General features: G+C 72.0%; 56 protein-coding genes (1 of these 56 running past the window's edge). 21 read left to right on the top strand and 35 right to left on the bottom strand.

What is annotated here, in order from left to right; genetic code table 11:
* From QQX09_RS04720 to hisC, 11 genes are all read right to left on the bottom strand, one after another.
* Positions 1-536: the 5' end (the start) of a glycosyltransferase gene (locus QQX09_RS04720; protein WP_301131612.1), read on the bottom strand. It extends 1,747 nt beyond the left edge of the window; the window shows 536 of its 2,283 coding nt (coding positions 1-536); the start codon lies at positions 534-536; its stop codon lies off the left edge, out of view.
* Positions 533-1,813: a hypothetical protein gene (locus QQX09_RS04715; RefSeq protein ID WP_301131611.1), complete on the bottom strand. Its 1,281-nt coding sequence runs from the start codon at positions 1,811-1,813 to the stop codon at positions 533-535. The genes QQX09_RS04720 and QQX09_RS04715 overlap by 4 nt, the downstream gene beginning before the upstream one ends.
* 24 nt (positions 1,814-1,837) lie before the next feature.
* Positions 1,838-2,713: an N-acetylneuraminate synthase family protein gene (locus QQX09_RS04710; RefSeq protein WP_301131610.1), complete on the bottom strand. Its 876-nt coding sequence runs from the start codon at positions 2,711-2,713 to the stop codon at positions 1,838-1,840.
* 106 nt (positions 2,714-2,819) lie between these two features.
* On the bottom strand, positions 2,820-4,961 hold the full coding sequence (locus QQX09_RS04705; RefSeq protein WP_301131609.1) for a hypothetical protein: 2,142 nt from the start codon (positions 4,959-4,961) through the stop codon (positions 2,820-2,822).
* Positions 4,962-4,964: 3 nt separating this feature from the next.
* Positions 4,965-6,188, bottom strand: coding sequence for a DUF6716 putative glycosyltransferase (locus tag QQX09_RS04700; RefSeq protein WP_301131608.1), 1,224 nt, complete (start codon positions 6,186-6,188; stop codon positions 4,965-4,967).
* Complete coding sequence (locus tag QQX09_RS04695) at positions 6,185-7,351, bottom strand: acylneuraminate cytidylyltransferase (protein ID WP_301131607.1); 1,167 nt, start codon at positions 7,349-7,351, stop codon at positions 6,185-6,187. The genes QQX09_RS04700 and QQX09_RS04695 overlap by 4 nt, the downstream gene beginning before the upstream one ends.
* 1 nt (position 7,352) lies before the next feature.
* Positions 7,353-8,321, bottom strand: a complete 969-nt coding sequence (locus QQX09_RS04690) for a hypothetical protein (RefSeq protein ID WP_301131606.1) — start codon at positions 8,319-8,321, stop codon at positions 7,353-7,355.
* Positions 8,318-9,052 carry an ABC transporter ATP-binding protein gene (locus tag QQX09_RS04685; protein WP_301131605.1) on the bottom strand — a complete coding sequence of 245 codons (735 nt, stop codon included), beginning with the start codon at positions 9,050-9,052 and terminating at the stop codon, positions 8,318-8,320. The genes QQX09_RS04690 and QQX09_RS04685 overlap by 4 nt, the downstream gene beginning before the upstream one ends.
* Positions 9,045-9,908 (bottom strand): ABC transporter permease, encoded by an 864-nt coding sequence (locus QQX09_RS04680; RefSeq protein ID WP_301131604.1) that lies wholly within the window; start codon positions 9,906-9,908, stop codon positions 9,045-9,047. The genes QQX09_RS04685 and QQX09_RS04680 overlap by 8 nt, the downstream gene beginning before the upstream one ends.
* 22 nt (positions 9,909-9,930) lie before the next feature.
* Entirely contained in the window at positions 9,931-10,923 is a 993-nt protein-coding gene (locus QQX09_RS04675; RefSeq protein WP_436969046.1) for a glycosyltransferase family 2 protein, read from the bottom strand.
* A gap of 44 nt (positions 10,924-10,967) precedes the next feature.
* Positions 10,968-12,065, bottom strand: coding sequence for a histidinol-phosphate transaminase (gene hisC / locus QQX09_RS04670; protein WP_301131603.1), 1,098 nt, complete (start codon positions 12,063-12,065; stop codon positions 10,968-10,970).
* A gap of 48 nt (positions 12,066-12,113) precedes the next feature.
* On the opposite strand from hisC, the gene QQX09_RS04665 reads away from it, so the two are divergent.
* Positions 12,114-12,503, top strand: coding sequence for a phage holin family protein (locus tag QQX09_RS04665; protein WP_301131602.1), 390 nt, complete (start codon positions 12,114-12,116; stop codon positions 12,501-12,503).
* A 3-nt stretch (positions 12,504-12,506) separates the two neighbouring features.
* Here the strand turns inward: QQX09_RS04665 and QQX09_RS04660 are convergent, their stop codons facing one another.
* Together QQX09_RS04660 and QQX09_RS04655 are read right to left on the bottom strand one after the other, a co-directional pair.
* Complete coding sequence (locus QQX09_RS04660) at positions 12,507-13,799, bottom strand: hypothetical protein (protein WP_301131601.1); 1,293 nt, start codon at positions 13,797-13,799, stop codon at positions 12,507-12,509.
* The gene (locus QQX09_RS04655) at positions 13,796-14,005 is read right to left on the bottom strand and encodes a hypothetical protein (protein ID WP_301131600.1); all 210 of its coding nucleotides are present in this window, start codon (positions 14,003-14,005) and stop codon (positions 13,796-13,798) included. The genes QQX09_RS04660 and QQX09_RS04655 overlap by 4 nt, the downstream gene beginning before the upstream one ends.
* A 116-nt stretch (positions 14,006-14,121) precedes the next feature.
* On the opposite strand from QQX09_RS04655, the gene purB reads away from it, so the two are divergent.
* Both purB and QQX09_RS04645 read left to right on the top strand, forming a co-directional pair.
* Positions 14,122-15,540, top strand: a complete 1,419-nt coding sequence (gene purB, locus QQX09_RS04650) for an adenylosuccinate lyase (RefSeq protein ID WP_301131599.1) — start codon at positions 14,122-14,124, stop codon at positions 15,538-15,540.
* A gap of 111 nt (positions 15,541-15,651) precedes the next feature.
* Entirely contained in the window at positions 15,652-16,485 is an 834-nt protein-coding gene (locus QQX09_RS04645; protein ID WP_301131598.1) for an NPCBM/NEW2 domain-containing protein, read from the top strand.
* Positions 16,486-16,510: 25 nt separating this feature from the next.
* On the opposite strand, the gene QQX09_RS04640 is transcribed toward QQX09_RS04645, so the two are convergent.
* Complete coding sequence (locus tag QQX09_RS04640) at positions 16,511-17,209, bottom strand: MOSC domain-containing protein (RefSeq protein WP_301131597.1); 699 nt, start codon at positions 17,207-17,209, stop codon at positions 16,511-16,513.
* A 47-nt stretch (positions 17,210-17,256) separates the two neighbouring features.
* On the opposite strand from QQX09_RS04640, the gene QQX09_RS04635 reads away from it, so the two are divergent.
* The 7 genes from QQX09_RS04635 to QQX09_RS04605 all read left to right on the top strand — a co-directional run bounded on the left by QQX09_RS04635 (position 17,257) and on the right by QQX09_RS04605 (position 25,136).
* Complete coding sequence (locus QQX09_RS04635; protein ID WP_301131596.1) at positions 17,257-18,069, top strand: CPBP family intramembrane glutamic endopeptidase; 813 nt, start codon at positions 17,257-17,259, stop codon at positions 18,067-18,069.
* Positions 18,070-18,118: 49 nt separating this feature from the next.
* Complete coding sequence (locus QQX09_RS04630) at positions 18,119-20,584, top strand: lysylphosphatidylglycerol synthase transmembrane domain-containing protein (protein ID WP_301131595.1); 2,466 nt, start codon at positions 18,119-18,121, stop codon at positions 20,582-20,584.
* A gap of 419 nt (positions 20,585-21,003) precedes the next feature.
* Entirely contained in the window at positions 21,004-21,930 is a 927-nt protein-coding gene (locus tag QQX09_RS04625; RefSeq protein WP_301131594.1) for an ABC transporter ATP-binding protein, read from the top strand.
* A complete protein-coding gene (locus tag QQX09_RS04620; RefSeq protein ID WP_301131593.1) occupies positions 21,927-22,697 on the top strand; it encodes a hypothetical protein in 771 nt (256 codons plus the stop codon). Before QQX09_RS04625 ends, QQX09_RS04620 begins: the two co-directional genes overlap by 4 nt.
* Before the next feature lie 45 nt (positions 22,698-22,742).
* Entirely contained in the window at positions 22,743-23,093 is a 351-nt protein-coding gene (locus QQX09_RS04615; protein ID WP_301131592.1) for a hypothetical protein, read from the top strand.
* Between the two features lie 193 nt (positions 23,094-23,286).
* Positions 23,287-24,072 (top strand): CPBP family intramembrane glutamic endopeptidase, encoded by a 786-nt coding sequence (locus tag QQX09_RS04610; protein ID WP_301131591.1) that lies wholly within the window; start codon positions 23,287-23,289, stop codon positions 24,070-24,072.
* Between the two features lie 146 nt (positions 24,073-24,218).
* Entirely contained in the window at positions 24,219-25,136 is a 918-nt protein-coding gene (locus tag QQX09_RS04605) for a MarR family transcriptional regulator (protein ID WP_301131590.1), read from the top strand.
* A 202-nt stretch (positions 25,137-25,338) separates the two neighbouring features.
* Here QQX09_RS04605 and QQX09_RS04600 read toward each other — a convergent pair whose 3' ends face one another.
* From QQX09_RS04600 to QQX09_RS04580, 5 genes are all read right to left on the bottom strand, one after another.
* Positions 25,339-26,124 carry a hypothetical protein gene (locus QQX09_RS04600; RefSeq protein ID WP_301131589.1) on the bottom strand — a complete coding sequence of 262 codons (786 nt, stop codon included), beginning with the start codon at positions 26,122-26,124 and terminating at the stop codon, positions 25,339-25,341.
* A complete protein-coding gene (locus QQX09_RS04595) occupies positions 26,121-27,035 on the bottom strand; it encodes an ABC transporter ATP-binding protein (protein ID WP_301131588.1) in 915 nt (304 codons plus the stop codon). The genes QQX09_RS04600 and QQX09_RS04595 overlap by 4 nt, the downstream gene beginning before the upstream one ends.
* 45 nt (positions 27,036-27,080) lie before the next feature.
* Positions 27,081-27,827, bottom strand: coding sequence for a CPBP family intramembrane glutamic endopeptidase (locus QQX09_RS04590; protein ID WP_301131587.1), 747 nt, complete (start codon positions 27,825-27,827; stop codon positions 27,081-27,083).
* A 128-nt stretch (positions 27,828-27,955) separates the two neighbouring features.
* Positions 27,956-28,615, bottom strand: coding sequence for a response regulator transcription factor (locus QQX09_RS04585; protein WP_301131586.1), 660 nt, complete (start codon positions 28,613-28,615; stop codon positions 27,956-27,958).
* Positions 28,612-29,787 carry a sensor histidine kinase gene (locus QQX09_RS04580; protein WP_301131585.1) on the bottom strand — a complete coding sequence of 392 codons (1,176 nt, stop codon included), beginning with the start codon at positions 29,785-29,787 and terminating at the stop codon, positions 28,612-28,614. The genes QQX09_RS04585 and QQX09_RS04580 overlap by 4 nt, the downstream gene beginning before the upstream one ends.
* Positions 29,788-29,852: 65 nt before the next feature.
* Between QQX09_RS04580 and QQX09_RS04575 the strand changes: the two genes are divergently transcribed.
* Entirely contained in the window at positions 29,853-30,077 is a 225-nt protein-coding gene (locus tag QQX09_RS04575) for a hypothetical protein (RefSeq protein WP_301131584.1), read from the top strand.
* A 68-nt stretch (positions 30,078-30,145) separates the two neighbouring features.
* Here QQX09_RS04575 and QQX09_RS04570 read toward each other — a convergent pair whose 3' ends face one another.
* The gene (locus QQX09_RS04570; RefSeq protein ID WP_301131583.1) at positions 30,146-31,897 is read right to left on the bottom strand and encodes an alpha/beta hydrolase; all 1,752 of its coding nucleotides are present in this window, start codon (positions 31,895-31,897) and stop codon (positions 30,146-30,148) included.
* Positions 31,898-32,364: 467 nt separating this feature from the next.
* Here QQX09_RS04570 and QQX09_RS04565 point away from each other — a divergent pair, with 467 nt between their 5' ends.
* The 3 genes from QQX09_RS04565 (at position 32,365) to QQX09_RS04555 (ending at position 35,400) form a co-directional block, all read left to right on the top strand.
* Positions 32,365-33,906 carry a hypothetical protein gene (locus QQX09_RS04565; protein WP_301131582.1) on the top strand — a complete coding sequence of 514 codons (1,542 nt, stop codon included), beginning with the start codon at positions 32,365-32,367 and terminating at the stop codon, positions 33,904-33,906.
* Positions 33,903-34,604 (top strand): phage baseplate assembly protein V, encoded by a 702-nt coding sequence (locus QQX09_RS04560; RefSeq protein ID WP_301131581.1) that lies wholly within the window; start codon positions 33,903-33,905, stop codon positions 34,602-34,604. The genes QQX09_RS04565 and QQX09_RS04560 overlap by 4 nt, the downstream gene beginning before the upstream one ends.
* Positions 34,605-34,707: 103 nt before the next feature.
* Positions 34,708-35,400 carry a DUF4386 domain-containing protein gene (locus QQX09_RS04555; RefSeq protein ID WP_301131580.1) on the top strand — a complete coding sequence of 231 codons (693 nt, stop codon included), beginning with the start codon at positions 34,708-34,710 and terminating at the stop codon, positions 35,398-35,400.
* Positions 35,401-35,536: 136 nt separating this feature from the next.
* On the opposite strand, the gene QQX09_RS04550 is transcribed toward QQX09_RS04555, so the two are convergent.
* Positions 35,537-36,847: a hypothetical protein gene (locus QQX09_RS04550; RefSeq protein ID WP_301131579.1), complete on the bottom strand. Its 1,311-nt coding sequence runs from the start codon at positions 36,845-36,847 to the stop codon at positions 35,537-35,539.
* Between the two features lie 176 nt (positions 36,848-37,023).
* On the opposite strand from QQX09_RS04550, the gene QQX09_RS04545 reads away from it, so the two are divergent.
* Positions 37,024-37,539, top strand: coding sequence for a hypothetical protein (locus tag QQX09_RS04545; protein ID WP_301131578.1), 516 nt, complete (start codon positions 37,024-37,026; stop codon positions 37,537-37,539).
* A 100-nt stretch (positions 37,540-37,639) separates the two neighbouring features.
* On the top strand, positions 37,640-38,539 hold the full coding sequence (locus QQX09_RS04540; RefSeq protein WP_301131577.1) for a cytochrome c biogenesis CcdA family protein: 900 nt from the start codon (positions 37,640-37,642) through the stop codon (positions 38,537-38,539).
* Between the two features lie 124 nt (positions 38,540-38,663).
* On the opposite strand, the gene QQX09_RS04535 is transcribed toward QQX09_RS04540, so the two are convergent.
* The 7 genes from QQX09_RS04535 to QQX09_RS04505 all read right to left on the bottom strand — a co-directional run bounded on the left by QQX09_RS04535 (position 38,664) and on the right by QQX09_RS04505 (position 43,858).
* Positions 38,664-39,281, bottom strand: a complete 618-nt coding sequence (locus QQX09_RS04535; protein ID WP_301131576.1) for a redoxin domain-containing protein — start codon at positions 39,279-39,281, stop codon at positions 38,664-38,666.
* Between the two features lie 79 nt (positions 39,282-39,360).
* On the bottom strand, positions 39,361-40,737 hold the full coding sequence (dnaB, locus tag QQX09_RS04530) for a replicative DNA helicase (protein ID WP_301131575.1): 1,377 nt from the start codon (positions 40,735-40,737) through the stop codon (positions 39,361-39,363).
* Between the two features lie 606 nt (positions 40,738-41,343).
* Entirely contained in the window at positions 41,344-41,790 is a 447-nt protein-coding gene (gene rplI, locus QQX09_RS04525) for a 50S ribosomal protein L9 (protein ID WP_301131574.1), read from the bottom strand.
* A 15-nt stretch (positions 41,791-41,805) separates the two neighbouring features.
* Positions 41,806-42,042, bottom strand: coding sequence for a 30S ribosomal protein S18 (rpsR, locus tag QQX09_RS04520; RefSeq protein WP_062299433.1), 237 nt, complete (start codon positions 42,040-42,042; stop codon positions 41,806-41,808).
* Between the two features lie 29 nt (positions 42,043-42,071).
* Entirely contained in the window at positions 42,072-42,584 is a 513-nt protein-coding gene (locus QQX09_RS04515; RefSeq protein WP_301131573.1) for a single-stranded DNA-binding protein, read from the bottom strand.
* Positions 42,585-42,641: 57 nt separating this feature from the next.
* Positions 42,642-42,932: a 30S ribosomal protein S6 gene (gene rpsF / locus QQX09_RS04510; RefSeq protein WP_062299428.1), complete on the bottom strand. Its 291-nt coding sequence runs from the start codon at positions 42,930-42,932 to the stop codon at positions 42,642-42,644.
* Positions 42,933-43,132: 200 nt separating this feature from the next.
* Positions 43,133-43,858 (bottom strand): hypothetical protein, encoded by a 726-nt coding sequence (locus QQX09_RS04505; RefSeq protein WP_301131572.1) that lies wholly within the window; start codon positions 43,856-43,858, stop codon positions 43,133-43,135.
* A gap of 118 nt (positions 43,859-43,976) precedes the next feature.
* Here QQX09_RS04505 and QQX09_RS04500 point away from each other — a divergent pair, with 118 nt between their 5' ends.
* Complete coding sequence (locus tag QQX09_RS04500) at positions 43,977-45,254, top strand: carboxylate--amine ligase (RefSeq protein ID WP_301131571.1); 1,278 nt, start codon at positions 43,977-43,979, stop codon at positions 45,252-45,254.
* 263 nt (positions 45,255-45,517) lie between these two features.
* Positions 45,518-46,561: a lipid II:glycine glycyltransferase FemX gene (locus QQX09_RS04495; RefSeq protein ID WP_301131570.1), complete on the top strand. Its 1,044-nt coding sequence runs from the start codon at positions 45,518-45,520 to the stop codon at positions 46,559-46,561.
* 42 nt (positions 46,562-46,603) lie between these two features.
* Here QQX09_RS04495 and QQX09_RS04490 read toward each other — a convergent pair whose 3' ends face one another.
* A complete protein-coding gene (locus tag QQX09_RS04490) occupies positions 46,604-48,955 on the bottom strand; it encodes a transglycosylase domain-containing protein (protein WP_301131569.1) in 2,352 nt (783 codons plus the stop codon).
* A 236-nt stretch (positions 48,956-49,191) separates the two neighbouring features.
* On the opposite strand from QQX09_RS04490, the gene QQX09_RS04485 reads away from it, so the two are divergent.
* On the top strand, positions 49,192-49,779 hold the full coding sequence (locus QQX09_RS04485) for a PadR family transcriptional regulator (RefSeq protein ID WP_301131568.1): 588 nt from the start codon (positions 49,192-49,194) through the stop codon (positions 49,777-49,779).
* Between the two features lie 17 nt (positions 49,780-49,796).
* Entirely contained in the window at positions 49,797-50,888 is a 1,092-nt protein-coding gene (locus tag QQX09_RS04480) for an inositol-3-phosphate synthase (RefSeq protein WP_301131567.1), read from the top strand.
* Between the two features lie 138 nt (positions 50,889-51,026).
* On the opposite strand, the gene QQX09_RS04475 is transcribed toward QQX09_RS04480, so the two are convergent.
* From QQX09_RS04475 to QQX09_RS04455, 5 genes are all read right to left on the bottom strand, one after another.
* Positions 51,027-51,428, bottom strand: a complete 402-nt coding sequence (locus QQX09_RS04475) for a hypothetical protein (RefSeq protein ID WP_301131566.1) — start codon at positions 51,426-51,428, stop codon at positions 51,027-51,029.
* A gap of 62 nt (positions 51,429-51,490) precedes the next feature.
* Positions 51,491-52,174, bottom strand: coding sequence for an SDR family oxidoreductase (locus QQX09_RS04470; protein ID WP_301131565.1), 684 nt, complete (start codon positions 52,172-52,174; stop codon positions 51,491-51,493).
* Positions 52,175-52,244: 70 nt separating this feature from the next.
* Entirely contained in the window at positions 52,245-52,619 is a 375-nt protein-coding gene (locus QQX09_RS04465; protein WP_301131564.1) for a DUF805 domain-containing protein, read from the bottom strand.
* 78 nt (positions 52,620-52,697) lie between these two features.
* Positions 52,698-53,072, bottom strand: a complete 375-nt coding sequence (locus QQX09_RS04460; protein ID WP_301131563.1) for a DUF805 domain-containing protein — start codon at positions 53,070-53,072, stop codon at positions 52,698-52,700.
* Between the two features lie 93 nt (positions 53,073-53,165).
* The gene (locus QQX09_RS04455) at positions 53,166-53,618 is read right to left on the bottom strand and encodes a DUF805 domain-containing protein (RefSeq protein ID WP_301131562.1); all 453 of its coding nucleotides are present in this window, start codon (positions 53,616-53,618) and stop codon (positions 53,166-53,168) included.
* Positions 53,619-53,687: 69 nt separating this feature from the next.
* On the opposite strand from QQX09_RS04455, the gene QQX09_RS04450 reads away from it, so the two are divergent.
* Positions 53,688-54,980: an MFS transporter gene (locus QQX09_RS04450; RefSeq protein WP_301131561.1), complete on the top strand. Its 1,293-nt coding sequence runs from the start codon at positions 53,688-53,690 to the stop codon at positions 54,978-54,980.
* An 18-nt stretch (positions 54,981-54,998) separates the two neighbouring features.
* Here the strand turns inward: QQX09_RS04450 and QQX09_RS04445 are convergent.
* Positions 54,999-55,433 (bottom strand): Lrp/AsnC family transcriptional regulator (locus QQX09_RS04445; RefSeq protein WP_301131559.1); only part of this gene is annotated, 435 nt, incomplete at its 5' end.

The raw sequence follows: 55,433 nt of genomic DNA, 5'->3' as shown, positions 1-55,433 counted from the left end.
GGGGCGCCCAGCACGGCCGCGAGCACTCCGGCGTCCTCGTCGACATGCGCGTAGGCTCCGCTGGCGCGGACGTCCTGCAGGGCGCGACGCTGCTCGTCCGAGATCTCGCGCGGGGCGAGCACCAGCACCCCGCGTCGCGGATGCGCCTGGTCCCGGCCGCGCATCACGGCGGCATAGGGTCCGGCGGCGGTGAGGAGATCGGCGAGGTCGCCCAGCACCAGGACGTCGGCGTCGAGCACGACCACCCGGTCGTAGTCGTCGAGCTGCGCCGCCGCGAGCGACGCCATGACGTGCTCGGCGCGATGCGTGTGGGCGGCGTAGGTGGAGAGACGCATGGTGTCCGCCTCGGGCAGCCGCGTCGCGCGGATCCGTGGGTGGAACAGGCCCAGGCGGTCGAGGTCGGCCGGCTCGAGGTCGTCGTGGAGCACCACGACGTCCGCGTCGACGGACGGGTTGGCCCTGACGAGCGATGCCAGCGCCACCTCGAGCCCGGGGAGGTACTCACGGCTGCCGGTGAGGACGAAGGCGGCGGTCATCGGTTCCTCTCCAGGCGGACCGTCCGGTCCTTCGTCGTTCCGGCCTCGTGCAGCCACTCCGCGAGGTCGGCGGGCACGGTCGCCTCGTCGGCCGGGAGCGTCACGGTGAGCGACTCGCCCAACCGAAGCGCGTCGAGCGCGCGGATGACGGCGTACGCGACCGACCCGTCGGTGCGACCGTGCAGGGCGACGGCGAGGGGCGCCCGCAGACCGACGCCGACGAGGCGGGGCTGGGCGCCCGGGACGACGGACTCGGCGATCGCGGCGTGCCACTCGTCGTCGTTGGCGGACACCACCCACCGCGCATCGGCGGGGGTGTCCCAGCCGGAGCGTGCGGTCGCGCCCGTCACCCTGATCACGGGCGCGGCGCCGTCGACGCCGTCCGAGGGCTCGAACCGGCGGTCGTCGAAGACGACGAGGGCGCGGGCGGCACCGTCCGGGGCGGGGACGGGCGGCTCGGCGCCGTCGAGCACCGCGTGGATCGCGCGCCCGGCGAGGTGGTCGCGGAGCTCCGCGATCTCCATGACCTCGAGGGCGAGCACATCGGCGTCGCTCCAGCGGAGCTCCTGCTCCGCGACGGCGAGCTCGCGGTGCGCCCGCGCGACATCGAGGGCGTCGCACGCGCCGGGAAGCCCGAGCAGGGTCCGCGTCTCGATCGCCTGCGCGGCGCGGACCACGGTGGCCTCGGGCCGTGGCGGCGCCGGCGGCAGGTCGAGGTCGGGCGCGGCGGCGCCGACGGCACCGTCGAGCGCTGCGAGCGCCGTCGCGACGCGAGCCCCGGCGTCCGGGTCGTCGTGGCCGCGCGCGACGGCGGCCTCGGTGAGGAGCCCATCGGCGTGAAGCGCGGCGGCAAGGTAGCTCCACGCCACGCGCGAACCCGGGTCCGTGCGCGTCACCTCGCCTGCGACGAGGATGGCGAGGTCGGTCTCGCCCGCCACCCGCGCATCGCGCGCGAGGTCGAGGGCGGCCCGCTTCTCCTTGGAGGCGCCGGACCGCACCAGCGGCTCGGTGCCCGCGGCGACTCCCTCGCGGCCCGCTCGGAGCGCGAGCGCGCCCGCGAGCGCGTTCACCGAGCGCAGCAGGCGGCGGGACTGCAGCGAGCGCGAGTAGGTGTGCTCGGCCGCGGTGGCGCTGGCCTCCGCGAGGGCGTCCCACCACCGTGAGCTCTCCTCACGGTGGTGGGCGCCGGTACGCGCAGACGGGTCGGGTATCGCGGCCCGGATGCCCGGGACGCCGCGAAGCACGCGCGCGGCGAGCGCGCGAGGACCGCCCTTCATCGTGACGTGGACCTGGGGTGTGCGTCAGCCGTCGACGCGGCGGAGCTTGCTCAGCGGGGCGAGCTCGCCGGGGAACACCTTCTTGACGCCGTCACCCATGGCCTGCTCGATGATGCGGATGTCGCGGCACAGGTTGATGAAGCCCTTGGGCTCCAGCGACGCGGCGTGGTCCGAGCCCCACATGGTGCGGTCGAGCGTGATGTGACGCTCCACGGCCACGGCGCCGAGCGCGACGGCGGCGATCGAGATCTGCAGGCCCGGCTCGTGACCCGAGTAGCCCACGGGCACGCCGTAGCGGTCCTTGAGGGTCTGGATCATGCGGAGGTTGGCCTCCTCCGGGGGCAGCGGGTAGGTCGACGTGGCGTGGAGGATGATGAGGTTCTCCTTGCCCAGGGTCTCCACCGCGGTGTCGATCTGCTCGATGGTCGACATGCCGGTCGACAGGATGACGGGCTTGCCCGTCGCGGCGATCTTGCGCAGCATGCCCAGGTCCGTGACCGAGGCCGAGGCGATCTTGTACGCGACGGTGTCCATCGACTCGAGGAAGTCGACGCTCGGCTCGTCCCACGGGGAGGCGTACCAGACGACGCCCTTCTCCTTGCAGTACGCGTCGATCTCCGCGTACTCGGCCTGCTCGAACTCGACCTTGTAGCGGTACTCGAGGTACGTCATGGTGCCCCAGGGCGTCTCGCGCGGGGTCGACTTCATGTGCTCGGGCGTCGCGATGTCCGGCGTGCGCTTCTGGAACTTGACCGCCTGGGCGCCCGCCTCGACGGCGACGTCGATGAGCTTCTTCGCGATCTCGACCGAACCGTTGTGGTTCAGGCCGATCTCCGCGATCACGTAGGTCGGGTGACCGTCACCGACGACAATGTCGCCGATCTGCACCGCATCCGTCACTTCAACACCTCTGATTCTCGTGTGCCGCGTCGGCACCTGATGGGTTTCCGCCAACTGTCCCGGCAAGTCTAACCGCGAAAATCGGGACACCGGCTCGTGGCGTCTCCTACCGCCAGCCCCACCGTCTCATGGGAAGCGGAGCCATGCCCGGCGTGAGCTCGGGGTCGAAGCCCGACGCGACGGCGTAGGCGCCCGCGATGGCGGTCGTGGCGGTCTCGAACGGCACCGGCGCCGCGTCATCCACGCCCGGTGCCGGCGCCTCGGCTGGCGCCTCGGTCGCCGCATCGGGAGCGATCGGCGCCGCGTCGTCGGGAGCGATCGGCGCCGCGTCGTCGTCGTGCGCCCAGGCCGCGACTTCCGACACGTCGACACCTCGTGCCTCGAGCGCGTCGAGGGCGCGGGCGCGGGCCGCGAGATAGGGCGCGACGGCATCGGGTGGCGCCACCGGTACGGCCGCGGAGGGTCGCCGGCCGCGCAACGCGGCCATGGACCCGTCGAGCAGCACGTGGGCGATGCCGAAGAGGTTCGCGTCCGTGCCGTGGTGGTGCCGGCTCGCGGCGCGCAGCAGCCCGGCCTCGACGGTGTCGATCCTGCGCGTGGTCGGCGCAGGCGCGGCGACCACGCGCACGGTGCGGACGGCCGCGTGGCCGCGGAGCGCGTCGACGAGCTCGACCATGCGTGCGGGATCCGGCAGGCAGGCCCGGGGGTCGAGCGCACCGTCGGCGGCGTCGGAGAGCCACCGGTCGAGGTCGAGGTCCACCCCGAGCAGCAGCGCCCTCTCCCACGCGCGCCCGATGAGGGCGGTCAGGCCGGGCAGCTCGATGTCGACATCGATCGGGCCCTCGAGCCCCTCGAGCGCCGCGAGCGCGGACGCGGGGCTCCACGTCACGCCCCAGGCGGCACCGATCGCGACCGTCGCATCGCCGCGGACCTGGCACAGCGGCGCGGCGGCTCCGTCGGCGCCGGACATCTCCTGCCAGCGCGTGAGGCGCGCGCACCGCCACGCCTCGTCCGCCGCCACGCCCTCGTCGCGCAGGCGTCCGTACAGGTCGTGGTCCGCGAACACGGCGATCCGGCTCGCCGTCACGGGGGCCGGGGACGCGTCCGGCGCGATCTCCGAGGGGAGCGGGCCGACGTCCGGGTCGTCCGCCGGGCCGGCCTCGGCGTACAGCACCCCGTTGCCCGTCGCCCTCGACGCGACGCCGGCGAGAGCGAGCGCGACGGTGTCGCCGTGCACCGAGCCCCGGTGAGGGCCGGCCGGGGCGGCGGAGGCCGCCGGGGGCGGGCTGCCCGCGTCGACGGGCCGACCTCCGTCGGCGTAGCGGTCGAGGTCGCCGATCTCGATGACGCCGAGCGCTCGCGCCCGGGCGACGCCCTCGCGCGCGACCGCGAGGATCGCGTCGCGGTACGCGTCGGGGACGCGCAGCGATCCCTCCTCGCGCTCGGGGCGACGGCCCGCCTGGATGCTCGCGACCATGCCGTTGCGGATGTACGGGTAGTAGTCGTCGGGAGCCTGGTCGGTGAGCGCGTTCACCGCGCGCAGCAGCTCGGCCTCCTCGATCGAGAGGCCGCGGTTCGACGCGTAGCCGTCTCCCGACGGCGAGACGAAGGTGCCGCGCTTCAGCCCGAGGAGCCGCTCGAAGCTCTCGAAGAGGAGGCCGGGCCGGTCCTTGTCGAGGGTGACGACGACGATCGGGTGCTTCGGGAACGCCTCGCGCCACGTCGCGACCAGCTCGCCGAGGTCGTGGCGGCGCCAGAACTGGGGCGTGGTCTCCGAGGTGCGGTCGCCGCGGAACACGTCCTCGAGCCAGTCGACGAACGCGACGCTGCGACGCTCCTTGACGAACTGCTGCCAGATCGACGGCACCATCTCGAGCAGGGGTCGGATCGTGATGACGATCTGGGTGTCGGCGCCCAGCGACGCCGCCATGCGCTCGAGGTCCCGGGGCCGCGACGAGGCGAGGTGCTCGGCGCTGATGAAGGCGCGCCGAGGCGCGCGCGCGACCTCGTCCACGAGGGCGTCCCAGCGGCGCTCCGCGGGGCTGTCACCCTTGAGCGGCCGCTTCGGCGCCCAGATGGTCTCGGTGAGCTGCTTGTGGTTGCCGCCCTTGCCGGGGTAGGTCACGCCCTGCTCGGCGAGGCGCGGCCGTTCGGCGCGTGCGGCTCGCTGGATGACCGTGGTGGCCGACTTGTGCATGCCGATGTGGACGAGCACGCGCGCCCGGAACTTCTGCCGACGGAGGAACACGGTTCAACCCTCCCTTCCGGCACCGGCGGGTGGCAAGCCGCGCCGCGCGCGCCGCCATGCGTCGATCGCCGTCGAGGCGTGACGCAACGGGGTCGGGTCGGCCGGGCCGAGCGCGACGCGGCGGCGGCGCAGTCGGACCGCCAGCGACGCGCGGGACCGCGTGCCGGACTCGCGGCGGTGCCGGCTCGTGCCGAGCTCCTCGACGCGCTCGATCCAGTCGTCGTCCGCGCCCGGGTGCAGGTAGCCGCGCGCCATCCACTCCGGATCGGGTCGCTTGAAGCCGCCCGCGCGCAGGTCGTCGAGCGAGCCGAGCAGGCCCGAGCCGAGGAACGCGGTGGTGAGCGTCTCCTCCCCGACGCCGAAGTCGGCGAGGCACAGGGTCGGCACGCCGGCGGCCACGGCCTCGAGCGCCGCGGTCGAGCTCACGGTGACGAAGCCGATCGCACCGGGAAGATGGTCGGCCATCGGGCCCGTCGCGACCGTCAGGTTGACCGGGACGTCCGCCACCTCGGCGAGGAGGGCCTCGTAGGGCAGGTCGTCGCGATGCGTCTGGGCCTCGCCGGGCGTGCCACGCACCTTGATGACCACGGTGAGGTCGGGGCGGGCGCGGGCGAGGTCGACGAGCGCGGCGAGCAGCCGTGCCCGGTCCGCGCGGGACGCCGGCACCAGCGCCTGCGGCGCGAACACCACGCTGCGCGCGCCGTCGCTCGGGGCGTCGGCACCCTCGATGGCGAGGGAGGCGAGGCCGGTCGCGCGCAGGTCGCCGCGCGGCAGCTCGCGCTCGACCGCGTCGCGCTCGACGTGGGAGTGCACCACCATGAGGTCGACGCCGCGCCGCAGCGTGAGGCCGAGCTCGGTGGGCGGCAGCCAGACGCCGGGGATGCCGGCGACGATCACGCCCGCGCGGCACGTGCCGCGCAGCTCGTCCTCGAGCAGCAGCGCGATGAGGTCGCCGCGGCATGCGAGGACCAGCACGTCGGGCGCGTCCGCGGCGTCGGGCCCCACCCGACGCGCCAGCTCCGTCAGGCCGATGCGGGCGGGCGGGTCCACGCGGCCCGCGACGGCCGCGTCGACCTGCGCCGCGCTCGGCGTCACCGCGGACTCGACCACGAGGATCTCGCAGTCCCAGCGGTCGCGCGCCTCGAGCAGGCGCGTGACGGCCCACTTCAGCGACGAGTCCGCGTCGGCCACGAACAGCGCCGTCGGACGGTGCCGTGGTGTGGTCACGCCGGCGCGCTCCAGCGGGGACCGCGCAGGATGGCCTCGGCGAGCTCGCGAAGCGCGCCGCTGCCGCCGGGCGCGGTGAGCGTGAGCCGCGCGTGCTCGCGGACCTCGGGACGCGCCTCGGGCACCACGACCGGCCACCCGACCAGGTCGAGGCATTCGATGTCGTTGACGTCGTTGCCGACGTAGGCCACGCGCGCCGGGTCGAGACCATGCGCGTCGCACCAGGCGGTGAGCGCCGGAGCCTTGGCATCCACGCCGTGCTGCACCTCGACGCCGAGCTTGCGCGCACGCGCCGCGACCACGGGGTTCCGCTCCTTCGACAGGATCAGCATCGGCACGCCCGCGTGGCGGAGGCGTCCGATGCCCATGCCGTCGGCACGGCTGACGCGCACCGATTCGACGCCGTCCTGGTCGACGGTGACGTGGTCGTCGGTGTGGACGCCGTCGAAGTCCATGACGAGCGCGTCCACGTCGATGGCCGCCGCATCCTCGTGGGTGGCGGGCGCGAGCGCGCGGGCGAACGCGAGCTCGGCGGGCGTGTCGATCTCGACGGCGCTCGACTCCGGCACCTCCTCGATCCCGACGCGGCCGAAGAACCGGAAGCGACGCTCGAGGAAGCCCTGTGTGCGCATGACGTAGAAGGCGCCGGTCTCCTGGAAATGCGGCTCGCGGTCCTGCCGCCGGGGCCGGAACGAGTGGTCGTGGTTGACGCCCTCCGCACCAGCGTCGGCGCGGCGCCACAGGAACGCGTAGGTCTCGAACGCCGAGAAGACGACGTCGTCGTCGCCGCGCAGGACGCGCGCGGCGGCGCGCTCGAGCGCGGGGCTGTCGATGAACGGGCTGGTCGCCTGGAGGAACGCGACGGCGTCGGGAAGTCCCGCGGCGGCCTCGATCTCGCCGATGGCGTGCAGCAGCGCATCCTCGGAGGTCGCCGTGTCGGACGCGAGCTCCGCGGGCCTGTCGATGACGATCGCGCCGTGCTCGCGGGCCACGCGGGCGATCTCGGCGTCGTCGGTCGACACGTACGCCGCGGTGATGCTGGGCGCGGCGAGCGCTGCCCGGATCGCGCGGCCGATGAGCGGGACGCCGCCGACGCGCGCGACGTTCTTGCCGGGGACCCCCTTCGATCCGCCTCGTGCAGGGATGATGGCGACGGCGCTCAAGTCAGGCCTCCTCGGTGGGTGCGGGGTCGGTGATGGTGAGGGCGGCGAGCGTGGAGCGCAGCGGCCCGTCGGCGCGCCCGGTCCACCATGCATCGGGGATCGGCGTCACGGTGAGCGTCGCGTGGTCGCGCAGCACCCGTGCAAGCGTGGCACCCGTGCTCGACGGCAGCGAGGTGACGGTCCGCACGCCGGCATCGGCGCCCAGGACGATCTCCGCGGGCAGGCCGGAGTCGACGACGTCGAGGCCGGCGGCGCGGACGACGTCGAGCCACGCGGGCGTCTCGCGGCGGTGAGGGAGGTACGCGGCTCCGGCGCCGTGCGCCAGCACCCAGCGGCCGTAGGCGTCGTCGTCGATGTAGCCGTCGACCGCGAGCGCCGAGCCCAGCACCACGGTGGGCGGCAGCGTCGCGGGCGCCGCCACGGCGAGCGTCCTCAGCCAGGAGTACCGGTTGGGGACCATGCGGGCGCCGGGGACGGCGGGCATGGCCGGGTGGTCGGCGTACGCGGTCATCAGCGTGACGCGTCCCGCGCGGGCGGCGTCGCGGAGGCGACGGCCGCTGACGCGTCCGAGCGCGCGCTGGTGCAGGGGCTCGCGCTGGCCCATGCGGGAGAAGCCCTGGGTTCCCGCGAGCACCGCCGCGAGGTGGAGCGCGGCGGAGCCGTCGTCGACCACCACGAGATCGCCGACCGCGCGCGAGGCGAGCACCGCGCGCACCTGGCCCGAGAACGCGTCGCCGACGAGCCGGTGGGTCGCCCCCGCGAACCGCGGGTCCGTGGCGGCCGCGGCATCGTCGAACCGCACGTGCGCGGGCAGGTGCGGCTCGAGCCACGCGGCGGTGTCCGCCAGCTGCGCCACGCCGCGGCGCAGCAGGATGAGCGTGTCCTCGTCCGTGCTCGCCGCCGCCTCGAGGGCGTTGATGAGCTGGAGCGGGGACTCCACCCAGCCCACGCGCCGAACGGACGGGGTCAAGTCGACTTCTTGTACTCGCGGATGACGTCTTCCGGGTCGCCATCCATCTTCAGCGTGCCGTGATCGATCCAGATGACCCGCGTGCAGGTCTCCTTGATCGAGCGCATCGAGTGGCTCACGAGGAACACCGTGCCGGCCTGCTCGCGCAGGTCGCGGATCCGCTGCTCGCTCTTCTCGCGGAACTCCTTGTCGCCGACCGCGAGGGCCTCGTCGACCAGCAGGATCTGGTGGTTGCGCGAGATGGCGATGGAGAAGCGCAGGCGCGCGGCCATGCCGGACGAGTAGGCCTGCATCGGCAGGTCCATGAACTCGCGGATGCCGGAGAACTCGACGATGCTGTCGTAGCGCTCCTCGACCTCCTCGGGCGTCATGCCGAGCGCGAGGCCGCCGAGGATGACGTTCTTCTCGCCGGTGAGGTCGCTGAGGAGGGCGGCGTTCACGCCGAGCAGCGAGGGCCGCGACGAGGCGTACACGGCACCCTTGACGGGCTGCTGGAGACCGGCGACGGCACGCATGAGGGTCGACTTGCCGGACCCGTTGTGGCCGATGACCCCGATCGACTCGCCCTCGTAGGCGGTGAAGGACACGCCCTTGAGCGCGTGCACCACGCGCACGCCGCGCTGCCTGCTGAGCAGCGAGCGGCGGTCCTTGGCGGCCTTGCCCGAGGCGAAGATCTTGTAGTCGACGTGGAGGTTGTCGACCACCACGGTCGGCGTCTGCTGGTCAGTCACGCCCGTAACGCTCCTCGGCACTCCAGAAGAACACGATGCCCCCGATGAAGACCCCGATCCCGCCCACGATCCCGGTCACCAGGATGAGGGTGTTGAACTCCTGACCGTCGAGCACCATCGCGCGCACCATCTGGATGTAGTCGTGCACCGGGTTGAGCTGCGCGACCGTCAGCATCCACGGCGGGTTGTCCGCGAGCACCAGCTCGAGCGAGTAGAAGATCCCGGTCATGTAGAGGATGAGGCGCGTGATGATCGGCACGATCTGCGTGAAGTCCCGCAGATGGACGGTGAGGCGTGCGGCGATGAGCGCGATGCCGGCGTTGAACAGCATCATGAAGAACAGCACGGCCGGGACCAGCAGCCACGACCACGACGGGTACTCGCCGTAGCCCACCAGGATGAACGCGAGCACCACCATCATGGGGACGAGCTCGTACAGGTTGCGGATCACCGCCGAGACGGGCAGAAGCATGCGCGGGAAGCCGAGGCTGCGCACCAGCGAGGCGTTGCCCGTGATGGAGCGCGCGCCCTGGCTGAAGCTCTGCGCGAAGAACTGGAACACGAAGAACCCGGTCACGAGGAACGGGATGAAGTTCAGGCCGGCGCGCGAGCCGCGGTCCATGATGAGCCCGAACACGAACCCGTAGACGGCGGCCTGGAGCAGCGGGCTGAGGACCACCCAGCCGAGGCCGAGCCGGTTCTGCGACAGCTGCGCCTCGATGCGGTACTTGGCGAGCCGCGTCGCGAAGTGGCGGCGCTCCCACATCTCACGCAGGTACGCGTGCAGCGGCGGCCTGGCACCTACGCGCTGCAGTCCCGCCTCACGCGCGAGTGCGGCGTAGTCGATCTCGGTCACACGTCTCCTCGGGGTGAAAGCCTCAACGTCCTGCGAAGGCGTTGTGCCCCCTGCTCGGCATGAGGATACCCGCCGCGCAACCGACGCCCCAAGACAGGTGCATGGTCGGGAGCACGCCGAGCAGGCGCACCCGTACCGCCGTCGGGACGTCCGCGCGCAGCGCGGTGATCGCCACCCAGGCCGGGTAGACCACGTACGGGAGGGCGCCGAGCGCCGCGAGGACGATGCCGACGGCGCCTCCCGCCACGGCGCCTGCGACGACCATCGCGGCGCCCGCGACGAGCGCCGCCAACAGGGCGGGCGGCACGAAGTACCGCAGGGGCACGCGTCCGCCGAGCCGCCGGATGATCTCGCCGCGCCAGCGTCCCGACGCGTGGAACTGCTTGGCGAGCGCCTTCACCGAGGACCGGGGCCGGTACACGACGTCGAGCGCGGGCTCGAACCACACCAGGCCGCCGCGCGCCATGAGGCGACGGTTGAGGTCCCAGTCCTCGCCCCGCGACAGCGTCTCGTCGAAGCCGCCGATCGCCAGCACGGCGGCGCGGTCGAACACGCCCAGGTAGGCGGACTCCGCGGGACCCGCCTCGCCGCCGGTGTGATAGACGGCACCGCCGAGCCCGCCCGGCGAGTTGTAGCCCCACGCGACGGCCTGCTCGTAGGGGGTGCGGCCCTCGGCGTGCATCCGTCCGCCCAGGTTGACGGCCCCGGCCGCGCGCAGCGAACGTACCGCGGTGGCGGCGTAGCCGTCGGGCAGCACCGAGTGCGCGTCGACGCGGATCACCACGGGGAAGCGCGCCTCCGCGATGCCGATGTTCATCGACTGGCTGATGGCGTTCTGGGGGTTGTGGAGCACCCGAATCTCGGCGTGGAGCGCGGCGAGGCCGGCGACCACCTCGTCGGTGCGGTCGGTCGACGCGCCCAGCACGAGGAGGATCTCCCGCTCGTCGAGGCCGTCCTGTGCGAGCACGCTCGCGACGGCCGCCGCGATGTAGTGCTCCTCGTTGAGGACGGGCATGACGAAGGACGCGCGCAGCGGCGCGTCCCTCTTCGCGTTCCCGTTCAGCGCGGGCCGTCCCAGGTCGCGAGGCGCGCGAGCAGCGCGTCGTTCTCCTCGGCGGTGCCGATGGTGACGCGCACCCCCTCGCCCATGAACGGGCGCACGAGGATCGCGGGCTGCTCCGCGGCGAGGTGCGCGACCAGGTCCGCGGTCGCCTCGCCCACGCCGAGCCACACGAAGTTGCCCTGCGACTCGGGGACGGACCAGCCCTCGGCGCGCAGCGCCGCGAGCACGCGGTCGCGCTCGGCGACGATGCCGGCGGCCCGCTCGAGCAGCTCGTCGCGGGCGTCGAGCGACGCGATCGCGGCGGCCTGCGCGGGGCCGGAGACGGAGAACGGGGTGACGCATGCGCGCACCGGCGCGAGCAGCGCGGCGGGACCGACGGCGTAGCCCACGCGCAGCCCCGCGAGCCCGTAGGCCTTCGAGAAGGTGCGCAGGAGCAGCAGGTTGGGGTACCGGTCGAGCGAGGCGGGACCGTCGGCGACCTCGGGGTCCCGCACGTACTCGAGGTAGGCCTCGTCGAGCACGACGAGCACGCGCGACGGGACGGCCGCCATGAAGGAGTCGACCTCGGACTGCGTGAGGATCGGGCCGGTGGGGTTGTTGGGCGAGCACAGCATCACCACGCGCGTGCGGTCGGTGATGCCGGCGATCATCGCGGGCAGGTCGTGGCGCGCCTCGGCGGTGAGCGGCACCATGACGGGCTCGGCGCCCGCGATGCGCGCGAGGATCGGGTACGCCTCGAAGCTGCGCCACGCGAACATCACCTCGTCGCCCGGGCCCGTGTAGGCCTGCAGGATGTGCGCGAGCACCGCGACCGAGCCGCCGCCGACGACCACCTCGGAGGCGTCGCGGCCGACCTCCCGGGCGATGCGCTCGGTGAGCCCGGTGGCGCCCATGTCGGGGTACCGATGGATGCCGGTGGCGGCGTCCTCGAGCACGCCCACCACGGACGGCAGCGGGCCGTGCGGGCTCTCGTTGGACGAGAGCTTGACGGGCGGCGGGGCGTCCGCGGCGCCGCGGGCGCCGGGTACGTACGCGGGCAGCGCGGCGACGGCGGGCCGCGGCTGGGGGAGGTCGGTGGAGTGCGCGTCGGGCATGGGAACCAGGATGTCACCCCCGCTCGGGCCCGTGGAACAATGGCGGCCATGCGCTTCGTCCTCGTGTCCGCGATCACGGCTGTCGCGGTGTGGCTCGTCACCCTGCTCCCCCTGGATATCGCGGTCGAGGGAGGCGACGGCGGGACCTGGGCCCGCATCGGCGTCTTCCTGCTCGTCGGCGCGGTGATGGCGGCGGCCAACCTGCTCATCAAGCCCATCGTCGACGTGCTGTCGCTGCCCATCAAGATCCTCACGCTCGGCCTGTTCGCCCTGGTGACGGCGTGGTTCATGCTGTGGCTGACGGCGTGGCTCACCACGCTGGTGCCGTGGGCCGAGCTCACCATCGGCGCGTTCTGGGAGACCCTCCTCGCGGCGCTGCTCATCAGCCTCATCACCGCGATCCTCACCGCGGTGGTCCCCGGCGCCTCCAAGCGCTGACCCTCATCCCGTCACCGGCCGGTAGGCCGTGACGGTCGAGGGCGCCTCCGTCAGCAGCGGCCGCGCGTCCGCGAGCCAGGCCCGCGTCGAGTCGGACACGCCCTCGTCGACCAGCCGCGCCGTCGCGGCGTAGCCCGCGAAGCCGTGCGCCTCCGCGACGGTGCGCGAGCCGTCGGGCGCGTCGGCACGATGCGAGCGCCGGCGGTCGTGCGACACGGTCACCCGTCGCGCCGTCTCCGGGTTCGCCCTTCCGTCGAGTCCCGGCACCAGGTCCCGCGTGTTCTCGAGGTGCAGCGCCGCGACCGTGGGCGGGAGCCGGATCCGGCCGGTCGGCGCACCTGCCGTCACCACCCGCTCCACCCGGAAGCGGTCCGCGAGCGCGGCCGCCGCGATCATGGCGACCATCCCGCCCTGGCTGTGGCCGGCGAGCAGGATCGGCTCGTCGGGGCCGATCCCGTGCGCGGCCACGGCGTCGACCACGGCGCGGGCCGCGTCGGACGTCGCGCCGAGCACGGAGACGAGGTCCGCCTCGAGGTCCGCGGGGTTGCCCGACGTCACCCCCCAGTCCTCGGTGCCGGGCACGTAGACGAGGTGGCGCACCCCGGCGTGGTCCCGGACCGTCTCGATCGCGAGCGTCCCGCCTCCCTGCACATGCACCCACGCGAGCCGGCCGACGAGGTCCTCGAGCCCGCCCGGCGCCTCGTCGGCCAGCACGGGCGCGGCCTCGACGGCGCGGTACGCGGGCTCCCCCGCCTCCGCCCGACGGACCGCGAGCGCGAGCCCGGCGACGATGCGCGCGTAATCCTCGCCCGCGAGCGCGAGCAGGCCCGAGGCCTCGTCGCGCCCCACCATCCCGGTGGTCGGGGGCAGCCCCGGGACCCCGAGCATGCGCGCGGCGCCGGCGCCGCCCGTCGCCACCGCGGCGGTCCGGTGGAGCCACGCCACCGAGCCGAACCAGTCCGCCGCCGCCTCCCCCAACCGCCCCGCCAGGCTCACCGCCCGCCGCGCCCCGTCCTCCGCCTCCAGGTACGCGAGCGCCGTCGCGCGGAGCGTGTGGGCGAGGTCCCGCAGCCGGGCGGCCTCGGCGGACGATGCGGCGGCCGCCTCCCCCAGCCCCGCCGCGGCGGGTGCCCGCGCCGGCGTCCACGTCGCCACCTGCGCCGCCACCGCGAGCGCCCGCGCGGCGTCGTCGAGCTCCCCCGCCGCCTCCCCGAGCGCGCCCGCCGCCGTCTCGAGGTCGTCGAGCACCGCGCGCACCCCGCCGACCCCGCCGGCGGACCAGATCGGCTCCGTCACGGGTCCGGCCAGGGCGGCGCGGGCGGCGCCGCGGTCGCGAGCATCCCGCCGAGCGCGCCCACCCGCGCGGCCGCCTCGTCGAGACGCTCCGCATAGGCGCGGCCGTGGACCCCCTCCCAGCGCACGCGCCGCGCCGCGACGAGCCGCGCGTGGGCGACGTCGACCGCGAACCGCGCGCGCTCCACGAGCCCCGTGACGTCGTCCATGCGGCGACCGTAGGCGCGCGGGCGCCACCCGCCGGGGCCCGCGTCCCCGTCCTGGGGAGGGCGCGCATCGTCCCGCCGCCCGGGGACCGCGGCCCGCACGCGCCGTGCGTGGGAGAATGTCCCGCGTGACCGACTGGACCTCCCTCGCCTCCCTCGAGCCCACGATCGCCCTCGGCCCGCTCGACGGCCGCTACCGCGGCGCCGTCGCCCCGCTCGTGGACCACCTGTCCGAGCCCGCGCTCAACCGCATGCGCCTCCACGTCGAGGTCGAGTGGTTCATCCACCTGTGCGAGACGCGCGCGGTGCCGGGCGCCCGCGCGCTCACCGCGGACGAGGTCGCGCTGCTGCGCGGCATCCCCGCGGGCTTCGACGCGGACGGCATCGCCGAGCACGCCGACTTCGAGCGGGTCACCGTCCACGACGTCAAGGCGATCGAGTACGTGATCAAGGCCCGCATCAAGGGCACGAGCCTCGAGCCGCTGAGCGAGCTGGTCCACTTCGCGTGCACGTCGGAGGACATCAACAACCTCTCGTACGCGCTCATGGTCAAGGGCGCAGTCCAGGACGTGTGGCTGCCCGCCGCGAGCGCGCTGGTCGACGACGTCGCGGATCTCGCGCGCAAGGCCAAGGCCACGCCGATGCTGTCGCGCACGCACGGCCAGACCGCCACCCCGACGACGCTCGGCAAGGAGTTCGCCGTGCTCGCGCACCGCCTGGGTCGCCAGCTGCGCCGCGTCGAGGGTCAGGAGTACCTGGGCAAGATCAACGGCGCGACCGGCACGTTCGGCGCGCACACGGCCGCGGTGCCGGCGACCGACTGGATCGAGGTGTCGCGGACGTTCGTCGAGGGCCTCGGGCTCACGTGGAACCCGCTCACCACGCAGATCGAGAGCCACGACTGGCAGGCCGAGCTGTACGCCGACGTCGCCCGGTTCGGGCGGATCCTGCACAACCTTGCGACCGACGTGTGGACGTACGTGTCGCTCGGCTACTTCGCGCAGGCCGCCGTCAAGGGCGCGATCGGGTCCTCCGCGATGCCGCACAAGATCAACCCCATCCGCTTCGAGAACGCCGAGGCCAACCTCGAGATCTCGGCGGCGCTGTTCGACACGCTCGGCGCGACGCTCGTGACATCGCGGCTGCAGCGCGACCTCACCGACTCGAGCTCGCAGCGCAACATCGGCACCGCGTTCGGCCACTCGCTGCTCGCGATCGACAACGTGCGCCGCGGACTCAAGGCGCTCACCGTGAACGAGGCCGCGCTGGCCGCGGACCTCGACGCCTCGTGGGAGGTGCTCGCCGAGCCGATCCAGTCGGCGATGCGCGCCGCCGCCGTCGCGGGCGTCGAGGGCATGGAGAACCCGTACGAGCGCCTCAAGGAGCTCACGCGGGGCCAGCAGATCGACTCCGCCGCCATCCAGGCCTTCGTGGGCGGCCTCGAGCTGCCAGCCGAGACCTCGGCGCGGCTGGCCGCGCTCACCCCGGGCACCTACGTGGGCCTCGCGGAGAAGCTGGTCGACGACTTCCTGCTCTGAGCCTCCGCCGCGTCGCGCTCTCTCGCCCTGGCACCCCCTCCCGCGACGCCGGGCGTTGTCCGGTTCGTCCGGGGTTGCTAGGTTCGACGGGAGCACCTGAGGGGGTCTCGCATGACCGAAGCCGCATCCGCGCGGCCCGTGATCGTCCGCCTCGTCGCGGCGGCGGCGATCCTGGCCCTCGCCTGCGCGGTCGCGGTCGCGGCGGCGCCCGGCGCCGATGCTGCGAACCGGGCGACGACCACGGTGCGGATCACGTCGATCCAGCCCACGTCGGGGGATCTGCTCGTGGCCCAGGAGGCCGCGGTCGTGCGGGGCACCGTCTCGCGGAACCTCGTGGGCGAGCGGCTCGTGCTCCAACGCGAGGTGGACGGCCGGTGGGTGAGCACCCGTGCGAGCACGACGGTGCGCGCGGACGCGACCTACCGGCTGCGCTTCACGGTCCGCGGGATGGGCGACGCGCGCTACCGCGTGCGCTTCGAGGGCACGCGCGCCAAGGCGCCGTCGCGCGGGATCCGCGCGGCGACCACCTGGCGATGGATCTCGCTCGTGCCGCACGTGACCGGCGGGAACCTGACGAAGGGTGAGGCGAACGTCGCCGGCATCCACCACACCCGAGTCCTGCGGGCGCGGGGAGTCGACGGCGGGAGCCCCGACCGGGGCACCCTCGCGCTGTCGGGACGATGCGACAGCATCGTCGCGGTGATCGGCGTCTCCGACGCGTCCGACCCGGGTTTCGTGACGGAGTTCTCGCTGTCGCTCGACGGAGAGCAGGTGCTGACCGGCGCCACGGTGGCGGCAGGCTCGTCCGCGGTGGTGGCGCTGCGCACGGCGGGCAGCGAGGAGCTGGGGCTCGAGGCCGCGTACCCGGCGGCGACGGGGACGCACCGCGGCGCGGCGGTCTGGGCGGAGCCGCGGGCCCTGTGCCGCGCCCGCCCGCTCTCGTAGCCCGACACCAGGCACGGATCCCGCCTCAGACCCGCGGCGGGACCACCGGGTCGCCGACGCGGACCTCGCCGGGCTCGACCACCTCGCAGTAGACCGCGACGCACGCGTCGCGACGGTCCCCGAGCGGCTTGAGGAAGCGCGCCGTCGCGCCGAGACCGTCCTGCGCGAGGTCGATCACCCGGCAGCGGCCGTTGCGCTTGGTCGCCCGCAGCCGCACACCGCCGACCTCCACCTCCGCACCGATCCAGGTCTCCTCGACGAAGGGCTCGTCGGTGTCGATCACGACGTTGACGCGCAGGCGCCGCGGATCGGCGTCGACCCCCAGCTCGGTCCGGCACCAGTCGAGCGTCGCGGTGCCCACCACGGAGATCGGGGACGAGTCGAAGAAGGGCCGTGCCGCGTCGGGCGCCTCGGCCACCACGCGCAGCGGCTCGCCCGCGGCGGCGGACAGGTCCGCGTCCAGCCCTGCGTCGCCCGCGCGCCAGGCGAGATCGCCGCGCGACACCACCACCGCATCGTCCACCGTGCGGGCCCGGTACGCGAGCACCTCCTCGTGCGGCACCCAGCGGCTGCCGCGCTTGCCCGCGGCGAACATGCCGTCGCTGTCGACCACCGCGAGGCCGCGATCGCCCACGAGCCCGCGTGCGTCGACCGCGACGGACGTGAGGGACTCGCCCTCCATCGCCTTGACGGGGTACCGCCGGATCGCCACCACGCTCGCCATGACGCCAGCGTAGGCCGGGAACCCCTGCTCGTTAGAGTGGCGTGACGATGGACATCGCAGCCCCCGCGCCCACCGCGCCCACCGCTCAGGTCACCCTGCCGTCGCGCCCGCGGATGCGCGCCGAGGTGCTCATCGTGCTCGGCCTGTCGCTCGGGCAGACCGCCGTCTATGCGGCGATCCGCCTCATCGAGCGGTACGTCGACACCACGCCGATCTCGGGCCAGACCACCACGCTCAACCCGAGCCGGTCCAGCATCGACTGGATCGACCTCATCCGGCAGGTGCTCGGGATCGGCTTCGCCCTGGTGCCCGTCGCCCTGGCGCTGTACCTGCTCAGCCAGCACGGCGCATCGTCCCGAGTGAGGCTCGGCCTGGTGGGACCCGCGCGCCGGTGGTGGGGCGACGTCGGGTGGGGCGTCATCCTGGCGGCGTGCATCGGGCTGCCGGGGCTCGCGCTGTACGCGATCTCGCGGGCGCTCGGGCAGACCGTCACCATCGACACGTCGGGCCTGCCGGACATGTGGTGGTCGGCCACCATCCTGCTGCTGTCCGCCGCGGCGGCGGGCGTGCTCGAGGAGTTCGTCGTGGTGGGCTTCGTGCTCACGCGGCTGCGCGACATGGGCCGCTCGCCGTGGACCGCGATCGTGCTCGCGGCGCTGCTGCGGGGCGCGTACCACCTGTACCAGGGCTGGCCCATGGCGCTCGGGAACGTGGTGATGGGCCTGGTGTTCGGCTGGGTCTATGTCAGGCGGGGGCGGCTCGCGCCGCTGGTGCTGGCGCACTGGACGCTCGACGCGGTCGCGTTCATCGGCCCCGAGGTGGTCCCGCACGGGTGGCTCGAGTCGCTGGGCGTGGCCTGAGCGGCCGATCCTCCCCTGTCGCGGCCGGGCTTCCCTCTAGACTCGCGCCATGGCCGACGCTCCCGTGACGCGCGAGGACGCGCCGGCCGTGCGCATCCTCGACGAGCCCGAGATCCGGGTGCGGCGCTTCACGGACGTCCTCGGGCTCCTCGGCACCGTCGTCGGCATCGTCGCCGTGCTGTTCATCGGCGAGTTCGCGCTCGGCACCACGGAGGCGCTGACCCAGGACATCTCGTCGATCTCGCCGTTCCTGCAACGGCTGCTCGTCGCGCCGATCAACCTCTTCACCGCGATCCTCGCGATCGTCATCCCGGCGCTGATGATCGTCGACATGCTCGTGCGCCGCGAGCCGCGCCGCATCGTCGAGGCGCTCGGCGCGGCCGTGCTCGGCGTGATCGTCCTGCTGCTCGCCGCGGCGATGCTGCTCGCGTGGGGCACCGAGGAGATCCAGGCGAGCCTCACGCCGCGCGGCGCGGAGACGATGCAGCTGCCCGTCTACGTCGCGGCGCTGTCGGCGCTGCTCACCGCCGCAGGACGGCGCTCGACACGCCGGAGCCTGTCGCTGTCATGGAACATGCTCTGGTTCGGGCTCGCCATCGCCGTGATCTTCGGCGTGGTGACCATCCCCTCGACCCTGCTGACCGTGCTGCTGGGCCGCGCGGCGGGCCTCGGGCTGCGCTACTGGGTCGGGTCCACCGCGGACCGCGCGTACGGCGGCACCCTCGTCGAGGGGCTCAACCGCGCCGGCTTCCATCCCCGCTCGCTCATCCGTGCCGACATCGCGCACGAGGCGGATCACCCCGAGCTCGACGCCGTGACCGATGCGCTCGCCCGGACGCGGCATGGCCGCGTGTACGCGATGACCACCGTCGAGGGGCATCAGCTCCTGGTGGTCGCGCTCGACGGCGACCAGCAGGCGGCAGGCTTCGTATCGAAGCTGTGGACCTCGCTGCGGCTGCGCGGCATCGACACCCGTCCCGACGTGTCGCTGCGCCAGAGCGCCGAGGCGACCGCGCTCGTCTCGCACGCCGCGCGCGTCGCCGGCGTGCGCACCGGGCGCGTGCTCGGCATGGGGCAGATCCGCGACACGATGCTGCTCGTCTACCAGCGCCCGCCGGTGTCTCGCCCGCTCACCGACGTGCCGGCCTCCGACATGACCGATGCGCTGCTCGACGCGCTGTGGGCCGAGGTGGCCACCGCGCACCGGGCCGGCATCTCGCATCGTCGCCTCGAGGCCGACACCATCCTCGTCGGCGACGACGTCGAGACCGACCCCGCCGTCTGGCTCACCTCGTGGGAGATGGGCGAGGCGGCCACCAGCGCGTTCGCGCAGCGCATCGACGTCGCGCAGGTGCTCGCGCTGACCGCCGCGCGCGTGGGCGCGAAGCGGGCCGTCGACTCGGCCTTCCGCTCGCTCGGCGCGCAGCCGGTCGAGCAGGCCGCGCCGCTCCTGCAGACCATCGCGCTGCCCCCGCACACGCGGACGTCGCTCAAGGAGCTCAAGGAGGGCGACCACCCGAAGGTGCTCGAGGAGGTCCGCGAGGAGATCCTCGCGCGCTCACCCGAGGCCGAGGTCGCGAGCGAGAACATCGTCCGCTTCGGCGGCCGCACCATCATCACCATCGCGCTCGGCCTCGTCGCCGCGGTGGTGATCCTCGCCAGCTTCAACACGCAGCAGTTCCTCGACGCGGTGCAGCAGGCGAACCCCTGGTGGCTGGTCATCGGATTCGGGTGGGCGCTGCTCACGTTCGTCGGCGCGGCCCTCGCGCTGGCCGCCTTCAGCCCGGTCAAGCTGCCGTTCAACCGGGTGCTCCTCACCCAGGTCGCGGCGGCGTACATCTCGGTCGCGGTGCCCGCGGGCGTGGGGCCGGCGGCCCTCAACCTGCGGCTGCTCACCAAGCGCAAGGTGCCGACGCCGCTCGCGGTGGCGACCGTCGCGCTCGTGCAGGTGAGCTCGGTCGTGGTGACCGTGCTCGGCCTCGTCGCGCTCACGCTCGCCTCGGGCTCGAAGGGCGCGCTGGCGGCGCTGCCGTCGACGGCCGTGGTGATCGCGTTCGCGGTGGTGGTGCTCGTCATCGCCGCCGCGATGCTGGTGCCTCGCGTGCGCACCTGGGCCATCAAGCGCGTGCTGCCCACGCTGCGTCAGACCTGGCCGCGGCTCGCGCAGGTGCTCGGACAGCCGTGGCGCCTCGCGCTCGGTCTCGCGGGCAACCTGCTGCTCACCGTGGGATTCGTCGGGGCGTTCCAGTCGTCGCTGCTGGCCTTCGGCGAGAACTTCGCGATCATCGACGTCGCGGTGCTGTTCTTCGTCGGCAACGCCGTGGGTGCCGCGGTGCCGACCCCGGGTGGTCTGGGTGCGGTCGAGATCGCGCTCACCACCGGCCTCACCGGTGCGGGCCTGCCCTATGCGGTGGCCCTGTCGGCGGTGCTCGTGTACAGGCTGCTCACCTACTGGCTGCGCATCCCGCTCGGGTACGTCGCCATGAAGTACCTGGAGCGCAAGGGCGAGCTGTAGACGTGTCAGTTGTCGCGCCACCTTGGTAATCGGACCCTAGTTCAGCAAAGTTGCCTTTCCAGTTTGGCAATTGCCAGGGTGTGGGGTGGAGCGCGCAACATGCCACTAGGGGTCGGCCAACCCGAGCGCCGCTTCGTTTCCGCCGAGGCGCCTTGCCATCCGAGCAGATGCCAGGAGCCCGCCTTCTGGCTCGCCCGATGGCCACGCCCGGAGCTGACGGCACCCGTATCCCGTCTCCTGATCCACGCCGCGACCGGCTGAGAGCAACGCGGCGCGTCGAGATGCTTAATCCTTGACAGGTACTCACTCACTGATAGCGTCAGGCAGAACGGCGCATTTCCCCAGGCAGGCCGCGGCACGAGGGAGCAACCGCACATGCACGCGATTTCATTCGATAGGCCTGAATCCGGACGATTCCGATGATCGAGGTCACGAGCCTGTCGAAGACCTACGGTGCGAAGCGAGCGGTCAACGACATCTCCTTCACCGTGGACAGCGGGTCCGTGACCGGGTTCCTCGGACCGAACGGTGCAGGCAAGTCGACGACGATGCGACTGATCCTCGGTCTCGAGAATCCCGACACGGGCACCGCGACCGTCGATGGGCTGCCGCTTGCGGCGCACGCGTCGCCGCTTCGTGCGGTCGGCGCGCTGCTCGATGCGAAAGCCGTCGCACCGTACCGGTCGGCACGCAATCACCTCCGGATGCTTGCTCGCACTCACCGGATCCCTGACTCGCGTGTCGACGAGGTCATCGCTCTGACAGGGCTGGAGTCCGTGGCGCGGAAGTCGGCGCGCGAGTTCTCGTTGGGCATGGGCCAGCGTCTCGGCATCGCTACCGCGCTCCTCGGCGACCCGGAGACCCTCATCCTCGACGAACCGGTGAACGGCCTCGACCCTGACGGAGTGATCTGGGTACGTGAACTGGTGAAGGGCTTCGCCTCCGAGGGTCGGACCGTGTTCCTGTCGAGCCACCTCATGAGCGAGATGGCGTTGACGGCCGATCGGGTCATCGTGATCGGCCGCGGCCAGATCCTGGCCGACACCACCATCGACGCCCTGGTTGCGGGCGCGTCCGGGGCGTCGGTGCGAGTGCGATCTCCACAGGCGGCGCACCTTGCGACCATCCTCGACGCGCACGACGGCTCGGTCGCCATATCGGGGTCGGATCTGCTCCATATCCGGGGCCTCGACGCCGCTCAGGTCGGCGAGCACGCCGCCGCGCACGGCATCGTGCTCCATGAGCTCGCAACCACAGGCTCGAACCTGGAGTCCGCGTATATGGAGCTGACGGCAGAGGCCGTCGAGTACCGTTCGGATGCCCGACCCGCTGGTGGTGCAGCATGACCCTGGGCACCAACACGGGAAGCGCGACGGAGCCGCGCTCATCGTTCGGCAGCGTGGTCGCAGGCGAGTGGTTCAAGCTCCGCACCATGCGGTCCACTCTGTGGCTGATCGCGGTCTTCGTAGTCCTCACGGCGGCCATGGGGGCGACATCTTCAGCCGGAGGGGACGCCCCCACCCAGGATGACCTTGCGGCTCGCCTCACGGCTGGGCTGTCCCTGACCTTGGTCTTCCCTGCAGTCCTCGGCGTCGTGGCCGCGACCTCTGAATGGTCGACCGGCCTCGTGCGCGTGTCACTGGTTGCCACTCCTCGACGCGCCTGGTGGGTTATGGCCAAGGCCATCGTCGTGGGCGTTGTCGCGATCGTCGCGACGGTGTGCGCGCTCGCCTTGACGATCATCCTCTCGATGTTCCGCTACTCCGGCACCGATCTCGCCATCGATCTCACCAGCCCGGGAACGCTTGCCGTTCTCTTCGGCGCACCCGCCTTCGTGGCGATCATGACCGTGCTTTCACTCGCGGTCGGCGTGCTGATGCGCCACTCAGGCGGCGCGGTCGCCGCATCGGTCGGGCTGCTCATCGTGCTTCCGATGGTCATGGGGATCTTTGGACTGCCGGTGCTCGTAGAGATCCTGCCCACGAATGCAGGCCTCGCCCTCATGGCTCAACCCGCACCTTTCACACCCGCTGTCGCGATCATGCTCACGCTCCTCTGGGCGGCCGCTCCGCTTGGCGCGGGCATCTGGGCATTGCAGCGACGAGGCGCCTAGTCGCCGCCGATCGACCGAGTCAGCACCACCAGGGAGGAGAGCAACATGAGGAAGCATCTGTCGACCCTCGCCATCGTCACGGTTGCCGCCGCCGCGCTCGCAGCGTGCGACAACGTGACCGTGATCAGCCAAGAGGATCTCGACGCATGCCAAGACCTCGGCGCCGCAGCGATCGAGTCGAACACGCTCACAGTGAAGGTCGACTCCGCCGACCAGGCCGCCGACATGGCCGCTTGCCTCGACGAGCACACGACCGCCCCCGACGGCTCCTACGAGCTGCTCACCGACTCCGCGAACACGGCAGCGCTCACCGGTGAGGGGCTGCAGATCGACATCGGCAGCTGGAGCGTCGTCTCCGGTACCCCGTCCCCGGACTGGGAGATCAACATCGGATAGCGCCTGCGCCGCTATCTCGCGGCGCGCCAGCACGGCGAGGCCCACCCGGCCGCGGCGGGCGTCGCGACCGAACAGCAATTACCTGTTGCGCTTGAAGTATCGCCTTGGTTAGATGCAATAACAGGCACACGTCAGCGTGGGCCCTGGTAAGAGGAGGAATGCAGTGGCGACAACGGCAGATCCGCAACTCAAAGTGAAGCCCACCATCTGGACCGGCCTGGCCGTGTTCATCGGCTACATGGCAGTGATCGGTGGCATGTGGTGGCTCATGGACGCCGACTACAACACCGTCCAGGACACCTTCGACAACGTCATGGGCGGGCTCGTCCTGCCGCTCGCGGTCGGGACCGTGTACCTCATCATCGTGACGAGCCTGCTCGGGTGGTGGGGTCCTGCGCTACGCGAGCCGGCTCGCAACGTGCCGCGCTGGCTGGTCCTCGTTCCGATCCTCTTCGCCCTCGGCGGCCTGCTCAACCTCATCAACGGTGCGGGGTGGTCCGAGCTGGACATCACGCACTTCCTCGCCATCGGTGCAGGCGTCCTGATGGTGGGATTCTGCGAGGAGCTCGTATCCCGAGGCCTCCTGCTCACCGCGGCCCGAGGGTCGATGAACGAGATCGCCGCCTGGTTCGTCACGTGCCTCATGTTCGGCCTGCTGCATGCGATCAACGTGTTCTTCGGCCAGAGCACGCAGGACACGATCCAGCAGATCTTCGTCGCATTCGCTTTCGGCTCGGTCCTCTACATCACCCGCCGCGCCACCGGTTCGCTCATCCCGGCCATGCTCATCCACGCCATGTGGGACTTCGGCACGCTCACCAGCTTCGCCACCGACCCCGAGCAGAGCCTGCTCGGGCTGGGAGGCAACCTGCTCGGTCAGCTCGCGATGGCCCTCGGCATCATCGGCGTCATCATCTCGTTCTTCTACAACCTCGACGGCACCCGCAAGTCGAAGAAGAAGGAAACGGCAAGCGCGTAGCTGCCGCGCGCGACGAAGGCCCGCCTCGTTTCGGGGCGGGCCTTCTGCACGTCCGCCACGGGGCTCCCCGATGCCTGCGAGGCCGCCGGTCCAACGCGGGAGCCTCGTGACATCACCCCGCCTACGGGGCCACATATCCTAAGGAGATGACCCCGCCGCGTCCCCCCGAACTGGAAGCTTCGTGGCGACTGGTGGACTGCATCCGCAGGTACGCCGCCGGCCTCACCGCGGTCCACGACACGCACTTCGGTACCGACTACATCGAAGACGGCCAGGTCCTCGCCCTCGAAACCCTGCGGCTAGCCGGTCCGTCGCTCGTTGCCGAGATCGCGGAAGCGACAGACCTGACGAGCGAGGCTGTCCTGCGCTTCATGCGCGAACTTCGCACACGACGTCTCGTCACATCCAGCCGCGCCGCGGATGATCGCCGGCAGCGGACCTATCAGCTGAGCGACGCAGGCTGGGAGGCCGCTCGCCGTACCGATACGGACCTCGAGGCGTTCTTCGCGAGCGCGGCCGCGAATGCTCGAGAGATCGCACAGCTGACCGAATCCGACGGGCCCGTTGCGCGGCCCATTGAGCTCGGAACACCCGACGCTTGGGCTCTCGCCGCCAACTTCGCACGCACCGGCCAAGAGCTGTCACGCGCGATCGTCGCTCGGCTAGGCGAGGCGCGCGAACAGAAGGTTCAGGGCCGAAGCATCCTCGCAGTCATCGCAATCGCCTCCCACGCGGAGATGCGTCCATCGGCTCTCGCCAACGAACTGGGAATCTCCGCTGCCAGCGCGACCTACCTCATCGATGCGCTCGAACGCCACGGCCTCGCGACGCGAGAGCGAAACTCCGCCGGCGACCGGCGCACGAAGCGGGTCGTCGCTTCTGCCGAGGGTCTCGCAGCGGCAGTCGCGGTCCACGACGCCCTGCAGGAGATCAAGCCGAGTCTGCACGCGGTTTTCACACAGGCCGGCACCATCGGCGCCGCCCAGGCGCGAGACCAAAGCGCCGATCCGCACGCCTCGGGGAGCAAGATCGGCCTTTCCCTTCACGGACACGTCCGCCCGTAGCCGACCCCATCTTCTGGTCCGCGCCCGGAGGATTTGCCAAGGTGTGGCGCATTCCCGCGAGAGCGCCGGCGACCCGGATTGAACCGACGCACATCGCGGCAGCGTGCCAACCTAGGCACCCACCCGACAAGACACGCCGGCGCCGGCGGGCTGAGACAGCCCACCGGCACCGAGGCAGCGGATCAGGTCAGCGCGAGGCGGCTCACGCCCCGTCGCGGCGGCGGGACACGATCGCCGCGACCACGGCGGTCCCGACCGCCCACGCGACCAGCAGCACGATGGCGAGTCCCGCCCCCGGCGCGCCGGCCAGGTCCGCTCCCGCCTGGCTCGCGTGCAGCACGGTCCCGGCGAGATCGAAGGGCAGGTACGGCATCACCTGGAGGAACCAGGTGAGCAGCGTCGCGGAGACGATGCCGAGCACGAACTGCAGGGTGAACAGCGCGCCCACCGCAAGCCAGGCGTTCCTCACGAGCACCGCGAGCGCCGCGGAGAAGCCCGACATGAGGCCCAGCGCGAGCGGCGCCTGCCAGAGGAGCCCGTAGGTCTCCGGGCCGAGCGCCTCGGCGCCGGCGGAGTGGACGAGCGTGCCGAGGCCGAGGACCGCAGCGACGACCGCGAGCGCGGCGACCGCGCCGCCGAGGGCGCAGGCGATGACGCGGCCGGCGACCCAGCGCCCGCGCGCCGGCACGGCCGCGAAGGTGGTGCGGGCCATGCCGGTCGACCACTCGCTCGCAGTCTGCACCGCGAAGAAGGCGGTCGTGAGGAGCAGCCCGACCTGGAAGACGGTGAGGATCCAGCCCGCGAACACGTCCGGGGTGGCGACGCCGGCGACCTTGGTGGAGCTGAGGGTGGTGACGAGCGTCGCGACACCGAGCAGGGCGACGAGCCCCACCCACGTCGACCGCATCGACCGGATCTTGATGAGCTCCGAGCGCACGATGGCACCCAGGGTGGCGCCGCGGGTGCGGCGGCTGATGACGGCGGTCACTTCACACTCTCCTTCGGGGTGGACTGGTACTGGACCTCGTCGCGCGTGAGGGCGAGGTAGGCGTCCTCGAGGCTGCGCGACGGCTCGTGGACGCGGGTGAGCGCGACGCCGGCGTCGGCCGCCAGCTGGCCGATGCGGGAGGCGGGTAGGCCGGACACGGCGATCCCGCCGAGAGGGGCGACCGAGGCGCCGGCGTTGGCGAGCACCTGGGCGAGCCGCGCATCGTCCGTCGAGGCGATCTCCACCGCCCCGTCGTCGGATGCGGACACGAACTCCGACAGGGGCTTGTCGGCGAGGATCCGTCCGCGGCCGATCACGACCACGTGGTCGGCGGTCTGCTCGACCTCGCTCATGAGGTGGCTCGACAGGAGCACGGCGCGGCCCTCGGCCGCGAGCGAGCGGGCCAGCTCGCGGATCCACCGCACGCCGTCGACGTCGAGGCCGTTGACGGGCTCGTCGAGCAGCAGCGTGGCGGGGTCGCCCAGCAGCGCGGTCGCGAGGCCGAGGCGCTGGGACATGCCCAGCGAGAAGCCCTTGGGACGCTTGCGCGCCACGCTCGCGATGCCGGTGAGCTCGAGCACCTCGTCCACGCGGCGGCGCGAGATGCCGTTCGAGGCGGCGACCGCGGAGAGGTGGGAGCGGGCGCTGCGGCCGGGGGTGAACGAGCGCGGGTCGAGGTGGGCGCCCACGACGGCGAGCGGGGCGCGGTGCTCCGCGATCGGCCGGCCGCAGATGAGCGCGGTGCCCGACGTGGGCCGGTCGAGGCCCATGATCATGCGCATCGTCGTCGACTTGCCGGCCCCGTTGGGGCCGAGGAAGCCGGTGACCACGCCGGGGCGGACGGTGAAGGAGGCATCGTCGACGGCGCGCACGGAGCCGTAGGACTTGGACAGCGAGGCGACCTCGATCATGAGATCACGCACCTTTCCTAGATTGCGGGTGAGGGGTGGGGCGGGTCAGGCGAGGAGCGTGACGCCACCGAGCACGATGGGGGCGAGGAAGATCGCCCAGTCGTTGGCGATGTGGGCGCCGGCCGAGACCCAGAGGTTCTTGGTGACCATGTAGGCCAGCGACAGGATCAGGCGGGCCGAGCCGATGATCACGAGGCACTGGACGATGTTCCAGTCGTAGGTGGGCAGGTGCATCGCGCCGAACATCACGGCCGTGGCGACCCACGCGGTGAGGAGCGCGGCGCGGCGCGACCAGCCGAGGCGGCGGACCAGCACCGACAGGAGCGCGAGCAGCGGCAGGATCGTCACGACCTCCTCGCCGATGAGCTGCGGGATGGTGGACAGCAGCATCATCACGCGGTCGCCGGCGGCCATGGTCTGGATCGCCTCGCCCGCGGGGTTGGCGACCGTGTCCGTGATCTGCCCGACCGCGTACGCGATGCCGGTCGTCACCACCATGTTGAGGATCGCGAAGCCGAGCATGAGGGGCAGGTCGCGCAGGCGGAGGCGGCGGAACACCGCGGTCCAGCCTCGAGGCGCGGCCCACGCGAGCGCGGCCAGCGGGATCAACGGGAAGAGGATCACCTGGATCCAGTGCACGAGCGGCGACGGGTCCGGCACGAGGATGAGCTGCGCGAAGGCGACCGCGCACGCTGCGACCACCACGAGCCATCGCTGCCCGCTGATCGCGGTCGGGATGTCCGCGTAGAACGGGTAGTCCGGCTTGGTCGTCGTCGTGACCGCGGTGGCCATGGTCCTCATCTCCCTGAGTCGTCGTTGTCGATGACTCAAGGCTCCCGTTTCGAGGCACGATGCACATCGTCCCCGCGTAGGCACCTCGCGGTACCACGGGCGCAGTACGGGGCGCCGCGGGGGTGGGGTCAGCCCTGCGCCAGGCCCGCCTGGTAGGCGGCGACGACGAGCTGGGCACGGTCGCGCGCGCCCACCTTCGTCATGGCGCGGTTGACGTGGGTCTTCGCGGTGAGGGGGCTGACGAACAGCTGCTGCGCGATCTCGTCGTTGCTCAGGCCCTGGGCCACGAGCAGCACCACCTCGCGCTCACGGTCGGTGAGGTAGCGGAAGCGCTCGCCGTCGACCTTGGGTGTCACCGTGTCGCGCGTGACGTGCGCGATGAGGCTGCGCGTCGCCTTCGGCGACAGGAGGGACTCGCCGGCGGCCACCGTGCGCACCGCACCCAGCAGCTCGGCGGGCTTGACGCCCTTGCCGAGGAATCCGCTCGCGCCGGCGCGGATCGCGCGCATGACGTACTCGTCCTCCTCGAACGTGGTGAGCACCACGACCCGCACGTCCGCGAGCGCGGGGTCCGCGACGATCGCCTCGGTGGCCGCGAGCCCGTCGGTGCCCGGCATGCGGATGTCCATGAGCACCACGTCCGGGACGGTCTCGCGCACCGTCGCGACGGCGGCGTCGCCGTCCGCCGCCTCGCCGACCACCTCGAGGTCGTCGGCGCTGTCGAGGATCGCGACGAAGCCGCCGCGGATCAGGTCCTGGTCGTCGACGACCACCACGCGCGTGCTCATGAGGCCCCATCCTTCCTCGTCGGGGAGGCATCGCGGACCGGCAGCACGGCCCTCACCACGAACTCGTCGCCGATCCTCTCGGCGGTCACGTCCCCCTCGGCCGCCGCCGCACGCTCGCGCATGCCGACCAGCCCGAATCCCGAGCCCGCACCCGGTTCCCGCGAGGGGTCCACCGCGTTGCGCACCTCGATCGCGAGCGCGCCGTCGCGCACGGCGAGGGAGACGGTGGCCGCGCCCGTGCCGTACCGGCGCGCGTTGGTGAGGGCCTCCTGGACGATGCGGTAGGCGGCCAGGTCGGCCGCCGCCGAGAGGTCGGGGGCCGCCTCCGAGCGCAGGTCGACCTCGAGCCCGCCGTCGCGGGTCTGGTCCACCAGCGTCGGGACGTCCGCGACGCCCTGTGCCGGCGCATCGTCCCGCTCCTCGTCGTCCTGACGCAGCACGCGGAGCATGACCGGCAGCTCCTCGAGCACGCGCGCGCCCGCCTCCTGGACCCGGGTGAGGGCCGCGGCCGCGGCCGCGGGCCTGGTGTCGAGCAGGTGCTCGGCGAGCCCCGCCTGCACGGTGATGACGGCCACGTGGTGCCCCACCGCATCGTGCAGCTCGCGCGCGATGCGGAGGCGCTCCTCGGCGACGCGGCGCTGCGCGGTCGCGTCGCGCGCCTCCTCGGCGCGCAGCGCACGCTCGCGCTCCTTCGCGACGCCTCGCCGGTAGAGCAGCATCGCGAGCCCGATGGCGCTCGCCAGGCCACCCCAGGCCGCCGCCGACACGAGCTGGTCGGAGGACGATGCGGTGGCGAGCGCGAGCGTGCCCGCGGCGACGGCGGTCGCGACGACACCGATCGCCAGCGCCCGTGGCACGGTGCCCGCACGCGAGGTCGAGGTGTAGAGCGCGACGATGAGCACCACGAAGACCGTCGAGAGCGCGCCGTCCACGGCGGTCACCACGATGTACAGCGCCAGCACCGCCCCGAGCACCGCGAGGGGCACGCGGCGGCGCCACACGAGCGCGACGCATGCCACCATCGTCGCGGCGAAGTCCAGCGTCGCCAGGGCGTCGGCGTCGCCATCCGCGAGGAACAGCGCGATGATCGCGGCCGCGGCCGCGGCGGCACCGAGCGCATCCCGGGCGCGCTCGCCCTCCGGGAGGGGGATCCGCCCAAGGAGGTCGCGCATGAGCGTCAACCTATCGCGGGGGGTTCACGGCGGTTCCAGGCGCTCCGGTGGACCATGATGGGGCCGTGCGGAGACGTGGGTGGGCGGTCGCGGTCGGGATCGGCGGCGTGCTGCTCGCGCTCGTCTTCGTGCGCCTGTCCCTCGCCTGGTCGGACCGCCAGCCCTACGTCCGCGAGGTCACCGAGCCCCGCTACCTCGTCTTCATCGCGATCGCCGGGCTGATCGTCCTCGCCGGCCTCGCCGTCGCGGTGCGGGTGTGGCGCGGCTCGGGTCGCGACGACCGGGACTGATCGTCGCGCGGGCGCCACGCCCGGGCGCCCTCGATGCCCTGCCCTACCTGCGCGCCGCACAGCGGCGGCTACGGCATGTACGAGATCTCCGGGAGCAGACGGTGGCGCAGCTGATCCGCCACCCGCAGCCCGGTCGGCTCGTCACCGTCCGGCGGCGGCGACCCCAGGTCGATCCAGTTCAACCCGACCGCGTCCTCGAGTCCGGGGCAGAAGTCCGGCAGCGACTCGTCAGGATCGATGAGGTAGTCGCCGGTAGCCTCCCCGGCGCAGAAGGAGTTGATCCCCAGGGAGGTGTGCCCGGGGTCGTCGACCGTCAGCAGATGCGCGTTGCCGAGCAGCTCGGACACCGTGACCGCGCCCTCGTAGCGGGTCGCAGGGTCGTAGAGGTTGCCGATGACCAGCACCTGGCTGGGAGTGTCGGCGCCGAAGCCGCCGTCGTAGCGGTCCTCATCCTCGCGCGGCCACTGTGCGCAGGGGCTCGAGGCCCAGTCCCAGATCTTAGCGAAGTACGGATCGGGATCGGCGATCCCGGTGTCCTGCCACACCGCGTAGTCCGTCGGGTTGCGCGTGTCGCTGCAGCCCACCGCGGGGAACGCCTCCACGAAGTTGTCGTACTGCGGGAAGCCACGCTTGCTGACGAGCGCCGTCTCCGTCTCGAGCTCACGGAGGAAGGCACCCATGTCGGCCGGGGGCGCGCCGGCCTCGACGAACGCGAGCAGCTCGCCCAGGAAGTAGTAGTCGAACGGGTTGTAGAGGATGCTCAGCGTGATCGCGATGACGTCCTGCTGGGCCAGCACGAAGGTCTCACCGACGAACGGGTCGAACACCTCGAGCGGGGAGTCCTCGAGCCGCTCGATGATCGCCTCGAAGCGTGCCGCCGCGTCGCCCGCCGTGCCGTCGGAGATCAGGCAGCTGCCGTCGCCGCCGTCCCCCGGGGTCGCGTCGCACAGCTCGAAGAACTTCTGCAGCGCGGCGCCCGCGCCCAGGTCCGAGCGCAGCTCGGTCGAGAACGGGAGCTCCGCCTTCTCGTTGGTCCACGCGACCGGGTCGAGCACGCCGTCGATGACCATCGCCCGGACGTTGTCGGGGAAGAGGTTCGCGTAGACGGTGCCCAGGAACGAGCCGTACGACAGCCCCAGGTAGTTCAGGCCCGCGTCGCCGACCGCCTCCCGCAGCAGGTCCAGGTCACGCGCCACGTTCGCGGTCGACATGTGCTCGCTCGGCCGCTTGGTGCCGCTCGCGCAGGCCTCGGCGAGCAACGCGTCGCCGGCGATCTGCGCCTCGATTTCCTCGGGGCTGATCGGATAGGCGGCCCACGGGAACACCTCCACGGCCTTCCCGACGTTGCCGAAGCACTTGAGCGCGCTGCTGCGCCCCACGCCGCGGGGATCCATGCCGATGATGTCGAAGCTCTCGCGCACCTGCTCGCCCAGCTCGAGCCCCGCGAACGGGCCGAAGAAGACCGCGAAGTCGACCCCGGAGCCGCCGGGTCCGCCCGGGTTCACGAACAGGGATCCGATCCGCTCCGCCTCGGGTCCCGAGGCGGGAAGCCGCACCAGCGACAGCCGGATGGTCGGCCCGTTGGGCTGGTCGTAGTCCAGGGGCACCGGCACGCTCGCGCACTCGTACGACACCTCGGGCTGGCCGAGCATCGCCATGTCCGCGTTGATCTCCGTCGCGAGCTTCTTGTAGCAGGGCGACCAGGAGATCTTGGGTGCCTCACCGGGCGGAGCGCCGGACGCCGCGGGGATTCCCACGGCGAGGGTCGAGACCAGCAGCGCGGCGAGGGCCGCGACGGTGCGGAACACTGGCTTGCTCATCAGGAGCCCCCCTACGGACGACGCCAGTTGAATCGAGTCTCGGCACCGGCGTGCGGGGGTGTCAACCGGTACGGTCCCGATCGCTCGGCTACCTCCCACGACGCACGGACGGCCTCCTCCGGGTTCCGAGGCCCGTCCCGCGTGCGGCGCTCGAGGCGCCGCACCACCGCATCGTCCCCCCACCGGCCCGACCCCGCCGCGGTGGGTGCATGGCGGCACAGTGCCCGCGAGGCCACCGAGCCCCGCGACCTCGTGTGCATCGCGATCGCGGCTCATCGTCGTCGGCTGGCTCGTCGGGGCGATGCTCGCCTGGCGGGGCCCGTGGTTGCGGGCCTCAACCGGGGGTCCTACTGTCGAGAGATCGGGGGAGGCGGGCGCACCATCGTCCGGAGCGTCGGCTGGCACCCGTGCGGACGGAGCCAAGCCCGACGGGGGACGTGACGATGCCCGACACCACACCATCACCGATGATCCGCCTCGAGGAGGATGGCCTCGCGCCGGTCCTGCGCTACGACATCCCCGAGCCGACGAGCTACTCGGGGGTCAACCTGATCGAGCTCGCCGTCGCCGCGAGCTCCTTCAAGCCCGAGCTGTCCGCGGTGGAGCATGGCGACGGCACGTCCGGCGCCCTGGGACACGTGGACGCGTTGCGCAAGCGCCTCCGCGGCATCGGGGGCGGCGGCCTTGCGGGGCGTCCCGGCGCGGGCCTGCGAGTCGACGTCGACCGCGGTCGCACGCCGCCGGAGCCGGTGCCGCCCGCAGACGATTTCCCCGACGACATCCTCGAGGCGCTGGCGGGCCGGCTGAGCGCGGGCGAGCGGCTCGTGGTGAGCACCAACGTCAACGGCACCCCGACGGTCTCCACGGCACCCGTCCCGCCGGCGCCACGCCCGGGTCTGTACCTCGTCGAGACGCTGCGGCTCTCGACGTATCTGGGCAGCTACGGCGCCGGGCGCGTCATCAACACGATGACGCTTCTGCCGGGCGAGTCGACGAGGATCAGCGTGTCCACCTTCCGAGAGAGCGAGGAGAAGCGGTCCCGGTCCTCGAGCGTCCTCGACTCCGTCACCGATGAGGCGGCGACCGACCTGTCGCAGTCCATCCAGTCCGAGCAGTCGAACCAGTCCGCGTTCGCGGAGTCGACGGAGTACTACGCCGATGTGTCGGGCAAGGCGAGCTGGGGGTGGGGCAGCGCCGAGGCGAAGGCGGGCGTCAAGGGCAGCACCAACGCGGCGCGGCAGGAGGCGACCAAGAACCTGTCGAATGCCACCGAGAAGCACGCGTCCAAGGCGTCGGCGAAGAGGGAGGTCGCGGTCGACACCGCCTACGAGGCCACCTCCAAGTCCGGCGAGCAGACCTCGATCGAACGCGAGATCTCCAACGTCAACGTCAGCCGGACGCTCAACTTCGTGTTCCGGCAGATGAACCAGGAGTTCGTGACGGTCACGCACCTCACGGACCTCCGCGTGGCCTACTTCGACGGCTTCCACGAGTCACGCAGGGAGGTGCCGCTCGCCGACCTCGAGGCGCTCCTCGACGACGTGATCGTCGACGCCGACCGGCAGGCGGTCAGGCAGATGATCCTCGACGAGCTGGACGAGGTGCTCGACTGGCAGGGCCGGGCCGTGTCCGTGGTCGAGGAGGTGCCGGTCCCCGGATCCGCGGCCACCATCCGTCGGTTCAAGGAGCGCACCGAGGAGGTGCCGATCGGAGGGCACGACGACGCACCGCGTCAGGACGTGCGGGGCGTGGTCCTCGGCGTCGACACGAACGTGATGCGGACCGACGGGGTGATCGTCGAATCCCTGCTGGGCGAGGGCGTCGCGCTCGACGGCTACGCCGCGGAGCTCCAGTCGATCGAGGTGGCGCGACGCCGCGCCGAGGCCGACCTGCTCGCGGCGCGGGCGGCTCGAGCAGCGCTGGTCAACGAGATCATCGCGCAGGGCGACGCGACGCGTGCGGAGGTCGCGAAGGCCGTCTCGTCGGCCGATGACGAGGACCACCCGTGATCGAGGATCCGGCCGCCCGGGTGCTCGCCGACGCGGCCACCGATGCCGCAGCGATCCTGGCGCCCGCCTCGCGCGCCCTGGCCGACGGCGACCTCGACTCGCCCGTCGACCCCCGCGGCGACCTCGCCGTCGAGGACGCTCGGACCGTGAACGTCGGGCTCTGGCGGGGGCTCGTGACCGGCGCGGACGACCCCTGGCACCGCGGCAGGATCGAGGTCGTGGTGCCCGAGGTGCTCGGCAGCCTGCCGGTGTGGGCGGAGCCGTCGCTCGACCCGCTCATCAGGCTCGCCGCGCACAGCCGGCGGCTCCTTGCCGCGGTCAAGGAAGCGGTCGGGCCGCCGGGCCGCCCCACCGTGGACTACGTCACCGCGGCGCCGCTGCCGGTGGTGCTCCCCGACGACGACTGGCCCGACGCGCTCGCGCGCGTCATCGCGGCGCAGCGCGGGCTGGTCGAGCACCTGGTGCAGCGCGACGAGAGGCTCGCGAAGGCGGTCGAGGGCTACGACGATGAGCACTTCCATGAGGAGGAGCTGCTCACTGTCGAGCAGCCGATCCCCCGGGTGGGCGACGGCGTCTGGATCGCCTTCGAGGGTGGCGACCCCGCGCGTCCCGTCTGGACGGGCCTCACGGCACCCCTCCCCGAAGCGGCCGACGACGCCGAGCCCGCGTCACCGGGCGGGGAGCAGCCGCAGGCCTGACCTCCGCCGCGCGCCCTTCGCGCGACGGAGGGATGATGAAGGGAACGACACGGCGTCCATCGGACCCGGCCGGGCGCGCCGCGCGACCGCAAGGGAGAGCGCGATGACCACGCACGCCGAAGTGCCCACCAGATCCCTGTCCGACCGTGCCACCGCGACGACGATCGGCATCCTCTACCTCGTCGGCACCGTGGGCGGCGCCGCGAGCCTGGTCGCGACCGGAGGTGGGCTCGAGGGGCCCGACTACCTCGCGAGCGCGGACGAGCTCGGCGGCGGGCTCGCCGTCGGCGCCTTCCTGGTCCTCCTCATGGGCCTGTCGCTCGCGTGCATCCCCATCGTGGCCTTCCCCGTGCTGCGCCGGATCAGCGAGCGCCTCGCGGTCGGCTTCGTCGTCTTCCGGGGCGCGCTCGAGGCCACCTGGTACGTCGTCACCGCGATGACCTGGCTCACGCTGTTCCGCCTCGCGGGGGACGATGCGGCGGCCGGGGACGGCGGCATCGTCCTGTTCACGGCGGGCGAGACGGGAGGCATCCTCCAGAGCCTCGTCTTCGTGTGCGGCGCCACCATGTTCTACCTGATCCTTCACCGAGGCCGCCTGGTGCCGCGCTGGCTCACCTGGTGGGGGCTGGTCGCGGTGATCCCGTACGCGCTCGTCGCGGTGCTGGGGCTGCTCGACGTCCTCGACGTGCTGTCGAGCACGGCGGCCGGCCTTCAAGCGCCCCTCGCGCTGCAGGAGATCGTGCTCGCGCTGTGGCTCATCGTGCGCGGGTTCTCGCCGCGGCCGGAAGCGCACTGACCGCGCCGGGCGTCGAGAAGTCGACCCGCGCATCGTCCCCACGCATGCCGAGCCGACGGCGACCGGGAACGCCGAAGGCCCGGCCCGCGGCGCGTACCGCCGTGGACCGGGCCCTGTGCTCGGGCGAGCAGGGGCGTCAGCCGGTGACGCCCACGATCTCGTTGGTCGCGACGCCGACCTCGACCGACTTCCAGATCTCGCCGCCGACGTAGTCGACGATCTGGATGGTGCCGGTGGCCGGCTCGGTCACGTAGGCCATGCCGGCGACGACGGTGAGGGCGGGGTGGGCGGTCTGCCAGGCCTCGGGGACCTCCCACGCGTCGACCACGTCGATCGACCGCAGGACGTCGCCCGTCTGCTCGTCGATGACGCGCAGCGCGCCGTCGGTGCCGAGCACGAGCGCCTCGCCGTCGGCTCCGCGGGCCAGGCCGCGCCACGTGTACTCGGCCTGATCGCCGTCGAACGGGTCGACGACCTCGATGGTCTCGGCCTCGGGGTCGATCAGGGTGATCTCGGTCAGGCCGATGCCGCCCTCGGGGTCGGTCTTGCGGTCGCCCAGGACGATGTCGTTGCCGTCCACCGAGTGGAGGTTGCCCGTGCGGGCGTAGGACTCGTCGGCCTGGACCTTGTGGACGTGGTCGCCGTGGAAGGCGAGCGCACCGTCGTCGCAGCCGACCATGAAGAGCTCGTTGCCGTCGGAGGTCGTGAAGGCGGTCTCGCCGTGGACGCCGGGGCACTGCTCGCTCGAGGCGAGCACCTCGCCGGCCTCGTCGAGGAGCATCGCGCCGGTGCGGCCGTCCTCGTCGCCGATGGTGACGAGGAGCTCTCCGCCGTCGCTCGCGACCGCGACGCCGTGGTGGGCGTCGGCCGTGGTGTACTCGCGGACGATGTCGAGGTGGCCCTCCTCGACCATGTGCTCCCACTCGTCGGCCTCGACCACCGTGACCTGGCCGGTGCCGTCGTCGAAGAACGCCGCGAGACCGTCGTGGACCACGAGGTGGCCCGGGATCTCGGCCTCGATCATGAGGTCCGTGAGCGACGGGGCGGTGGTGAAGTAGTGGGAGTGGTCGCCGTGCGCCTGGCTCCAGGTGCCGGCGTCGAGGATCTGGAAGCCGCCCGTGGTGGAGACGCCCACGTGGCGGCCGTCGCCCGCGTCGTTGAGGCGGTTGAAGCCGGCGAGCTCGATGTCGGCCTCGGTCTCGAGCGTGTTCGCGTCGAGGACCAGGATCCCGCCGTCGTACGTGACGACGATGCGCGGGGTCTGCGCGGCCATCTCCGTGGCTGCCGCGGTGGTCTCGTGGTCGTGGTCGTCGTGCGACTCGACCTCGAGCGCGTCGGCCGAGGTGGTGGCCTCCGTGTCGTCGGTGGCGCAGGCGGCGAGGCTGAGGACGAGCGCGGAGGCACCCGCGAGGGTGGCGGCGCGCTTCGCGAGGGGCGAGATCGACATCGTGTACCGAGGCCCCGGAGGGCCGACCTTTCGTTCTGTTCGTTCAGCGCCCGGCGGGGCGCACGCGGATACTGTAGACGATAACGAGAACGATTATCAAACTCGGGTGAAGCGCCTGCTGCGCACGGCAAGCGCCGCCAAGCACCCGGTGGGACGATGGAGGGGAGGGGGTAGGGATGCGCACCGTCGGCGTGCTCGCCGCGGCGATCCTGCTGGCAGGATGCGGCGCCGGGGAGGAAGGCGCGTCCGCCGCCGCATCGTTCCCGCCCGACGACGCTGCCATGGTGAGCGGCACCGCCACCTGCGAGATCACGTCCACGTCGAGCGCGAGGGTCCGCGGTGTGAGCGAGATCTACGAGCACTTCACCTGCACGCTCGACATGTCCGACCCGCGCGTGAGCGGCACGGAGGAGCTCGACATCACCACGCGCGTCCTCGATCAGGAGATCGCCACACCGTGGGTGGTCACGTCCGCCACGCTCACGAGCGAGACCGGCACCTGGACAGGAGAGGGCGCCGGCGTGCTCGACTGGTCGGGATCGCAGCCCTACGCCGAGGGTGTGGAGCCGTTCAACTACGGCGAGATGCACTACTCGGGCGTGGGTGACCTCGCCGGCCTCGAGTTCCACTACTACGCGGCCGGTTCGGACTACGGGCTCGCGTACGTGGGATGGATCGAGGAGGACGAGTAGCCGGCGGCGGCGTTCGCCGCGCGCTTCTCGGGGGTTCGGCGCCCATCCGGTGCGGCGAGCGCGCCGAACCATGGGAGCCTGAACGCCGAGGAGGCCATCCATGGATCTAGCCGACGCCGCATACGCCCTGCTTCTGGGTGCGGTCGCCGCCTTCAACCCGTGCGGGTTCGCGCTCCTGCCGGCGTACCTGACGGTCATCGTGACCGGCAGCGCGGGAAGCGCGGGCCGGGACGATGCGGCGGTTCCGCGCGCGATCGCGCTGCGGCGGGCGCTGGGCTTCGCCGCCGCGATGAGCCTGGGCTTCATCGCGGTGTTCACGGCGCTCGGCCTGCTGTTCGGGGGAGTGAGCCTCGGGCTCCAGGCGACGGTGCTGCCGTACGTGTCGTACGTGACAGGCGGGCTCGGCGTGCTGGTGGCGGTGCTCGGCGTCGTGATGGTCCGGCACGGCGAGCTGCGCGGCCCCGGCCTCGGGGCGCTCTCACGCGCCTCCCACGCGCCCGGCCGGACGTTCGCGTCGCAGGCGGCGTACGGCGCCTCGTTCGCCGTCGCCTCGCTGAGCTGCACGATCGGCCTGTTCCTCGTCGTGGTGACCCAGGCGCTCGCCGCGTCCGGGCCTGTCGCGACCCTCGCGCCCTTCGTGGCGTACGCGATCGGGATGGGTGCCTCGGTGGTGCTCGTGTCGCTCGCGGCCGCGCTCGCCGGCACGGGCCTTGCCGCGGCGGTGCGGCGGCGCACTCCTCAGCTCATGCGCGCCGGCGGCGTGCTCATGGTGCTGGCCGGCGTCTACGTGACCGTCTTCGGGCTCGCCGAGATCCTGCCGCGCTTCGGCATCCACGCGCTCGACGGCGTGCTGCTCGCGACGGCCCGCTGGCAGTCGAGCATCTCGCTCGCGATCCAGTCGTGGGGCACACCGGTGCTGGTTGCGCTCGTCGTGGTCGCCGCCGCGGCATCCGCCTGGGTGGTGGTCGCCGCTCGGCGCGCGGAGCGGGTCTCGAGCTGACCGCCGACGTCGGCGGCTCCCGCCCCGCGCACCGCTCGCCGGCCCCGGCGCATCGTCGCCGGGGCCCGGGCGCGCGCATGGGAACGCCCGGCGCCGCGGGCGCGGCGCCGGGCGTCACCGGGGATCAGGTCGCGGCGATCTTCTCCGCGTAGTCGACGAGCTCGTCCGCGGTCGTGCCGGCGCCCAGCGTGTAGGCGTCGCCGGAGTCGTCGACCACGATGATCGTCGCCTGGGAGCTCACGTCGAAGCCGCGCCAGACGCTGCCGTCGAGGTCCGCGACGTGCGTGAACGACTCGGTGCCGGTCATCTCGACGAACTCCTGCATGAACGACTGGTCGCCCGACAGGCCCGCGAGGCCCACGATCTCGATCCCGTCCGGCAGCCGCTCCGCGGCGTCGAGCAGCACGGGCGCCTCGGCGACGCAGGTGGGGCACCAGGGCGCCCAGAACCACAGGATCACGTCCGTGTCGTCGAGGGTCGCGCCGTCGAAGGTCTCGCCGCCCATGACCGTGGGCGCGGTGAAGGCGAAGGCGCTGTCGGGCTCGGGCTCCGAGGCCTCCTCCGCAACGGTCACCTCGGGTTCGGGGGTCTCGACCGGCTCCATGGCGTCCGCCGTCGCGTGGGCCGTGGACTCCATCGGCGTCTCGCTCATCGCGGCGTCGCCGCCCTCGGCCTCGCCGCTGGCGCACCCCGCCAGCACCAGCGCGCCGATCGTGGCGCCCAGCATCGTCGCTCGTCTCATGAGCCCATCCTCCCTCTCGTCCGGACCGTCAGCGCAAGGCGTTCGGAGCGTTCGAGGGGACGGATGGGTGGCGCACGAGCTACAGGTCGCGCGCCATGTCCGTGAAGTGCGCGTAATCCTTGCGGAAGGCGACCTCGATCGTGTCGGTCGGTCCCGCGCGGTGCTTCGCGACGATGAAGTCCGCCTCGCCGGGCCGGTTCTCGCGGTCGTAGACGTCCTCGCGGTGCAGCAGGATCACGATGTCCGCGTCCTGCTCGATCGCGCCGGACTCACGCATGTCGGACAGCATCGGCTTCTTGTCGCCGCGCTGCTCGGATCCACGGTTCAGCTGCGAGATCGCGATGACCGGCGCCTCGACCTCCTTGGCGAGCAGCTTGAGCGCGCGGGAGAACTCGGAGACCTCCTGCTGGCGCGACTCGACCTTGCGGCCCGACGTCATCAGCTGGAGGTAGTCGACCACGATGAGCTTGAGGTCGTGCTGCTGCTTGAGGCGGCGGCACTTCGCGCGGATCTCCATGAGCGACATGTTGGGGCTGTCGTCGATGAACAGCGGCGCCTTGGCGACCGAGGCGGCGGTCTGCGCGAGGCGCTCCCAGTCGCTGGGGCCCATCGGCCCCTTGGTGAGGCTCGAGAGCTTGACGCTCGCCTCCGCCGAGAGCATGCGCTTGGTGATCTCCTCGCGGCTCATCTCGAGCGAGAAGATGACGGCGGCCTTGTTGTTCCTGATCGCGCACGAGCGCGCGATGTCCAGGCCGAGCGTCGACTTGCCGACCGCGGGTCGCGCCGCGATGACGACCATCTGGCCCGCCTGCAGGCCGCCGGTGAGGTCGTCGAGCGCGCGGAAGCCCGTGGGGACGCCGAGCATCGAGCCGTCGCGGTTCGAGGCGGCGTCGACCTCCTCGAGCGTGCGCTCCATGATCTCGCCGATGGCGAGGTAGTCCTCCGAGTTGCGGCGCTCGGTCACCGCGAAGATCTCGGACGACGCGGCGTCGACGATCTGGTCGACCTCGGCGCCCTCGCCGTCGTAGCCGAGGTTGGCGATGCGCGTGCCCGCCTCGACCAGCTTGCGCAGGATGGCCTGCTCGCGGACGATGCGCGCGTAGTAGCCCGCGGATGCCGCCGACGGCACCATCGCGATGAGCGTGTGGAGGTACTCCGCACCGCCGATGCGGGACAGCTCGCCCTGGCGCTGGAGCTCCGCGCTGACGGTGAGCGCGTCGACCGGGTCGCCGGCGTTGTACAGCTTCACCGCGACGTCGAACACGGTCTCGTGGGCCGGCTTGTAGAAGTCGTCGCCTCGGACCGCCTCGATGACGTCCGCCATCGCGTCCTTCGAGAGCATCATCGAGCCCAGGACGCTCTGCTCGGCCTCGAGGTTCTGCGGGGGCAGCCGGTCGAAGCTGTTGCGGGGGCCAGGATCGGAGCCGTATGCGGCCTCGAGCTCGTCGACGGACATGTATCGCCTCTCCCTCCGGTCCCACCCAGTGTCGCGCCGACGTCTGACAGAGCCGGCTCAGGCACGCGAATCTAGGCCCCGGCGGGGCGGGCCACAAATCGGCCGGACGGCTCGCCGTGGATGACCCGTGGAGAACTCGGGGACAACCGTGGATGACGGCCCTCGGCCCGTGGACAACCGTGCGGGGGGCATGTGGACAAGGGTGTGGATGACTCGCGAGATATCCACGTTGTGGCGTGCTTACCTGCCGATTTGAGCGGGGCTTTGCTGTGGAGAACTTGCCCGGCGAAGTCCCCGGCGTGTCGCGTTCCGGCGTGTCGTGCCGCGGGGTGTCGAAATGTCCCGGTGTGTCCGAAGCGCCGTGCGCGCGGCGCCGTCCGACCCCGCGGAAGGAGCGTCGGGGATGCGGTCCGACGCGCGGGTCGGAAGCAGCACGGCTGACGGATCGGCACGCGAACGCTCCGACATATGGGTGGCTGCGCCGCAACCGGACGACGCCCGCGGCCCCCGACAGCCGGGTCGCTGGAGCCGCAACGCGACGAGGCCCGCCGACCCTCCCGACGAGCGGGAGGGGCGACGGGCCTCGTGCGACCTGCCGGAGAAGGGCTACTTGGCGGCGACCACCTTGACGGTGACGTTCGCGGCCACGTCCTGGTGGAGGGAGACCTTCACCTGGTACTCGCCGAGCGCCTTGATGGGCTGGGCGACGTGGATGCGACGCTTGTCGACCGTGGCGCGGGCGCCGATCGCGTTCGCGATGTCGGCGGGCGACACGGCGCCGAAGAGACGACCGGACTCGCCGGCCTTCACCTCGACGACGACGGGGGCCGACTGCAGCGCGTCGCGCGCGGCCTGGGCACCCTCGATGGTCGCGATCTCCTTGGCGCGGCGCGCCTTGCGGAGACCCTCGATCTGCTTCTCGGCGCCGGCCGACCACGGGGTGGCGAGCTTGCGCGGAACCAGGTAGTTGCGAGCGTAACCGTCCTTGACGTCGACGACGTCGCCGGCGATGCCGAGGCCGGAGACCTCGTGGGTCAGGATGACCTTAGCCATATGAGATCCCCCCGATCAGCGGCCGGAGCCGGAGTAGGGGAGGAGCGCCATCTCGCGCGCGACCTTGATCGCACGCGCGATCTCGCGCTGCTCCTGGACGGTGACACCGGTGACGCGGCGCGAACGGATCTTGCCGCGGTCGGAGATGAACTTGCGAAGCAGCGCGGTGTCCTTGTAGTCGATCCGCTCGACCTTGGCGGCCTTGAGCGGGTTGACCTTCTTGCGCGGCTTGCGGATGTCGTGCTTAGCCATGTTGAAGACTCCTGAGTGAAAAGTACCGATCAGAACGGCGGCTCGTCCGACGCCGGGGCGGTCGCCCACGGGTCGTTCGAGGAGCCGCCGGCCGGCGAGCTGCTGTAGCCACCGCCGGAGTTGCCGCCGCCGAAGCCGCCGCCACCGCCGCCGCCGCTGAAGCCGCCGCCCTGGCCGCCGCGCTGCGTGCGCGTGACCTTGGCGGTGGCGTAGCGGAGCGAGGGGCCGACCTCGTCGACCTGCATCTCCATGACGGTGCGCTTCTCGCCGTTCGCCTCCCACGAGCGGGACACGAGGCGGCCGGTCACGATCACGCGCATGCCCTTGGTGAGGGACTCTGCGACGTTCTCGGCGGCCTCACGCCACAGGGAGCAACGCATGAACAGGGTCTCGCCGTCCTTCCACTCGTTCGACTGACGGTCGAACGTGCGGGGGGTGGACGCCACCGTGAAGTTGACGACGGCCGCGCCGGAGGAGATGAAGCGAAGCTCCGGGTCTCCGGTGAGGTTGCCGACCACGGTGATCTGGGTGTCGCCTGCCATGTGTGTTCCCCTTGGTTTCGTGTATTCGCTGGTGAGAGTCGGGAGAAGCCCGGACCCTTAGTGGGCGTCCGGGCGGAGCAGCTTGGTGCGGAGGATGGTCTCGTTGAGACCCAGCTGGCGCTCCAGCTCCTTCGCGGTCGCGGACTCCGACGTGAAGTTCACGACGGCGTAGATGCCGTCGTTCTTCTTCTTGATCGGGTAGGCCAGGCGGCGACGGCCCCACACGTCGAGCTTGTCGACGGTGCCGGAGTCGCCGGTGATGACCTGAAGGTACTTGTCGAGCGACGGGGTGACGGTGCGCTCGTCGATCTCAGGGTCGAGGATGATCATCATCTCGTACTGACGCATCTATACCCACCTCCTCTGGACTCATGCGGCCACGGACGTTCCGTGGCAGGAGGGTGATGCAGTCGCGGACGTCCTGACCAGGTGGTCAGGGGTATCCGCGACATCACAGGATACCGTCCGCCAGGGACGATGCGCCAGTAGCAGGTCCCGGGCGGTGGAGGGACGATGCGCCGGGCACCATCCCACCCGTCCACCGGCGCCTACGCGTCACCCATCTGCGCGAACGCCTCCGCCGCGTCGTCCGCGAACTCGGGGCACTGGAGGTGCGCGAACATCGCACCCATCATCGCCGCGGCGGCGGTGTTGGCGGCGGCCTCCGACTCCTCCTCGTCGGTGCTGAGGCCCGCGGACATGGCGGCGGTCATCGCGTCGACGAACGCCTCGCCGAACGCCTCGTCGTAGGCCGTGCCCGAGCGCGTCGCCTCGCACACGTCCCAGCCTGTCTCGAGCAGGAGGACCAGGTCGTCGTCCGTGAGCGGGACGTCGGCCTCGGTGGCGCTGTCGCCCAGCATCGCGACGATCATGATGTCCCGTCCCGCGCGCGAGAGGTCCTCGGCGACCTCGACGAGCAGCCCGGTCATCGCGCCGCCGTCGACCTCTTCCGCGGTCAGCACGTCGGCGAAGGCCTCCTCGACGCCCGCCTCCGCGGTGACCAGCTCCATGTACTCGTTGCGCTCGTCGGCGGTGAGGGCGAAGGCGGGCGAGTCGGCGGGCGCCCAGTCCTCGTCCGCGTAGTCCGCGGCGACCTGCTCGACGATCGTCAGCGGCGCCTCGGTGACCGAGGGCTCGGGGGACGCCTCGGCCTCGACCGTCGCGGCGGCCTCCGCGCCCACGCTCGCGTCCGCGGCCTCCGGGTCGTCGGCGCTGCACGCCGCGAGAGCGAGAACGAGGGCGGTGGTGCCGATGGCGGCGACGGCGCGATGCATGGTGGTCCCCCCTGGGATCTGGTCCGGTACCCGGCACCGTAGCGGCCGTCGCCGACAGCGGCACGGAGCCGCGCGGGCGCCGCCGCCTAGACTGGCACGGGCGAACCGGGAGGTATGTGTGAAGCAGGTGCTGGTCGTGGGGCTGGGCGGCGACATCGGGACGTACGCGTTCCAGCGGGCGGCGCACGAGCGCTTCGGCTGGGAGTCGATCGTGCTGGGACCGCGCGTCACCACCTTCGGACGCCACTCGACCCTCGCCCGGTGGATCGTCGAGCCCGACGTCTTCATCCCCGAGACGCTGCTCGGCCGGCTCGACGAGATCGCGGCCGGGCACCCCGACCACGAGCTCGTGCTCTTCACCAACCTGGACTTCCACGTGCGCCTGCTCGCCGAGCACCGCGACCGCCTCGACCCGCGCTGGCGCCTGCCGCTGCCGGATCTCGCGATGTTCGACGCGGTGTCCTCGAAGGTCGCCTTCGCCGAGGCCTGCGACGCGGTGGGGATCCGCACCCCGCTCACGATCGCGGTCGGCTTCACCCCCGAGGCCCTGGCCGCGGGCGCCGTGCCGCCGGCCGAGGCGCTGACCCGGCTGCGCGAGACCGGCCTCGAGTACCCGGTCATCGGCAAGCCCGCCGACAGCGCCGACTGGTTCGAGGTCGACTTCCCGGGCAAGCAGAAGATCGACCATTTCACGTCGGAGGCGCAGATCGAGGCGGTCCTCGGCCACCTCGCGGAGCGCGCCTATCCGAGCGAGTTCCTGCTCCAGGAGTTCGTGCCGGGCGACGAGACCCACATGCGCTCGCTCACCGCCTACCGCGACTCGGACGGCGCCGTCACGCTGGTCGCCGGCGGCCAGGTGCTGCTCGAGGAGCACACGCCCGGCACGCTCGGCATCCCCGCGGCGATCCTCACGCACGTCGACGACGAGGCCTTCGACGCGGCTGCCCGGCTGCTCGACCACGCCGGCTACTACGGCTTCGCGAACTTCGACTACAAGGTCTCCAGCCGCACCGGCGAGAACGTGTTCTTCGAGGTCAACCCGCGCATCGGACGCAACAACTTCTACGTCACCGCCGCGGGCGTCAACGTCGCGGAGATGGTCGCGCGCGACCTGCTGCCCGAGGCCGTCGACGGCGACGCCCCGCCCGCGCCGCAGGTACCGCAGGACCAGGTGCTCTACTCGGTGGTGCCGTACCGCTTCCTGCTGCGCTACGTGCTCGAGCCGGGGCTGCGCGCGCGGGTCAAGGCGGCCAAGCGCCGGCACGGCGTGCACCACCCGCTGCGCTACCGCGGCGACGCGAGCCTCAAGCGCCGGCTGTGGGTGCGCGCGCTCGACCTGCGCCTGGTGCAGAAGTACCGCCAGCACTACCCACGGCCCACGGAGAGCGGGTTCTAGGCGGTCCCGCCGTCAGCCGTGAGGATCCGTGACGGTTCCGCGCGGCGCCGCGGCTCGATCGTGAGGAATCGTGTCACCAGGGCCCAGGCAGGTCCGATGATGCGAACGCCGGGCCCGGACGGCCGCCGTGATCTCACCATCCGTGTCAGGCGGCAGGCCCGTCACAGGACCCCACGGTTCACGCCCGCACCCGTCCGAGACCGTCACCCGACCTCACGGTTGCTGACAGCGGCACGAATCGGGCCACGGATAGGCTCGTGGCCATGACGATCCCCACGCCCCTCCGCGTCGAGGAGGTCTCCGACGAGCGGTTCCTTGAGCTCGCCCGCGGCGCCGACCACCCGGTCCCGATCGAGCAGGCCCCCGCGTGGGACGCCTACGACGCCGCCGTGCCGGGACGCGAGCACCTGGTGCGGCTCGCGGTGGTCGACGCGCAGGACGCCCCGGTCGCCGTCGTGAGCCTGTCCCGCTACGAGGTGCGCGGCTTCCCCTACGTGTGGGCCAAGCACGGCCCGATCCCGCTGGTCGAGCGCACGCCGGAGCACGAGAAGGCGGTCCGCGACGCGCTCACGGCGGACCTCCGGACACGCTTCCCGTGGGCGGTGTTCCTTCGCCTCCACGCCCGCCACGCGGCCCCCGACCTGCGCGAGCTCCTCCAGACCGTCACGTTCGACCACACCGTCTACATCGACCTCACGCCCGAGCCCGACGCGATCATGGCGACGTTCTCCAAGCGCGGCCGCTACAAGATCCGCAGGACCCTCAAGGACGAGGCGATGACGGTCACGGAGGAGACGGGTCTCACGCCCGAGGCCTTCGAGGAGCTCTACGCGATCTACCGCGAGACCGCGGCGGGCGCCGGCTTCGGCATCTTCCCCGCGGACATGTACCTGACGATGCTCGAGGCGCTCGCGCCGCACGCCCGCGTCTGGGTCGCGCGCCGCCACGACACGGGCCCCGACGGCGACCTCGCCCCGGGCCGCGCCGTCGCATGGGTGATCGCGGTGGTGCACGAGGACGGCGGCACCGACTACTACGCGGGCAACAACCTCGAGGCGCGCGACACCAACGCGGCCCTGCGCATCAAGTGGGAGATCCTCATGGCGCTCAAGGAGGAGGGCGTGCGCGAGTACGACCTCTTCGGCGTGGGCTCCGAGCGCGCGCCGCAGCTCATGGGCGTGCGCGAGTTCAAGCAGCAGTTCGGGGAGATCGTCGAGTGCGACGGCGCGTGGGACGTGCCGCTCAAGCCGCTCCGCTACCGTGCGCTCGTCGCGGCGCTCCGCCTCAAGCGGGCGGTCTCCCGCTGACGCGACGATGCGCGGGCACCCGGCCCGCGCATCGTCCCGCGGCTACGACGCCCCGCCGCCTCCGCCGTCGGCCTCCGGCTGCGCGGTGGCCGTCACCTCGGGCGTCGGCTCGGGCGTGGGCGTGGTGACGGGCGGCTCGGTGGTCTCGGACGGCTCCGGCTCCGAGGTCTCCGTCGGCTTGGGGGTGCTCGTCTTCGACGGCTTCGGGGTGCTGGTCTCGGACGGCTCGGGCGAGGGCTCCTCGGTCGCCGTCGGCGACGGGCTCGAGTTGACGGCCTTGCCCACGTTCGCGCGGTCGGGGAAGTCGACGACGTCCATGCGGTCGAGGATCGGGCCCATCATGGCCACCCAGATGTCGGTGGGCACGGTCGAGCCGGTGATCTCGGAGTAGCCGCCGAACGGGGTGATCGACTGGACCGAGCCGTCGTCGCCCACCTGGTACATCGACACGATGCCGACGATCTGGGGGGTGAAGCCGGCGAACCACGCCGAGTTGTTGTCGTTCGACGTGCCCGTCTTGCCCGCGATGGGGCGGCCGAGGGCGCTGGCCTTCACCGCCGAGCCGCGCTCGACGACCTGCTGCATCGCGTAGGTGGTGTCCGCGATGACGTCCTTGGAGAAGACCCGCTCGGCGTCGTCCTCGTGCTCGAAGGCGACCTCGCCGTCCGGGCCGATGATCCGCTGCACCATGTAGGTGTCCTTCTTCTGCCCGCCGTCCGCGATGGTCGAGTAGGCCTGGGCCATCTGCATCGCGGTCGGGGACGCCGTGCCGAGCACGTTCGCGGCGTTCGCGTCGAGGCCGACGGTGTCCTCGGGCAGGCCCGCCTCGATCGCGGTCTCCATGGTGACGTCCGGGCCGACGGCCTCGTTGAGCTGCACGTAGTACGTGTTCACCGAGTTCGTGGTCGCCTCGACCATGTCGATCCACCCGAAGTTCACGCCCGCGTAGTTGCGCACGGGGTTCTCGAAGCCCGGCAGCGTCATCGAGTCGTTCGACAGGTACTCGGTCTCGAGCGAGAAGCCGTTCGACAGCCCCGCGATCATCGCGAAGGGCTTGAAGGTCGAGCCCGCCTGCGCGATGTCCTGGGTGACGGCGTTGCGCTGGACCTCGAGGTAGTCGGGGCCGCCGTACATCGCGGTGACGGCGCCCGTGGCGGCGTCGACGGTGGTGGCCGCGACCTTGAGGTTGTCCGCGTGGTCGTCCGGCATGGCCTTCACGGCCTTGACCACGGACTGCTGGTCCTTCCTCTTGAACGTGGTGACCACCTGGTAGCCACCCATCTCGAGCTCCTCCTGCGTGAGGTCGAGCGTGGCGATCGCCTCGTCGAGCGCGGCGCGGATGAGGTAGCCGTTGGTGCCGCCGAACGTGTCGGAGGTCGTGTAGTCCACCGTCTCGGGCATCTCCTGCGCGTCACGCTCGGCCTGCGACAGGAACTCCGCGTCGACCATGCCGTCGAGCACGTAGTTCCAGCGGCGCTCCGCGTCGGAGGGGCTGACGCGCGGGTCCCACGCGCTCGGCGCGGGGATGACGCCGGCGATCAGCGCGGCCTCGGCCACCGTGAGCTCCTCGGCGGGCTTGCCGAAGTACTCCTGCGCGGCGGCCTCGATGCCGTACGCGCCGCGGCCCAGGTAGATGGTGTTCATGTAGTTGCAGAGGACCTCGTCCTTGGTCTGCTCCGAGTCCACCTTGAGCGCGAGCAGCGCCTCCTTGATCTTGCCCGGGATGTCGGTGGTGGTCTCGCCCACGTAGTAGCGCTCGACGTACTGCTGGGTGATGGTCGAGCCGCCCTGGGTGTTGCCCAGGATGATGGTGTTGTAGAGCGCCCTGGCCGTGGCCGTGAAGTCGATGCCGGGGTTCGTGTAGAAGCTGCGGTCCTCGGCGGCGACGATCGCGTGCGGCACGTGGTCGGGCAGGGCCGCGCAGTCGATGATCTCGCGGTCGACCTCGCCGACCTTCGCCATCTCCTGCTTGCCGCCCGCCCAGTACACGGTGGAGGACTGCGCGAGCGCGACGTCGGAGGCCGCGGGCACCTCGAGGCGCGAGTAGATCACCATGATGCCGATCGCGGCGACCGCGACCGCGACGAGGCCCGCGATGAGCGCCGTGATGCCGGTGATCTTGAGGATGCGCTTCCAGCGGGGCTGGTCGCCCTTGCCGCCGTCCTTGTCCTTCGTGCCCTTGCCGCCGCCGTCGCCGCCGTTGCCGCCGCCTGCCGGGGCGGTGGACGATGCGGCGGTCTGCTGCACCCCCGTGCTCGCCCACGCGGCCCCTCCGGACTGCGGCGTGCGCGTGCTGCGCCGGGTCGGCGCCTGGCCCGAGCGCGGGGGCTGGGCCGGGGTCGACGAGGTGCGGCGCGTGGAGACGCGCTGGGGGCTGCTCGAGCGTTCGGTCACGTGACCACCTTACGGATCGCTGGATGGGCGGCTGCGGACGCGGGCGCACCCGGGGGCGTCGCCACGGGGGGCCGATCGCCGCATCGTCCAACGCGCGAACGTCGCCCCGTGTCCCCGCGGCGCGGCGGATTCGCGCATCGGTTCGCCCTACTGTACGGTCTCCGATGTATCGGTGCGATACAACTGGTCGTGATATCGGCCCGCTGCTGCGGGCCGCGAGGAGAGAGGAGCCGCGCGTGACCAAGACCGACGTCCTGACGCTCGCGATCCTCGGCATCCTCCGCGACCAGCCGCTGCACGGCTACCAGATCCGCAAGCGTCTGGGAGCCGAGCTGGGCCCGTTCAGGGCCCTCAGCTACGGGTCGCTGTACCCGTGCCTGCGCCGCATGGTCGAGGCGGGGCTCATCGAGTCCGCGGGCGAGGAGCCCGCGGGCGCGTCCCCCGCATCATCCCGCCGCGCGCGCATCGCGTACAGCCTCACCGACGCGGGTCGCACCCGACTGGCCGAGGAGCTGGCGAGCGCCGGCGCGTCGTCGTGGGACGACGACGCGTTCGACGTCCGGTTCTCGCTCTTCGCCCACACCGACGCCGCCACGCGGCTGCGGATCCTCGAGGGGCGGCGCAGCCGCCTCTCCGAGCGGCTCGAGGAGGTCGCCGAGGGGCTCAAGCGGATGCACGAGCGCCACGACGCCTACACCGCCGAGCTCCAGCGCCACGGCCTCGAGCAGGTCGAGCGCGAGATCTCTTGGCTCGACCGGCTCATCGAGAATGAACGATCCGCCCCCGGCGGTGACAACCCAGGTCCTACCCCCACGGGCCACTAGTCAAGGAGACAACAACCATGGCCAAGCTTCGTGCCGCCATCGTCGGCGTCGGCAACTGCGCCACGTCGCTCATCCAGGGTGTGGAGTTCTACAAGAACGCCAAGGCCGAGGAGACCGTCCCGGGCCTCATGCACGTCCAGTTCGGCGACTACCACGTCTCGGACATCGAGTTCGTGGCCGCGTTCGACGTCGACTCGCTCAAGGTGGGCAAGGAGCTCGTCGAGGCGACCCAGTCGTCCGAGAACAACACCATCAAGATCTGCGACGTCCCCAAGACCGACGTCCAGGTCCAGCGCGGCGTGACCCTCGACGGCCTCGGCAAGTACTACCGCCAGACCATCGTCGAGTCCGACGAGCAGCCCGTCGACGTGGTCCAGGTCCTCAAGGACCGCGAGGTCGACGTCCTCGTCTGCTACCTCCCCGTGGGCTCGGAGCAGGCCGCGAAGTTCTACGCGCAGTGCGCGATCGACGCGGGCGTCGCCTTCGTCAACGCCCTCCCCGTCTTCATCGCGTCCGACCCGGAGTGGGCGGCGAAGTTCGAGGAGGCCGGCGTGCCGATCGTCGGCGACGACATCAAGTCGCAGGTCGGCGCGACCATCACCCACCGCGTGATGGCGAAGCTGTTCGAGGACCGCGGCGTGCGCCTCGACCGCACGTACCAGCTCAACGTCGGCGGCAACATGGACTTCAAGAACATGCTCGAGCGCGAGCGTCTCGAGTCCAAGAAGATCTCGAAGACCCAGGCCGTCACCTCGAACCTCACCGGCCCGCTCTCCGGCATCAAGGACGGCCGCGACGTGCACATCGGCCCGTCCGACTACGTCGCGTGGCTCGACGACCGCAAGTGGGCGTACGTCCGCCTCGAGGGCTCGGCCTTCGGCGAGGTGCCCCTCAACCTGGAGTACAAGCTCGAGGTGTGGGACTCCCCGAACTCGGCCGGCATCATCATCGACGCCATGCGCGCCGCGAAGATCGCCAAGGACCGCGGCATCGGCGGCCCGATCCTGTCCGCGTCGACCTACTTCATGAAGTCGCCGCCGGTCCAGATGGAGGACACGAAGGGCCGCGCCCAGCTCGAGTCCTTCATCGAAGGCGCCGTCGAGCGCTGAACCGTCTCGTCAGAGACCCGCTGAGGCATAGAGAAGGCCCGGGCCCCCGCTGAGGGGGGCCCGGGCCTTCTGCCTGCCGGGGACGATGCGCGGCTCGGGTCGCGCGGTGCGGCGCGTCCCCGGCGTCGACGGCCGACGTCAGCCCGCGGCGCTCGCCGCCCGGATCTGCTCGAGCACGCCGGCGAGGTGCGCGATCGACACCCCCGCCGTGCCCTGGGCCTCCGCGGCGGTCAGCGGCGCGAGCAGGAACGAGTGCGTGAGCAGCACCGTCTGGCCGGCCGTCACGAGGCCGCCGCGCGAGGACGTGCCCGCGATCGAGAGCGCCGTGTCCAGGTCCAGCGAGTTCGCCGGTCCCACCACCACCCGGAGGATCACCTGCTCGGCCGTGGGGTCCTCGCCCGCGGCGTGCACCGCCACCAGCGAGATCGGCGCCGCTCCCTCGGTCGTCGGCGGCAGCTCGATCGCGAGCCGCGCCTTGTCGATCGGCTGCGCCCGCAGCTCCTTGGTCAGGTACGTCGAGACGTGCTTCCAGGTGGCCATGGAGGGACCCTAACGGCGAGAGGAGGGGCCGAAGGACGCGGCCCCGACCGGCGCGTGGCCGTTCACGCGCGGGCGGCGTCCTTGGTGAGCTGGTCGAGGATCGTGCCGATCGGCTCCGGACCGGTGACGATCTCCCACTGATGCCCCGCGGTCCGGGGACGGGAGATGCACGAGGCGATGGTCTGCGCGACGTCCACGCGCGGGATCGAGTACGGCTGGACCTTGTCCCCGATGGCGATGCAGCCGGTGCCGGGACCGTCCGTCAGCGCGCCCGGGCGCAGGATGGTCCACGCGAGGCCCGAGCTGCGCAGCGCCGCGTCCGCCTCCCGCTTGGCGTAGACGTACGCGGTCCACACGTCGCCGCGCTCGGGGTCCGGCTCCGCATCCACACCCATGGCCGACACCTGCACGAACCGCTTGATGCCGCGGAGCTTCGCACCCGCCTGCGCCTTGAGCGACCCCTCGAGATCCACGGTGCGCTTGCGCGAGGCGTTGCCGTCGGGCCCGCCCCCCGCCGCGAAGACGACGGCGTCGCAGCCGCCCAGCACCGCCGCGAAGTCCGGCTCGTCGGCCGCCTCGATGTCGAGGTGGCGCGCGATCGCGCCCAGGTCGGCCAGCGCGCCGAGCTGCTCCTCCCGTCGGGCGAGCGCGATCACCTCGTGATCGCGGTGCAGGAGGATGGGGATGAGCCGACGGGCCACCTTGCCGGCCCCGCCCACGATCGCCACGCGTGCCGGGATGCTCATACGTCCAGCCTGGCCCGAGGCACGTACCCCTGCAACCGGAGGAGGCCTTTTCCCTGGCCTTTCGCGCCGCTCAGCCCTTCGGGTCGGGCCCGAAACGGTTCGGCCCCTGGTTCCCCGGGATGCAGGCGACCACGAAGGTGAGCAGCGGGACGATCCAGCCGAGCAGCGACCAGGCGCCGTTCCAGCCGATGTCCTGGTAGCGGCGGAACTGGAGCGCGATGCCCGGCACCAGCAGCACCAGCCCGTAGAAGGACAGGGCGATCACGATCGCCCATCCGAGCGTCGTGTAGGTGCTCGCGTCCGCGTCGCGTCCCACGGTGAGGGCGAGCGTCGCTCCCACGGCGAAGATCAGCGCGTTGACGAGGACGAAGCCCCAGTAGTCGCGGCGACGTGAGCGTCCCGTGAACTCGGTGTAGCGCCGGAACCCGGCGACGAAGCCGCCCATCGTGGACCTCCCTGCGATCCGGATGGCTCCCACGCTAGCCACGCCGCGCGTCGCGCGCGCGGCGTGGCTGCGGAGACCTCAGGCCTTGGGGTCCGGGCCGTACTGGTTCGGGCCGTCGTTGCCCGGGATGAAGGAGACCACGAGGGTGAGCAGCCCGACGAACCAGCCGATGATCGACACTGCGCCCGGCCAGCCGATGTCCTGGTACCGGCGCCACTGCAGCGCGAGCGACGGGATGAGGATCGCCAGACCGTAGAGGCCGAAGACCACCAGGATGACGATCGCGAAGCCGCTCGCCTCCATCGTCTCGTAGTCGTACCCCGCGACCGCCAGCAGGATGCTGAAGGCGACCGAGATGAGCACGTTGACGAGCACGAAGCCCCAGTACTCGGCCCGGCGCGAGCGCCCGCTGAACTCCGCGTAGCGCTTCAGCGCCGTCGTGTAACCGCCCATGTCTGCTCCCCTGATCGATGCGCCGGCGGTCGCCGGCGCGCCCACCCTAGCGAGTGCTGACAGCGTTGTCCCAGGTGCGCGCCCGTGTCGCCGCTACGCGGGGGCGGGAACGCTGCGGACGATGCGCGGGTCGGGGCCGAAGCGGTTGGCGCCGCGCTGGCCCTCGACGAGGGCGATGGCGAAGAGGACGATGCTGAGGCCGAGCACCGTAAGGACGAGCCACCACGTGCTCATGCCGACGTCGTGGAGACGGCGCGAGGTCACCGCGAGCACGGGCACCGTGATCACCAGCGTGTAGAGCAGCAGCACGCCGAGCGCCGCCGTCAGCGGGCCCCACGCGACCGAGTCGGGGTTGATCGCGGGGTCCTCGGTGGGGCGTGCGGCACCCTCGAAGGCGGCGAGCCACAGCACCGATGCGAGCACGACCGTCGCGATCCACGCGAGCGAGGCGAACAGCTGGAACCACCAGAACTCGCGGCGGCCCGCGCGGCCGCGGAACGTCGCGTAGCGGCGGAAGCACGTCGCGACGGCTTCACCGAAGCCCATGCGGCCTCCCCTCTTCCTCCGTCACTCTACTGATGCCTCCCCCCGCATCCGGACCTCTAGTCTGGGCACGTGACCCTGGCCAGCGACCTCGCACGGCTCTGGCGGGCCCGTGGCTTCCGCCGGCTGACGCTGTCGCGCCTGCTCTCGCAGGCGGGCGACGGGATGTTCCAGGTGGGCATCGCCACCGCCTTCTTCTTCGATCCGACGCAGGCGGCGACGCCCGCGGAGATCGCCATCGGCTTCGCGGTGCTGCTCACGCCGTTCACCCTGGTGGGGCCGTTCGTCGGGCCGCTCATCGACCGCTGGCCGCGCCAGCGGATCCTGCTCGTCGGCAACCTCGTGAGGGTGGGCCTTGCGGGCCTGATCCTCGCGGTGCTCGCAGTCGACGGGCCGCTGTGGTCGCTCTACGCTCTCGCGCTGCTCACCCTCTCCGTCAACCGCTTCCTCCTCGCGGCGATGTCGGCCGGCCTCGCGAACGTCGTGCCGGCGCACGAGCTGCTCGCCGCGAACGCGATCATGCCCACGCTCGGCACCATCGCCGCGGCCGCGGGCGCCGCGATCGGCGGCGTGGTGACCTTCGTCGCGCCGACCGCCTCGGACGCCTCCCTCGCCCTCGCGGCACTCGTGTCGGCGGCCACGGCCTTCGCCGCATCGTCCTGGGCCGCGACCCTCCTGCGCCGGGACGAGCTCGGGCCGGAGAACCCGCTGGCCGCGCTGCGGCTCGGCGCGCAGGTGCGCGCGCTCGGCTCGGAGCTCGCGTCGGGCGTGACCTACCTGTGGCGACGCGTCACGCCGTTCCAGGCGCTGTCCGTGATGGCCGCGCAGCGGCTCCTCTACGGCATCATGTTCGTCGCATCGATCCTCATGTCGCGTCACCTCCTGGGCGACCCGGACCGTCCCGAGGAGTCGCTCGGGAACTTCAGCCTGGTGCTCGGCTTCGCGGCGGTCGGGTTCGGGCTCGCGGCGGTGGTGACGCCGTGGCTCGGGCCCAAGGTCGGGCGCCATCGGTGGATCGTCGGCTGCCTGGTGCTGGGCGCCTCGGGCCAGCTGCTGCTCGCGGCGTCGTCGGCGCGGTGGTCGCTGCTCAGCGCCGCCGTGATCATCAGCCTCGCGGTCCAGGGCGGCAAGATCGCGGTCGACACGATCGTGCAGCGCGACACCGCGGACGAGTACCGCGGCCGCGCTTTCACCCTCTACGACATGGCGTACAACGTCGCGTTCGTGTCGAGCGCGGCCGTCGCGGCGACCGTGCTGCCGACCACGGGCTACTCGCCGTGGGTGATGGCCGGGGTCGCGGGCGCCTACCTCGTGGTCGCGCTCGTCTACGCGCGGGCGCCGCGCGTGCCGGCGCCGGTGGCGTGAGCCGACGGCGCATCGTCCCTAGCGGATCGGGCCCCGCAGCGCCGCGAGACCGCCGCTGCCCAGGTGCTCCTGGCCGATGAGGTGGTCGAAGACGATGTTCGTCTCCGTCGAGGCGACCGCCGGGTCCATGCTCAGCTCGCTCGCGACGAAGTCGCGCAGCTGCGCGGTCGAGGTGCAGGCGACGTGGATGAGGAAGTCGATGGTGCCGCCCACGAAGAAGACCGACAGCACGTTGGGCAGCTGGATCACCTTCGCGGCGTAGCTCTTGATCTGCGGGCGGGCCTGCGCGCGGAGACGGACGGACACGATTCCCTGGACCTCGAGGCCGAGCGCCGTGTAGTCCACCTCGATGTGGCTCGACCGGATCACCCCGGCCTCGCGCAGCGCCTTGACGCGGCCGTGGGTGGTCGACGGGGCGACGTGGAGCCGGGCCGCGAGGGCCGCGTTGGGGAT

Source organism: Demequina litoralis (assembly GCF_030418455.1).
GTDB lineage: Bacteria > Actinomycetota > Actinomycetes > Actinomycetales > Demequinaceae > Demequina > Demequina litoralis.
The sequence above is the reverse complement of the archived record's forward strand: the minus strand, read 5'-3'. Positions and strand labels throughout refer to the sequence as shown.

Excerpts from the sequence above, each read along its gene's own strand:
- QQX09_RS04715 (WP_301131611.1), bottom strand. The coding sequence starts at position 1,813 with ATGAAGGGCGGTCCTCGCGCGCTCGCCGCGCGCGTGCTTCGCGGCGTC.
- QQX09_RS04675 (WP_436969046.1), bottom strand. The coding sequence starts at position 10,923 with ATGCCCGTCCTCAACGAGGAGCACTACATCGCGGCGGCCGTCGCGAGC.
- hisC (WP_301131603.1), bottom strand. The coding sequence starts at position 12,065 with ATGCCCGACGCGCACTCCACCGACCTCCCCCAGCCGCGGCCCGCCGTC.
- QQX09_RS04665 (WP_301131602.1), top strand. The coding sequence starts at position 12,114 with ATGCGCTTCGTCCTCGTGTCCGCGATCACGGCTGTCGCGGTGTGGCTC.
- QQX09_RS04655 (WP_301131600.1), bottom strand. The coding sequence starts at position 14,005 with ATGGACGACGTCACGGGGCTCGTGGAGCGCGCGCGGTTCGCGGTCGAC.
- purB (WP_301131599.1), top strand. The coding sequence starts at position 14,122 with ATGTCCCGCGTGACCGACTGGACCTCCCTCGCCTCCCTCGAGCCCACG.
- QQX09_RS04645 (WP_301131598.1), top strand. The coding sequence starts at position 15,652 with ATGACCGAAGCCGCATCCGCGCGGCCCGTGATCGTCCGCCTCGTCGCG.
- QQX09_RS04640 (WP_301131597.1), bottom strand. The coding sequence starts at position 17,209 with ATGGCGAGCGTGGTGGCGATCCGGCGGTACCCCGTCAAGGCGATGGAG.
- QQX09_RS04635 (WP_301131596.1), top strand. The coding sequence starts at position 17,257 with ATGGACATCGCAGCCCCCGCGCCCACCGCGCCCACCGCTCAGGTCACC.
- QQX09_RS04630 (WP_301131595.1), top strand. The coding sequence starts at position 18,119 with ATGGCCGACGCTCCCGTGACGCGCGAGGACGCGCCGGCCGTGCGCATC.
- QQX09_RS04625 (WP_301131594.1), top strand. The coding sequence starts at position 21,004 with ATGATCGAGGTCACGAGCCTGTCGAAGACCTACGGTGCGAAGCGAGCG.
- QQX09_RS04620 (WP_301131593.1), top strand. The coding sequence starts at position 21,927 with ATGACCCTGGGCACCAACACGGGAAGCGCGACGGAGCCGCGCTCATCG.
- QQX09_RS04615 (WP_301131592.1), top strand. The coding sequence starts at position 22,743 with ATGAGGAAGCATCTGTCGACCCTCGCCATCGTCACGGTTGCCGCCGCC.
- QQX09_RS04605 (WP_301131590.1), top strand. The coding sequence starts at position 24,219 with ATGACCCCGCCGCGTCCCCCCGAACTGGAAGCTTCGTGGCGACTGGTG.
- QQX09_RS04595 (WP_301131588.1), bottom strand. The coding sequence starts at position 27,035 with ATGATCGAGGTCGCCTCGCTGTCCAAGTCCTACGGCTCCGTGCGCGCC.
- QQX09_RS04590 (WP_301131587.1), bottom strand. The coding sequence starts at position 27,827 with ATGGCCACCGCGGTCACGACGACGACCAAGCCGGACTACCCGTTCTAC.
- QQX09_RS04585 (WP_301131586.1), bottom strand. The coding sequence starts at position 28,615 with ATGAGCACGCGCGTGGTGGTCGTCGACGACCAGGACCTGATCCGCGGC.
- QQX09_RS04580 (WP_301131585.1), bottom strand. The coding sequence starts at position 29,787 with ATGCGCGACCTCCTTGGGCGGATCCCCCTCCCGGAGGGCGAGCGCGCC.
- QQX09_RS04570 (WP_301131583.1), bottom strand. The coding sequence starts at position 31,897 with ATGAGCAAGCCAGTGTTCCGCACCGTCGCGGCCCTCGCCGCGCTGCTG.
- QQX09_RS04565 (WP_301131582.1), top strand. The coding sequence starts at position 32,365 with ATGATCCGCCTCGAGGAGGATGGCCTCGCGCCGGTCCTGCGCTACGAC.
- QQX09_RS04555 (WP_301131580.1), top strand. The coding sequence starts at position 34,708 with ATGACCACGCACGCCGAAGTGCCCACCAGATCCCTGTCCGACCGTGCC.
- QQX09_RS04550 (WP_301131579.1), bottom strand. The coding sequence starts at position 36,847 with ATGTCGATCTCGCCCCTCGCGAAGCGCGCCGCCACCCTCGCGGGTGCC.
- QQX09_RS04545 (WP_301131578.1), top strand. The coding sequence starts at position 37,024 with ATGCGCACCGTCGGCGTGCTCGCCGCGGCGATCCTGCTGGCAGGATGC.
- QQX09_RS04540 (WP_301131577.1), top strand. The coding sequence starts at position 37,640 with ATGGATCTAGCCGACGCCGCATACGCCCTGCTTCTGGGTGCGGTCGCC.
- QQX09_RS04535 (WP_301131576.1), bottom strand. The coding sequence starts at position 39,281 with ATGAGACGAGCGACGATGCTGGGCGCCACGATCGGCGCGCTGGTGCTG.
- dnaB (WP_301131575.1), bottom strand. The coding sequence starts at position 40,737 with ATGTCCGTCGACGAGCTCGAGGCCGCATACGGCTCCGATCCTGGCCCC.
- rplI (WP_301131574.1), bottom strand. The coding sequence starts at position 41,790 with ATGGCTAAGGTCATCCTGACCCACGAGGTCTCCGGCCTCGGCATCGCC.
- rpsR (WP_062299433.1), bottom strand. The coding sequence starts at position 42,042 with ATGGCTAAGCACGACATCCGCAAGCCGCGCAAGAAGGTCAACCCGCTC.
- QQX09_RS04515 (WP_301131573.1), bottom strand. The coding sequence starts at position 42,584 with ATGGCAGGCGACACCCAGATCACCGTGGTCGGCAACCTCACCGGAGAC.
- rpsF (WP_062299428.1), bottom strand. The coding sequence starts at position 42,932 with ATGCGTCAGTACGAGATGATGATCATCCTCGACCCTGAGATCGACGAG.
- QQX09_RS04505 (WP_301131572.1), bottom strand. The coding sequence starts at position 43,858 with ATGCATCGCGCCGTCGCCGCCATCGGCACCACCGCCCTCGTTCTCGCT.
- QQX09_RS04495 (WP_301131570.1), top strand. The coding sequence starts at position 45,518 with ATGACGATCCCCACGCCCCTCCGCGTCGAGGAGGTCTCCGACGAGCGG.
- QQX09_RS04480 (WP_301131567.1), top strand. The coding sequence starts at position 49,797 with ATGGCCAAGCTTCGTGCCGCCATCGTCGGCGTCGGCAACTGCGCCACG.
- QQX09_RS04475 (WP_301131566.1), bottom strand. The coding sequence starts at position 51,428 with ATGGCCACCTGGAAGCACGTCTCGACGTACCTGACCAAGGAGCTGCGG.
- QQX09_RS04470 (WP_301131565.1), bottom strand. The coding sequence starts at position 52,174 with ATGAGCATCCCGGCACGCGTGGCGATCGTGGGCGGGGCCGGCAAGGTG.
- QQX09_RS04465 (WP_301131564.1), bottom strand. The coding sequence starts at position 52,619 with ATGGGCGGCTTCGTCGCCGGGTTCCGGCGCTACACCGAGTTCACGGGA.
- QQX09_RS04460 (WP_301131563.1), bottom strand. The coding sequence starts at position 53,072 with ATGGGCGGTTACACGACGGCGCTGAAGCGCTACGCGGAGTTCAGCGGG.
- QQX09_RS04455 (WP_301131562.1), bottom strand. The coding sequence starts at position 53,618 with ATGGGCTTCGGTGAAGCCGTCGCGACGTGCTTCCGCCGCTACGCGACG.